This is a genomic window from Catellatospora tritici (assembly GCF_019083965.1).
GTDB lineage: Bacteria > Actinomycetota > Actinomycetes > Mycobacteriales > Micromonosporaceae > Catellatospora > Catellatospora tritici.
In genome coordinates, this window is the sequence record NZ_JAHRCY010000023.1 from 1 (window position 1) to 57445 (window position 57445).

At 71.2% G+C, this 57445-nt stretch carries 50 protein-coding genes (1 of these 50 cut by a window edge); 22 read left to right on the forward strand and 28 right to left on the reverse strand.

What is annotated here, in order from left to right:
• Positions 1–233: 233 nt before the first annotated feature.
• From KUA19_RS34390 to KUA19_RS34400, 3 genes are read left to right on the forward strand one after another with little or no spacing between them, the layout of a single operon-like run.
• The gene (locus tag KUA19_RS34390; RefSeq protein WP_217402964.1) at positions 234–1133 is read left to right on the forward strand and encodes a carbohydrate ABC transporter permease; all 900 of its coding nucleotides are present in this window, start codon (positions 234–236) and stop codon (positions 1131–1133) included.
• Entirely contained in the window at positions 1130–2032 is a 903-nt protein-coding gene (locus tag KUA19_RS34395) for a carbohydrate ABC transporter permease (RefSeq protein WP_217402966.1), read from the forward strand. Before KUA19_RS34390 ends, KUA19_RS34395 begins: the two co-directional genes overlap by 4 nt.
• The gene (locus tag KUA19_RS34400) at positions 2029–3417 is read left to right on the forward strand and encodes a GH1 family beta-glucosidase (RefSeq protein WP_308167814.1); all 1389 of its coding nucleotides are present in this window, start codon (positions 2029–2031) and stop codon (positions 3415–3417) included. The genes KUA19_RS34395 and KUA19_RS34400 overlap by 4 nt, the downstream gene beginning before the upstream one ends.
• Positions 3418–3510: 93 nt before the next feature.
• Here KUA19_RS34400 and KUA19_RS34405 read toward each other — a convergent pair whose 3' ends face one another.
• Together KUA19_RS34405 and KUA19_RS34410 are read right to left on the reverse strand one after the other, a co-directional pair.
• Positions 3511–3987: a hypothetical protein gene (locus KUA19_RS34405; RefSeq protein WP_217402967.1), complete on the reverse strand. Its 477-nt coding sequence runs from the start codon at positions 3985–3987 to the stop codon at positions 3511–3513.
• A gap of 226 nt (positions 3988–4213) precedes the next feature.
• Complete coding sequence (locus KUA19_RS34410; RefSeq protein WP_217402968.1) at positions 4214–4609, reverse strand: YchJ family protein; 396 nt, start codon at positions 4607–4609, stop codon at positions 4214–4216.
• A 79-nt stretch (positions 4610–4688) separates the two neighbouring features.
• On the opposite strand from KUA19_RS34410, the gene KUA19_RS34415 reads away from it, so the two are divergent.
• Both KUA19_RS34415 and KUA19_RS34420 read left to right on the forward strand, forming a co-directional pair.
• Positions 4689–5621, forward strand: a complete 933-nt coding sequence (locus KUA19_RS34415) for an aminoglycoside phosphotransferase family protein (protein WP_217402969.1) — start codon at positions 4689–4691, stop codon at positions 5619–5621.
• Between the two features lie 9 nt (positions 5622–5630).
• Positions 5631–6101: a hypothetical protein gene (locus tag KUA19_RS34420; RefSeq protein ID WP_217402970.1), complete on the forward strand. Its 471-nt coding sequence runs from the start codon at positions 5631–5633 to the stop codon at positions 6099–6101.
• An 82-nt stretch (positions 6102–6183) separates the two neighbouring features.
• Here KUA19_RS34420 and KUA19_RS34425 read toward each other — a convergent pair whose 3' ends face one another.
• Positions 6184–6669, reverse strand: coding sequence for an FBP domain-containing protein (locus KUA19_RS34425; RefSeq protein WP_217402971.1), 486 nt, complete (start codon positions 6667–6669; stop codon positions 6184–6186).
• Positions 6670–6736: 67 nt separating this feature from the next.
• Here KUA19_RS34425 and KUA19_RS34430 point away from each other — a divergent pair, with 67 nt between their 5' ends.
• Positions 6737–7075 (forward strand): nuclear transport factor 2 family protein, encoded by a 339-nt coding sequence (locus KUA19_RS34430; protein WP_217402972.1) that lies wholly within the window; start codon positions 6737–6739, stop codon positions 7073–7075.
• A 108-nt stretch (positions 7076–7183) separates the two neighbouring features.
• Here the strand turns inward: KUA19_RS34430 and KUA19_RS34435 are convergent, their stop codons facing one another.
• Genes KUA19_RS34435 through KUA19_RS34450 form a run of 4 tightly spaced genes read right to left on the reverse strand, consistent with a single transcriptional unit; the run spans position 7184 to position 11907 of the window.
• The gene (locus KUA19_RS34435) at positions 7184–8488 is read right to left on the reverse strand and encodes a toxic anion resistance protein (RefSeq protein WP_217402974.1); all 1305 of its coding nucleotides are present in this window, start codon (positions 8486–8488) and stop codon (positions 7184–7186) included.
• 13 nt (positions 8489–8501) lie between these two features.
• Positions 8502–9644: a hypothetical protein gene (locus KUA19_RS34440; RefSeq protein WP_217402976.1), complete on the reverse strand. Its 1143-nt coding sequence runs from the start codon at positions 9642–9644 to the stop codon at positions 8502–8504.
• An 18-nt stretch (positions 9645–9662) separates the two neighbouring features.
• Positions 9663–10256: a hypothetical protein gene (locus tag KUA19_RS34445; RefSeq protein ID WP_217402978.1), complete on the reverse strand. Its 594-nt coding sequence runs from the start codon at positions 10254–10256 to the stop codon at positions 9663–9665.
• 13 nt (positions 10257–10269) lie between these two features.
• Positions 10270–11907 carry a vWA domain-containing protein gene (locus KUA19_RS34450; protein ID WP_308167815.1) on the reverse strand — a complete coding sequence of 546 codons (1638 nt, stop codon included), beginning with the start codon at positions 11905–11907 and terminating at the stop codon, positions 10270–10272.
• Between the two features lie 437 nt (positions 11908–12344).
• Between KUA19_RS34450 and pstC the strand changes: the two genes are divergently transcribed.
• From pstC to KUA19_RS34500, 10 genes are all read left to right on the forward strand, one after another.
• The gene (gene pstC / locus KUA19_RS34455) at positions 12345–13361 is read left to right on the forward strand and encodes a phosphate ABC transporter permease subunit PstC (RefSeq protein ID WP_308167816.1); all 1017 of its coding nucleotides are present in this window, start codon (positions 12345–12347) and stop codon (positions 13359–13361) included.
• Position 13362: 1 nt separating this feature from the next.
• Entirely contained in the window at positions 13363–14421 is a 1059-nt protein-coding gene (pstA, locus tag KUA19_RS34460) for a phosphate ABC transporter permease PstA (RefSeq protein WP_217402980.1), read from the forward strand.
• Positions 14421–16013, forward strand: coding sequence for a phosphate ABC transporter substrate-binding protein PstS (gene pstS / locus KUA19_RS34465; RefSeq protein ID WP_217402983.1), 1593 nt, complete (start codon positions 14421–14423; stop codon positions 16011–16013). The genes pstA and pstS overlap by 1 nt, the downstream gene beginning before the upstream one ends.
• Complete coding sequence (locus KUA19_RS34470; protein WP_217402985.1) at positions 16010–18358, forward strand: hypothetical protein; 2349 nt, start codon at positions 16010–16012, stop codon at positions 18356–18358. Before pstS ends, KUA19_RS34470 begins: the two co-directional genes overlap by 4 nt.
• A 144-nt stretch (positions 18359–18502) precedes the next feature.
• Positions 18503–19459: a hypothetical protein gene (locus KUA19_RS34475; RefSeq protein WP_308167817.1), complete on the forward strand. Its 957-nt coding sequence runs from the start codon at positions 18503–18505 to the stop codon at positions 19457–19459.
• Positions 19460–19488: 29 nt separating this feature from the next.
• A complete protein-coding gene (locus KUA19_RS34480; protein ID WP_308167818.1) occupies positions 19489–21066 on the forward strand; it encodes an Ig-like domain repeat protein in 1578 nt (525 codons plus the stop codon).
• Between the two features lie 57 nt (positions 21067–21123).
• A complete protein-coding gene (locus tag KUA19_RS34485) occupies positions 21124–22170 on the forward strand; it encodes a WxL protein peptidoglycan domain-containing protein (RefSeq protein WP_217402994.1) in 1047 nt (348 codons plus the stop codon).
• Entirely contained in the window at positions 22151–22870 is a 720-nt protein-coding gene (locus KUA19_RS34490) for a hypothetical protein (RefSeq protein WP_217402995.1), read from the forward strand. The genes KUA19_RS34485 and KUA19_RS34490 overlap by 20 nt, the downstream gene beginning before the upstream one ends.
• Positions 22867–23724: a sortase domain-containing protein gene (locus tag KUA19_RS34495; protein WP_217402997.1), complete on the forward strand. Its 858-nt coding sequence runs from the start codon at positions 22867–22869 to the stop codon at positions 23722–23724. Before KUA19_RS34490 ends, KUA19_RS34495 begins: the two co-directional genes overlap by 4 nt.
• Before the next feature lie 28 nt (positions 23725–23752).
• Positions 23753–24574 (forward strand): phosphate ABC transporter ATP-binding protein, encoded by an 822-nt coding sequence (locus KUA19_RS34500; RefSeq protein WP_254550563.1) that lies wholly within the window; start codon positions 23753–23755, stop codon positions 24572–24574.
• A 133-nt stretch (positions 24575–24707) separates the two neighbouring features.
• Here the strand turns inward: KUA19_RS34500 and KUA19_RS34505 are convergent, their stop codons facing one another.
• From KUA19_RS34505 to KUA19_RS34550, 10 genes are all read right to left on the reverse strand, one after another.
• Positions 24708–26000 carry an ATP-grasp domain-containing protein gene (locus tag KUA19_RS34505; protein ID WP_217402998.1) on the reverse strand — a complete coding sequence of 431 codons (1293 nt, stop codon included), beginning with the start codon at positions 25998–26000 and terminating at the stop codon, positions 24708–24710.
• Positions 26001–26080: 80 nt separating this feature from the next.
• Positions 26081–26653 (reverse strand): HD domain-containing protein, encoded by a 573-nt coding sequence (locus tag KUA19_RS34510; protein WP_308167820.1) that lies wholly within the window; start codon positions 26651–26653, stop codon positions 26081–26083.
• A gap of 54 nt (positions 26654–26707) precedes the next feature.
• The gene (locus KUA19_RS34515; protein WP_217403000.1) at positions 26708–27613 is read right to left on the reverse strand and encodes a DMT family transporter; all 906 of its coding nucleotides are present in this window, start codon (positions 27611–27613) and stop codon (positions 26708–26710) included.
• A 49-nt stretch (positions 27614–27662) separates the two neighbouring features.
• Positions 27663–28997, reverse strand: coding sequence for a glycosyltransferase 87 family protein (locus KUA19_RS34520; RefSeq protein WP_217403003.1), 1335 nt, complete (start codon positions 28995–28997; stop codon positions 27663–27665).
• Entirely contained in the window at positions 28991–30607 is a 1617-nt protein-coding gene (gene mptB, locus KUA19_RS34525) for a polyprenol phosphomannose-dependent alpha 1,6 mannosyltransferase MptB (RefSeq protein WP_217403004.1), read from the reverse strand. Before mptB ends, KUA19_RS34520 begins: the two co-directional genes overlap by 7 nt.
• Before the next feature lie 148 nt (positions 30608–30755).
• The gene (locus KUA19_RS34530; RefSeq protein WP_217403005.1) at positions 30756–31394 is read right to left on the reverse strand and encodes a hypothetical protein; all 639 of its coding nucleotides are present in this window, start codon (positions 31392–31394) and stop codon (positions 30756–30758) included.
• Positions 31395–31571: 177 nt separating this feature from the next.
• The gene (locus KUA19_RS34535) at positions 31572–31874 is read right to left on the reverse strand and encodes a hypothetical protein (protein ID WP_217403006.1); all 303 of its coding nucleotides are present in this window, start codon (positions 31872–31874) and stop codon (positions 31572–31574) included.
• 131 nt (positions 31875–32005) lie between these two features.
• On the reverse strand, positions 32006–33235 hold the full coding sequence (locus KUA19_RS34540; RefSeq protein ID WP_443623189.1) for a glycosyltransferase: 1230 nt from the start codon (positions 33233–33235) through the stop codon (positions 32006–32008).
• Positions 33232–34434 (reverse strand): glycosyltransferase family 4 protein, encoded by a 1203-nt coding sequence (locus KUA19_RS34545; RefSeq protein WP_217403007.1) that lies wholly within the window; start codon positions 34432–34434, stop codon positions 33232–33234. Before KUA19_RS34545 ends, KUA19_RS34540 begins: the two co-directional genes overlap by 4 nt.
• Before the next feature lie 137 nt (positions 34435–34571).
• Positions 34572–35450 carry a sigma-70 family RNA polymerase sigma factor gene (locus tag KUA19_RS34550; protein WP_217403008.1) on the reverse strand — a complete coding sequence of 293 codons (879 nt, stop codon included), beginning with the start codon at positions 35448–35450 and terminating at the stop codon, positions 34572–34574.
• 93 nt (positions 35451–35543) lie between these two features.
• Between KUA19_RS34550 and KUA19_RS34555 the strand changes: the two genes are divergently transcribed.
• Complete coding sequence (locus tag KUA19_RS34555) at positions 35544–35999, forward strand: carboxymuconolactone decarboxylase family protein (protein WP_254550565.1); 456 nt, start codon at positions 35544–35546, stop codon at positions 35997–35999.
• A 143-nt stretch (positions 36000–36142) separates the two neighbouring features.
• On the opposite strand, the gene KUA19_RS34560 is transcribed toward KUA19_RS34555, so the two are convergent.
• From KUA19_RS34560 to KUA19_RS34570, 3 genes are all read right to left on the reverse strand, one after another.
• Positions 36143–36475: a winged helix-turn-helix domain-containing protein gene (locus KUA19_RS34560; RefSeq protein ID WP_217403009.1), complete on the reverse strand. Its 333-nt coding sequence runs from the start codon at positions 36473–36475 to the stop codon at positions 36143–36145.
• Positions 36472–37236, reverse strand: coding sequence for a hypothetical protein (locus tag KUA19_RS34565; protein ID WP_217403011.1), 765 nt, complete (start codon positions 37234–37236; stop codon positions 36472–36474). The genes KUA19_RS34560 and KUA19_RS34565 overlap by 4 nt, the downstream gene beginning before the upstream one ends.
• Positions 37237–37354: 118 nt before the next feature.
• Positions 37355–39382 carry a phosphocholine-specific phospholipase C gene (locus KUA19_RS34570; protein ID WP_217403017.1) on the reverse strand — a complete coding sequence of 676 codons (2028 nt, stop codon included), beginning with the start codon at positions 39380–39382 and terminating at the stop codon, positions 37355–37357.
• 278 nt (positions 39383–39660) lie between these two features.
• Here KUA19_RS34570 and KUA19_RS34575 point away from each other — a divergent pair, with 278 nt between their 5' ends.
• On the forward strand, positions 39661–40656 hold the full coding sequence (locus KUA19_RS34575; protein ID WP_217403018.1) for an aldo/keto reductase: 996 nt from the start codon (positions 39661–39663) through the stop codon (positions 40654–40656).
• Positions 40657–40733: 77 nt separating this feature from the next.
• Here KUA19_RS34575 and KUA19_RS34580 read toward each other — a convergent pair whose 3' ends face one another.
• The 3 genes from KUA19_RS34580 to KUA19_RS34590 all read right to left on the reverse strand — a co-directional run bounded on the left by KUA19_RS34580 (position 40734) and on the right by KUA19_RS34590 (position 42848).
• Positions 40734–41678, reverse strand: coding sequence for a tetratricopeptide repeat protein (locus tag KUA19_RS34580; protein ID WP_217403020.1), 945 nt, complete (start codon positions 41676–41678; stop codon positions 40734–40736).
• A 76-nt stretch (positions 41679–41754) separates the two neighbouring features.
• Positions 41755–42270, reverse strand: coding sequence for a DUF5946 family protein (locus KUA19_RS34585; protein ID WP_217403021.1), 516 nt, complete (start codon positions 42268–42270; stop codon positions 41755–41757).
• Positions 42271–42335: 65 nt separating this feature from the next.
• Positions 42336–42848, reverse strand: a complete 513-nt coding sequence (locus tag KUA19_RS34590) for a hypothetical protein (RefSeq protein WP_217403022.1) — start codon at positions 42846–42848, stop codon at positions 42336–42338.
• A 467-nt stretch (positions 42849–43315) separates the two neighbouring features.
• Between KUA19_RS34590 and KUA19_RS34595 the strand changes: the two genes are divergently transcribed.
• From KUA19_RS34595 to KUA19_RS34605, 3 genes are all read left to right on the forward strand, one after another.
• Entirely contained in the window at positions 43316–46618 is a 3303-nt protein-coding gene (locus KUA19_RS34595; protein WP_217403023.1) for a S8 family serine peptidase, read from the forward strand.
• Between the two features lie 189 nt (positions 46619–46807).
• A complete protein-coding gene (locus KUA19_RS34600) occupies positions 46808–48340 on the forward strand; it encodes a M4 family metallopeptidase (protein ID WP_217403024.1) in 1533 nt (510 codons plus the stop codon).
• A 114-nt stretch (positions 48341–48454) separates the two neighbouring features.
• A complete protein-coding gene (locus KUA19_RS34605; protein WP_217403025.1) occupies positions 48455–49156 on the forward strand; it encodes a hypothetical protein in 702 nt (233 codons plus the stop codon).
• Between the two features lie 67 nt (positions 49157–49223).
• Here the strand turns inward: KUA19_RS34605 and KUA19_RS34610 are convergent, their stop codons facing one another.
• Entirely contained in the window at positions 49224–51833 is a 2610-nt protein-coding gene (locus KUA19_RS34610; RefSeq protein ID WP_217403027.1) for a CHAP domain-containing protein, read from the reverse strand.
• Between the two features lie 140 nt (positions 51834–51973).
• On the opposite strand from KUA19_RS34610, the gene KUA19_RS44215 reads away from it, so the two are divergent.
• Positions 51974–53716: a DUF2264 domain-containing protein gene (locus KUA19_RS44215; RefSeq protein WP_217403029.1), complete on the forward strand. Its 1743-nt coding sequence runs from the start codon at positions 51974–51976 to the stop codon at positions 53714–53716.
• Between the two features lie 88 nt (positions 53717–53804).
• On the opposite strand, the gene KUA19_RS34620 is transcribed toward KUA19_RS44215, so the two are convergent.
• The 4 genes from KUA19_RS34620 to KUA19_RS45105 all read right to left on the reverse strand — a co-directional run.
• Positions 53805–54737: an NADP-dependent oxidoreductase gene (locus KUA19_RS34620; RefSeq protein WP_254550578.1), complete on the reverse strand. Its 933-nt coding sequence runs from the start codon at positions 54735–54737 to the stop codon at positions 53805–53807.
• Between the two features lie 511 nt (positions 54738–55248).
• Positions 55249–56163, reverse strand: a complete 915-nt coding sequence (locus KUA19_RS34625; protein ID WP_217403031.1) for an MBL fold metallo-hydrolase — start codon at positions 56161–56163, stop codon at positions 55249–55251.
• A 52-nt stretch (positions 56164–56215) separates the two neighbouring features.
• Positions 56216–56629: a hypothetical protein gene (locus tag KUA19_RS34630; protein WP_217403032.1), complete on the reverse strand. Its 414-nt coding sequence runs from the start codon at positions 56627–56629 to the stop codon at positions 56216–56218.
• A 76-nt stretch (positions 56630–56705) separates the two neighbouring features.
• Positions 56706–57445 carry the 3' portion of a peptidase associated/transthyretin-like domain-containing protein gene (locus KUA19_RS45105; RefSeq protein WP_372451953.1) on the reverse strand. Its footprint extends 61 nt past the window's final position, so 740 of the gene's 801 nt are visible here — the last part of the coding sequence; its start codon lies off the right edge, out of view; it ends in the stop codon at positions 56706–56708.

Sequence of the window (57445 nt, forward strand, 5' to 3'; positions counted from 1 at the left end):
CTTCTCGCAGTCGGTGAACACGATGGTGCCGCAGTACATGGGTCCGAAGTCCGGTGACATCAACACCGCGATCCAGAACGGTCTGACCCGTGTCGAGCAGGGCAAGCAGAAGCCGGACGAGGCCTGGACCCAGTCCCTCAAGGACGTCAAGGCGCTGCTGTGAGACCGGGGCCGGGTCCGGTCGCGTCGCTCGGCCGGACCCGGCCTCACTTCCCTGAGAGAGGACCGGGCCGATGAAGAACCTGTTCTACCGCCTCGACACCAAGGGTTCGCCGTACCTGTACGTCGCCCCGTTCTTCCTGCTGTTCGCCGCGTTCGGGGTGTTCCCGCTCATCTACACGGCGTGGGTGTCGCTGCACGAGTGGAGCCTGCTGTCGGAGACCCACACGTTCGTGGGGATCCAGAACTACAAGGACCTGTTCGCCGACGAGTACTTCTGGAACGCGCTGCGCAACACCGCCCAGATCTGGGTGATGTCCACCGTTCCCCAGCTGCTCATGGCGCTCGTCCTGGCGCACGTGCTCAACCAGCGCCTGCGCGCCCCCACGTTCTGGCGGATGACCGCCCTGCTGCCGAACATCACCTCGGTGGCGGCCGTCGCGATCATCTTCGGCCAGATCTTCGGCAAGGACTACGGCCTGGTCAACTGGCTGCTGGACGTGTTCGGGCTCGGTCGCATCGACTGGCAGGCCGGAACCGCCAGCTCCCAGATCGCCGTCTCCGTGATGATCATCTGGCGCTGGACCGGCTACAACGCGCTGATCTACCTCGCCGCGATGCAGGCCGTCTCCAAGGACCTCTACGACGCCGCCTCACTCGACGGCGCCTCCAGCTTCCAACAGCTGACGCGGATCACCGTTCCGGCCATCCGGCCGACCATCATCTTCACCGTCATCATCTCGACGATCGGCGGCATGCAGGTCCTCGCGGAACCGCTGCTGTTCGGCGGGGCGAGCGTCACCGGCGGTTCCGACCGGCAGTTCCAGACCCTGTCGCTGTACCTCTACGAGGTCGGGTTCTCGCGGTTCGACTTCGGCTACGCCTCGACCGCGGCCTGGGTCATGTTCTTCATCATCGTGATCGTCGCCGCGATCAACTACTTCCTGACCAGCCGAGTGCGGAGCTCGCGATGACATCCACCACCCTGACCCGCCCCGGCTCGGCTGAGCAGGCCGAACCGCAGGTCCGCACGCGTCGGCGCCGAATCTTCACGGCCGACCGGCGCCCGGGGAAGCTGACCTATCTCGCGCTCGCCGGGCTGGCCCTGTTCTCGGCGTTCCCGCTCTACTGGTCGCTGGTCGTCGCCTCGCACGACAACGGCATCCTCGGCCAGGTGCCGCCGCCGCTCGGCATCGGCGGCAACCTGATGGCCAACCTCGAACGGGCCTTCGGCACCGTCCCGTTCTTCAAGGCCCTGGCCAACTCGGCGATCATCTCCGGTTCCATCACCTTCAGTGTGGTGCTGTTCTCGACGCTGGCCGGGTTCGCCTTCGCGAAGCTGCGGTTCAAGGGACGCAACGCCCTGCTCGTGATGATCATCGCGACGATGATGATCCCGAACCAGCTCGGCATCATCCCGCTCTACATGCTCATGGCCAAGATCGAGTGGACCGGCACCATGTACGCCGTCGTCGCCCCCGGCCTGGTCAGCGCGTTCGGCGTGTTCTTCATGACCCAGTTCCTCCGCGAAGCCGTCCCCGACGAACTGCTGGAAGCGGCCCGGGTCGACGGCTGCAGCACGATCCGGATCTTCTGGCACGTCATCCTGCCCGCCAGCAAGCCCGCCGCCGCGGTGCTCGGGATGCTGACGTTCATGACGGCCTGGAACGACTTCTTCTGGCCGCTGGTCGTGCTCACCCCCGAGGACCCGACCGTGCAGACCGCGCTGTCGACCCTGGCTTCCGGCTACATCCAGGACTACTCGCTGTCGCTGACCGGAACGGCGATCGCGACCGTGCCGCTGCTGGTCGTCTTCGGCCTGCTCGGCAAGTACATCATCGGAGGCATCATGCAGGGAGCGGTGAAGTCGTGACCACCGTGGCTCCAGACCAGGTCGGCACCGCGCTGCGGTTCCCGCAGGGCTTCCGGTGGGGTGCGGCCACGGCCTCGTACCAGATCGAGGGGGCGACGCAGGAGGACGGGCGCACGCCGTCCATCTGGGACACGTTCGCGCGTACCCCCGGGAAGGTGTTCGAGGGGCACACGGGTGACGTGGCCTGCGATCACTACCACCGCTACCGCGACGACGTGGCGATGATGGCGGAGCTGGGCATCGGCACGTACCGGTTCTCGATCGCCTGGCCCCGGATCAAGCCGGACGGCTCCGGCCCGGTCAACGGGCGCGGCCTGGACTTCTACGACCGCCTCGTCGACGAGCTGCTGGCCAAGGGCATCGCCCCGATGGCCACGCTCTACCACTGGGACCTGCCGCAGGTCCTGGAGGACCGGGGCGGCTGGACCAACCGGGACACCGCCTACTACCTGGCCGACCTTGCCGCCGCGACGGTCGCCCGGCTCGGCGACCGGGTCGCGACCTGGACCACGCTGAACGAGCCGTGGTGCTCGGCGTTCCTCGGCTACGCCGCCGGGGTGCACGCCCCGGGGCGGGAGGACCCGACAGCCGCGTTCGAGGCGGTGCACCACCTGCTGCTCGGGCACGGGTTGTCGGTGCAGGCGCTGCGGGCCGGGGGAGCGCGTGAGGTGTCGCTGACGTTGAACCTCGCCCGCGTACGCCCCGACGACCCGGCCGACCCGCACGACCTCGCGGCGGTGCACCTCATCGAAGGCCTGCACAACCGGCTGTGGCTCGACCCGGTGCTGCGCGGGGCGTACCCGGCCGACATGCTCGCCCTGTTCCGTCGCTTCGGCGCCGACCATGCCATCCGCCCTGGCGACGACGCGATCATCGCCGCCCCGATCGACTTCCTCGGGGTGAACTACTACCAGCCCGCGCGGGTGCGCGCCGCGCTCGGCGTCGACGGTGGCCCGGCCAACCCCGGCACCGAGGGGGCCGAGTACGTCGCCCAGGACCTGCCCGTCACCGCGATGGACTGGCCGGTCGACCCGTCGTCCTTCTACGAGCTGCTCATCCGGCTGTCGACCGACTACCCCGGCACCCCGATGATGATCACCGAGAACGGGGCGGCCTACGACGACGTCCTGGTCGAGGACCGGGTCGCCGACACCGACCGGGTCGGGTTCCTGGCCGGGCACCTGCGCGCGGTGCACCAGGCCATGGCCGAGGGCGCCGACGTGCGCGGATATCTGGCCTGGTCGCTGCTGGACAACTACGAGTGGGGCTACGGGTACGGCAAGCGCTTCGGCATCGTGCACGTGGACTACGACACCCAGCGCCGCACGCTGAAGGACAGCGCCCGCTGGTACGCCGCCGTCATCGGCCGCAACGGCCTGGACTGACGGGGTATGTGACTCACGTGGGGGAGGGGAGCGGCCCTCCCCCACGTGCCCATCACAGCATCGACGACCTTGATCGCGCATCGACCGGAAGTGCTAGGGCAACCGCCGCCAGAGCTTGGCCACGGCCGAGATCACGAGCACCGCCGCGGCGGTCAAGGCCAGGTTGCCGAGCCCGTGGAGGGGTCTGGCCGGGCGGTCGAAACCGAGGAACACCGGCCACGAGACCAGTAGGGCACCGGCGGCGATCCCCGCGACCCACAGCACCCGGCTCCGCCGGGTCGAGGTCGGCTCCAGCATCGGCAGCGGTTCTCGCACGCCGTTGCTGTACAGCACCAGCGCACCCAGCAGGACGACCCCTTCCGGAATCAAGGACCGAGCCGGGGGGTTGTGCACGGATCCGCCCGCGTACAGCAAGGCGAGTATGCATCCGAAGAAGGTCGCCATGGTCACGGCGGCGAGAGCGTGCAGCGCGCGTCGAGGCAGCCACGGGCGTCGCGGCCGTTCAGGCTCGTCCGGTTCAGGCTCGTCCGGCTCCGGCTCGATCGGCGCCGCCCCGTCCCCCAGCATCATGGCCGCAGGGTAACGACATTCGGCAATCCTCCAGACCCGGCCCGGAGTACAAGCTGCGGGATCGGGACGTGTATGCGGCCCTGTACGAGCTGGCCGGCGTCACTGTGCCCGCGGGTGAGCGCACGAAGCCGCCGTGTTGTGGCGCGGACGGCACGCCGCCCATGGACGACCTCGCGGTGGACGAGCTCGTGGACCGGGCGCTGCGGGTCCGGCGGACCAGGGGCCGTCAGACCGGGCCGACGTAGAGCCAGTGGCCGTGCTCGCGGACGAAGGTGCTGTGCTCGCGCAGGACGCCGGGGCGGTCGCCGTCGAGGTAGTGGGCGGCGAAGCGGACCCGGCCCTCGGTCTCGAACATGCTGCCGCCGGTGGTTTCGAGCACTTCGAGGCGGGTGTATCGCGGGCTGTCGGACAGGTCCAGGGTGCGCGGGCGGGTGCGGGGGTGCCAGGTGCGCAGCAGGTACGCGGCGTCGCCCACCGCGAAAGCGGTGTAGCGCGAGCGCATCAGTAGTTCGGCGGTGGGGGCAGGATCGGTGGATTGGTGCCAGCGGCCACAGCACTCCGGGTACGGCGGGCCGTATCCGCACGGACAGGGCTTGGCGGACTGTGGGCGGTTGCTGGCCATGGAGCCATCGTGCCGTACCGGCCCGCACCTGCGGCAATCGGCTGGCGTACGGCGGTCGCACCGTGCGAGCCTGACCCTCGTGATCGACCTTCCGGAACGGGTGCAGCGCACCGCGCGCAGCAAGGGCGCCGAGGGCCGTCGCTGGCTGGACCGGCTACCCGACGACGTGCTGCACCTGTGCGGCACGTGGTCCTTGACGCTGGGCGGGGCGCTGGACGGCGGCTCGCTCGCCTACGTGGCCCGGGTGCGCACCGGTGATGGCGGCGACGCGGTGCTGAAGGTCTCCCCACCCGGACCCGACGTGGACGCGCAGGTCAAGACGCTGCTCGCGGCCGACGGCCACGGCTATGCCCGCCTGTACGCGCACGACCTGGCTCGTGGCGCGCTGCTGCTGGAGCCGCTGGGCGCGCCCCTGTCCGCGGCGGGGCTGCCGGTGGCGCAGGTGCTCGACCTGTCCGCGACGGTCCTGTCGCAGGCGTGGCGCACGCCCCTTCCGGAAAGTGCGGTGGTGGCGCCCGGGGAGGACAAGGCGAGCGGGCTGATCGAGCTGATCACCGTGCTGTGGTCGGAACTCGGGCGGCCATGCTCGCAAGAGCTGGTCGAGCGGGCGCTGAGGTATGCCCGACGCCGGGCGGAGGCGTTCGACCCGGACCGGTCGGTGGTCTGTCACGGTGATCCGCATCCGGGCAACGTGCTGGCGGTGCCGTCGCCACGGGCGGGGGCGGAGTGCGGTTACGTCCTGGTGGATCCGGACGGGTTCGTCGACGACCCGGCGTACGACCTGGGGGTGGTCATCCGCGAGTGGACCGCAGAGGTGCTGACCGCCGCCGACCCGGTCGGGCTGCTGCGCGGCTACTGCGCGCGGCTCGCGGCGGCGACCGGTGTCGACGCGCAGCGGATCTGGGAGTGGGGCTTCGTCGAGCGGGTGTCATCCGGGCTGTACCTGATGCGCCACGGGCACGAGGAGTACGGCCGGGAGTTCCTCGCCTCCGGCGAACGCCTGCTGCTCTAGGCTGCCGGGATGGCGTCCGAGGAGGTGTACGTGCCGCCCGAGGAGGTGCTGGCCGCGACGTGTGCGGTCTGCCCGGCGCAGTCGCTGCGCTATGGCGCCTTCGATGTGGCGCCGCGTCCCGGTCCGGAGAGCAGCTATCAGCCTCGGCTGGGCTGGCGCGCCGACGTGTCGACCGGGGTGCCGACCTGTGTGCACCCGTACCGGGTCGGGCTGCCGCCCGGCCGCTACGCCTCGGCCGGGGATCCGCTGCCCGCGCAGCCTAGCGTTCAGCTGCCGGACCCGGCCGCGCTAGTGCTGCCCGACGATCCGACCCTGCTGGAGGCATGGCTGATCGCGGTGCTGCGCAGCGCCCCGCCGGAGCGTATGGCCTACGCGCTGTTCCAGGCGGAGGCCACGGCCGCCGCGAGGTTCGAGCCGCAGGTCGTGGTCGCGGCCATGCGCCGAGTCATGTCACACGAGCTGGCGGGCGGCGGACGCTAGAGGCAGTTTCGGGGAAAGTGCAGGAATGGCGGCCAAGATTCGTGCAGTTTCCCCGAAACTGCACGGCGATCTGGCGGGAAGATCAGGCCGCGACCCGCTGTAGGAAGGCGGCGAGGTTGCTCGTGGTGCGGTCGACCTTCTCGGGGAGGGTGAGGGTCTCCTCGATGCGCCGTCCGGCGTCCTTCTTGCCGCGAATATAGAGCGAGCAGGCCAGGTCGGCGCACAGGTAGAGCCCCACCGAGTTGCCCTGCCGCCCGCTGGGTCCGGCCAGGCGTGCGGTCATCAGTGAGACGCCGTCCGCGTCGTGCGCGGTCAGGCACACCGAGCACACGCTGCGCCGCCCGAGCCCGGCCTGCTGGGAGACGCGCAGTGCCACCCCGACCAGGCCCGTGCCGGACGGGAAGACCAGGTACGCGCGATCCTCCGCGGCCGGGTCGCGCCAGCCCAGGTAGTCGAGGTCGTCCCAGGGCCGGGTGGCCAGATCCTTCGGCACGGCCATGCGCTGGGCTTCGCCTTTGGTGCAGTTGACGAAGGACGCGCGGATGGCGGGAACGGTGATCGGCTCCATGAGGCCTACCCTAGATTCGCGGGCAAACGATTATCTGCGCACGTCAACCACGTGAAGAGGTCGGAGCATGGACGCGCTCGGCTTGATGGACGCCTTCAACGCGGCGTGGAACGGTCACGACATCGAGGCGGCACTGGACCTGTGTACGCACGACGTCGTGTTCGAGAGCACGGACCCGGCGCCGGACGGTCGTAGGTTCGAGGGCCGCGACGAGGTGCGCGAGGCTTGGCTGCCGGTGTTCCTGCAGCTGGAGGGCCGCTTCGACATCGAGGAGTCCACCGTCTCGGGCGACCTGGTGGTGCAGCGCTGGCGTTACGACTGGGGCACCGGCCACGTGCGCGGCGTGGACGTCATCCGCGTACGCGACGGCCGCGTCGCCGAGAAACGGTCGTACGTGAAGGGGTGAACCCCGGTTCGAGTTGCCGGGCAATCGGGGGAAAGCGAACCCAAGATACGCCCGATTGCCCGGCAACTCGCGCAGAAACCCGCCCACCCAGCCGGGTGGGCGGGTGGGTCAGGCCGCCTGGCGGGGCGCCAGGGCCGGGGCCTGCTCCAGGACCGAGGCGGGCAGCGCCGGGCCGGCGGGCAGCTCCAGCGGCTTGCCGGCCCGGGTCACCAGGTCGACGACGTTGCGGCTGAGCTGCTGCGAGCTGGCCGACATCGACTCCTGCGCGGTGACGATCGCCGACACGACCTCGGCGCGGGCCTGCTGGCCGAAGCGCACCGCCTCCTCGATGCCCTTGGCCTGGGCGTCGATCGAGGCGGCCACCTCCAGGATGGTGTCGGGGCGGATCGTCGGGGTCTGGATGAGCTTGGCGATCTGCGGCACGGCGGTGCCGGAGGCGTGGGCGTACGCGGACAGCACCTCGTTGGCGCCGTCGGCCACCGCCTGCTGCATCGCGGCGGCCTGGTTGGCCTGCAGCAGCAGCCCCCACTGCGCGATCGTCAACTTCATCGTCGGGATGGTCAGGTTCACCAGCAGGGCGAGGCGCTGACCGAGCCCGTAGTGCAGCGAGCGGATGTTGCGCACCTGCGGCGAGGTCGACCAGGCGACGAACAGCCGCTGCTGGTACTCGTTGATGCGCACCTCGATGGCCTGGATGAACTCGGTCACCCGAGCCAGGCGCTCCTCCTTGTCGCGCTTGTCGAGGTCGTTCGGGTCGATGTGGATCGACTTCGCCTCGGCCAGGGCCAGGTCGCGGACCTGCTCCATCACCGCGATGACGCCGACGAGCTGCCCGATCGCGGCCTCGTTGGCCTTGTACAGCTCGTCGCAGAGCACCACGTTGCGCTTGAGCTGCTGCTGCTTCTCGACCAGCGTGCCGGCGATTCGGTCGAGCTGCTGCTCGACCGAGCGGGCCTCCTCGAACAGCATCTCGACCAGGTCACGTCCCTTGCGGAAGATGCCCTTGATCGAGTCCATGAACTTGTCGAACGTCTCGCGGACCTTGGGGTCGGCCGGGTCGTACTTGCGGCGGAAGTCGCGCATCCGGTCGTTGATGTCGTGCATGATCTGGGTCAGCTCCGGGATCTTGACCGGGCCGACCTCGCGGAAGATGCGCTGCACCTGGGTGTTGACCTGGTCGATCGCGCCGTTGCCGAAGTTGGCGAGCTTGTCGGTGTCGGCCAGCATCTGCGGGTAGGTCTGCTTGGCCAGCGACAGCGCCTGCTCGCGCTGGGCCGGGGTGAGCAGGTCCGCGCAGACGAGCTGCCGGGGGTCGCCCGCGTGGGCGACGGCGGCCAGGGCCTTGTCGGCGCTGCCTGTCGGCTCCGGCGAGGTGCCGGTGATGTTGCCGAAGTCGATCTGCAACTCGGTCATCGTCATCCTTCTTTCAGCACTTGCTCGCGTCGCGTACGCAGGCGAGCAGTGCCAGCGTGACCTCGGCGTTGGGCGGGGTGGTGGTGCGGATCTGCTCGGCCAGCGGCAGCGTCGGGAAGTCCGAGGCCTTGCTCAGGCCGACCTGGACGCCTGAGCGCAGGCCGTACTTGCGCCAGGCGATGCCCTGGATCTGCGGGTCCTTCATGGCGTCCAGGAAGCGGATCGCGTTGTCGTTCAGCGCCAGGATCGGGTGGTCGCTGTAGATGGTCGGGTCGGGGTAGAGCACGCGTACGTCCTTGAGCAGGCCGGCACTGTCGGGGCCCAGTTGGACCACGAGCTGGATCAGCTGGTTCTCGTAGCCGGCGTACAGCGGGGCGTGGAACTCCGCGCCCTGCGTCAGCCACTGCCGGAACCCGGCGTCGGAGCCCGCCGCCTGTAGGCCCTGCGCGTCGTAGACGGCTCGTACCGTGGTCAGTGCCTTCTTGGCCTGGGCCAGGCTCGGGGCGGAGAACACGTCGTCGGTGGCGATGATGTTGAGCTGAAGCTGGGCCAGGGTGAAGCCGCTGTTGGACTTGGCCGCGTCGGTGCTGTTCACCGCGATCGGGCCGCGCAGGTCGGCCGCGCCCAGCGACTCCCAGGTCCTGTGCTTGAGCACGTGCTCCAGCAGCAGCTTCTTCATGTCGACGATGAAGTAGCGGTCGCCGCGCTTGCTGACGATGCCCGCCTTGACCAGCGCGTCGGTGCCCTGCGGCCCGGCGTAGATCACCTCGGGGGACTGCAGCACAGTCTCGGCCCGGTACTGCGGATATGCCCCGGCGTGCAGGCTCTCGAAGACGCTCTGCGCGCTGGCGCTGGAGGGCCACAGGCAGTCGGCCTTGCGCTTGGCCAGCTCGTCGGCGGACAGCTGGACCTGGTCGTAGGACCCGAGCGGGTTGTAGACGACGGTCAGGCCGTATCTGTCCTTGAGCAGCTGGCGGATCTCGGGGTCGGCCATCAGCTCGGTCTTCTCCGAGCCGCCCAGACAGGTGACGGTGACGGGTTGGGCGGTGGTGGATCCGCCCGGCTCGTCCTCGCCGCGCTGGGTCAGCACGTACGCGGTGGCCACGCAGACCACCAGGACCAGAACGAGCCCGATGAGGAATCGGGGGCTCGGCATTCTCACTTCGGTGCTCTCCTATCCCAGCTGGGGAAGCTTCGGCGGGGCCACGGTCTCCAGGTTCGCCTGGTACTGCGCGAGGTCGCCCTGGTTGACCAGCCGCAGGCTGTCGATGGTGAAGTCGGTGAACCGCTGCACCGCGGCCTCGCCGCCGGACAGCAGCGCCGCCGGGTCGTGGTAGAAGGTCGGGTTGCGCTGGATGTCCAGGTACTGGGAGACCACGCCGAGCAGGCTCTGCAGGTGCGCGCCGAGCGCGCTGGCGCTGGAGTAGAGCGTGTTCGGCGCGGCCGCCTTCACCCGGGTCAACAGTTCGGGCACGTAGTCGGCGGACTGCTGGAGCAGATGGCGCACCGTGGGCGAGTGCACGTCCTTGCTCAGCTTGCGGATCTTGCGGGCGGTCTCCACGGCCGCTTCGACCTTGGCGTCGGCGTCGTCGGCGTACTCGTCGTCGCGGATCTGCGCCGCCGTGCGGCCGTCGAGCATCAGGTAGAGCCCGACCGCGGCCGCCGCCGCGAGCAGCGGCGACCACAGCAGGCTGCCCGTGGCGGCGAACAGGCCGCCGAACACCGCGATCGCGGCGACCAGGGCGACAGGGGTGGCGAGTTTGCGCATCAGTGCCGTCCCGTCACTTGTATCCGGCCGCGGTGCGCAGCGCGGTGACGAGGTCGTTCTGCTGCACGAACGCGCCGCCGGTGGCCGTGGCGACCTCCTTGAGCTGGCCGGGGTCGGCGTCGTCGCCGAACGCGATCGCGATGACGGGCACCTTCGCGGCGGTCAGCGCGGCGACGGCGGTGTCGTGGTTGTCGGTGTTGGACTTGCCGTCCGACATCACCACCACCAGCCGCTTGCGGTCGGTCGCGGTGCCGGTCAGCGCCTGGGCGGCGCGGATGAGGCAGCCGTACATGTCGGTGCCGCCGCCCGCCTCGTGCCGCACGATCGACTCGGTGAGGCCGTGCAGCTTGGCCGGGTCGTCGCCGGCGACGGTCCACGGGCCGGCGGCGATGCCGCTGTTGAAGATGGTGACCGTGGTGGCGTCGTCGGGGTGGGTCTGCAGCAGGTTGAGGGCGGCCTGGTCGGCGTCGAAGATCTGGTGCGCGGCGTCGCGTACGCCTGCCCAGCCCGCGTTGTCGTTCATCGAGCCGCTGCCGTCGAGGCAGTAGTAGATGTCGGCGGGCTTGCGGTAGTGGGTCTGGTAGCGGTTCAGCGCCGACTGGATCACCGCGACCGACGGGTACGCGATGCCCTGCTCCTTGAGGTTGGCCTGGATGCCCCAGTCGGGGTTGAACACCGACAGGTCGGGGTTCGCCAGGGTCAGGCCGATGCTGGTGGCCGGGCGGCGGCCCAGGGCCAGCAGTTTCGCCTTGGCGTCGGCGTCGGTGAGCAGGTAGTTCTGCAGCTCGCCGAAGGCGGTCCGCTTGGCGGCGTCGGCGTCGTTGTGGTGCGGCAGGAAGCCCAGCGGGGCGTCGCTGATGGCCAGGGCGCCGCGCGGGTAGACCGCGTACAGCGGCTCGCGGCCGGCCTTGACCAGCTCCTGGTTCTTCTCGATGACCAGGTCCTCGTAGGTGAAGACGGTGCGGCAGTCGTCGGGCCGGGATACGCAGTCGTTCATCAGGGTGCCCGAGGAGGGCGGCGTGGCGTCCATGGCCCGGATGAACCGGGTGATGCCCGCGTCGACCTTGTCGGAGTCGAGCTGCTGCTGGGTGAGCGGCTGACCAGGGCCGTTGCCCGCGAAGTGGTTCAGGAAGCCGAACAGCACCGTCGCGCCGGAGTTGGACTGGGTGGGATTGGTCACCCACACCTTGGTGCGGCCCGATTCGACGGCCGACAGGATGTCGCCGACGGCCACGTCGGACCTGTCGACGAAGCCGAGCTGCCGCATCTGGCTCTGCCAGCCCGCGTAGACGATCGGGGTGAGGAACATCGGCTTGACGTCCTGCAGCACCGCCGCCTGGTCGCCGATCTGGGAGAAGACGGAGCTGGCGAACCAGTACGCGTCGTAGGCGGTGTCTCCGCCGGCCAGCAGCCGGGCCTGGTCCACCGAGCCCTTGAGCGTGAACCGGCAGTCGTAGCCCTTGCTCTTGCACCAGGGCGCGACGACCGTGTCGAGGACCTTCTGCTGCTCGGAACCGGCCACGATGGACAGCGACTTCGGGTCGCCGTTGTAGGTCGCCGATCCCTTCGGTGGATCGGTCGAGTCGTCGCATCCCGCCGACACCAGCAGGGCAACGGCCATCACCACCGCCGAGAGCACCCTGACACGCACGCCGTCTCCTTCAGTTGATCGTCAGTTTTGCCGAACGATCCCTTGGTAGCAGGCCCCTACCAGGGCAAACAGGGAAAGGAGAGGTAAACGGAGCATGAACTGTGCCGGGAGAATCCGATGTAGGGTGAGACGGACGGCGACGCGGGCCACCCGATCGGCTATCGTCGGCTGGCGGACATACGATCCCGCGACCGATCCGTGACACGGCTCGTCCCGTGCTGTATGGGCTGGCGGCAATAGCCGCTATTGCCGATCAGGCGCGGTTGTGGACGTTGATGGCCGTCGTCACCGGGATTCGGTGCCACTGTGTGACATGCCCGTTACCGAGACATGTTACGTGCGCGCTTCGCCTCCAGTTCACACAACCCGGGCCACGCGGCAAGGTGAGGTGGATTCCCTCTATCCGGACTTGATTTCTCTGGTTCGGAGGTGGCGGGGTGACCGCGAGCGTGCAGGTGCAGCCGACTGCGCCCGACGTCGCCGAGCAGCGGCGCGAACTCGCGCCGCCCGGTGGCGCCGACCGCGTGTTCCGGCTGGTCCTGCGCTCGATGGGCTCCGTCGTGCTGGGCATCATGGCCGTGGTGGGTCTGTTCCTGGCCATCCGTGCCGGACTGGCGCTGCGCCGGGCCGGTGGTGATTTCCTCACCACCGAGGCGTGGGAACCCGACGACGCGAACTTCGGTGTCGCGGCGGTCCTGGTCGGCACGATCCTGATCGCGCTGGTGGCGATCAGTCTGGCCGTGCCGCTGGCCACCGGCATGGCGCTGTACATCTCGGAGTACGCCACCGGCTGGCGCAAGCGCCTGCTCGTGACGCTGGTGGATCTGATGGCAGCGGTGCCGAGTGTCGTGTATGGACTGTGGGGCGTGAACTTCCTCCAGCCTCGGGTCGTCGGTCTGTCCCGGTGGCTGGCCACCTACGGCTCCTGGATCCCGCTGCTGGAGGTGGACGGGTACAACCCGGGGGATCCGCTGTCGCCGCAGACGGTGTTCACCTCGTCCACGTTCATCGCGGGCATCGTGGTGGCCCTGATGGTGACCCCGATCATCTCCTCCATCATGCGCGAGGTGTTCTCGCAGGCGCCGGTGGGTGAGCGCGAGGGGGCCTACGCGCTCGGCGGCACCCGCTGGGGCATGATCCGCACGGTGGTGCTGCCGTTCGGCCGGGGCGGCATGATCGGCGGCACCATGCTCGGCCTGGGCCGGGCCATGGGCGAGACCATCGCGATCTACATGATCATTTCGCCGGTCTTCGTGATCCAGCCGCACATCCTGGAGAACGGCGCGAGTTCGATCTCCTCGCTGATCGCGCTGAAGTACGGCGCCGCCGGCGACGTGGGCATCTCCGCGCTGATGGCCGCCGGCCTGACCCTGTTCGTGGTGACCCTCGCGGTCAACTTCGGCGCGTCGATGATCATCGCCCGCAGCCGCTCCGGCGCCCAGAGCGAGGTGTGAGATGAGCCTTCCGGCGACCGCCGAAGTCCGCCGCGACACGCAGGCGGGTCGGGTGCGCGACCGCATCGCCGAGCTCGGCAGCCTGGCGGCCGCGGGCGGCCTCACCTGGATCGTGTACGACTGGATCGCCCCGTTCGACGGCCTGATCGGCTTCGTCGTGCTGTGCTACGTGCTGTTCCTGATCCTGTACGCGACCCTGGTCTCCCTCGACGAGCGCGGTCCGACCGTACGCGACCGGGTCGCCGCCGTCGCCATCAGAGGCCTGGCCTACCTGGTGGTGGGCACGCTCATCGGCATCGTCGGCTACACCATCGGCTCCGGGCTCAAGGCCCTGCTGCACCCGAACTTCTTCACCCAGGACCTGGCCCTGACGCAGCAGCTCGACCCGCTGAGCGTCGGCGGCATCGTGCACGCCGTCGTCGGTACGCTCGAACAGATCGCCATCGCCCTGGCGGTGGTGCTTCCCCTCGGCCTGACCTGTGCGGTGTTCCTGACCGAGACGCGCGGGGCGTTCACCCGCTTCGTGCGTACGGTGGTTGAGGCGATGACCGCGCTGCCGTCGATCGTCGCGGGCCTGTTCGTGTACGCCTCGCTGATCCTCACCCTCGGCGTGCCCAGCTCCGGGTTCGCGGCCTCGATGGCGATCAGCGTGATGATGCTGCCGATCATCATCCGGGCCGCCGACGTGGTGCTGCGGGTCGTGCCCGGCTCGCTGCGCGAGGCGTCGCTGGCGCTGGGCGCGTCGTCGTGGCGCACCACATGGCACGTCGTGCTGCCCACCGCCCGGTCGGGCCTGGCCACCGCGGTGATCCTCGGCACCGCGCGCGGTCTGGGCGAGACCTCGCCCGTGCTCATCACCGCGGGGTTCACCACCAACCTGGCCCTCAACCCCTTCGACGGGCCGCAGGTGTCGTTGCCGCTGGTGACGTTCAACCTGATCCGCTCCCCGTACGAGGGCATGGTCACCCGGGGGTACGGGGCGGCGGCGGTGCTGATGGTGGTCGTCGTGGTGCTGTTCGTCATCGGACGGCTCGTGGGCCGTACGCGGAAGGGGAAGTGATGGCACGCATCCGACACGGGCTCGCGGCGGGGCTGGTGCTGCTGCTCGGCGTGCTGCTGCCCGCGGCACCCGCGCACGCGGTGGTGTACGTCCCGATCAGCGGGGCGGGCTCGTCGTGGAGTGGTCCGGCCGTCTACCAGTGGGCCAGCAACGTCAAGCAGTACGGCATGACGGTCAGCTACGCCGACACCGGCTCCTCCGACGGCCGCAACCGGTTCAAGAGCGGCGTGGTCGACTTCGCGGTCTCCGAGATCCCGTACGGACTGACCGACGGCGGCGTCGTCGACTACCCGCCGACCACGAAGTTCTCGTACATGCCGATCGTCGCGGGCGGCACCTCGCTGATGTACAACCTGAAGATCGGCAACAGCCGGGTGACGAACCTGCGCCTGTCCGGCGAGGTCGTCGCCAAGATCTTCACTGGGGTCATCACCAACTGGTCCGACCCGGCCATCAAGGCGGACAACCCGCGGCTCAACCTGCCCGCCCGCAAGATCGTGCCGGTGGTGCGCTCGGACGGCTCCGGCACCTCGGCCCAGTTCACGATGTGGCTGTCGACCAAGTACCCGAACCTGTGGAACGACTACTGCCGCAAGGCCGGGCGGTCCACCCCGTGCGGATTCACCTCCAACTACCCGGTGGTGCCGGGGCTGGGGTTCACGGCGCAGTCCGGCTCCAACGGCGTCTCGGGCTACGTCAAGCAGGACGGCAACATCGGCACCATCACCTACGTCGAGTACTCGTACGCGGTGAACCTGAACTTCCCGGTCGCCAAGGTGCTCAACAAGGCGGGCTACTTCATCGAGCCGACCGCCAGCAGCGTGGCGGTGGCCCTGGTGCAGGCGCAGATCAAGAGCGACCTCACCCAGAAGCTCGAAGGGGTGTACGACGCCACCGACAAGCGGGCCTACCCGCTGTCCAGCTACAGCTACATGATCATTCCGGTGGACCAGGTGTCCGGCTCATTCAGCCTGGACAAGGGCCGGACGCTGGCCGCGTTCGCCTACTACTTCCTGTGCGAGGGCCAGCAGCAGGCCGAGTCGCTCGGCTACTCGCCGCTGCCGGTCAACCTGGTCGCCGCGGGCAAGGCCCAGGTGGACCGCATCCCCGGCGCGGTGCCCAAGCCGATCGACGGCCGCAGCTGCAACAACCCCACCCTGCGGCCCGACGGCAAGAACGCGTTGGCGGAAAAGGCACCACAGCCCAAGGAGTGCGACCGCGGCGGCACCGACATGTGCGCCTCCGGCACCGGCGGGGCGCGGTACAACACTCCGCTGCTCGCCGCGCCGACCGGCGGCGCCAGCCCCGGCGCCTCGGCGAGCCCCGGCGCGGGCACCGGCACCGGCGGCACGGGCACCGGCGGCACCGGCACCGGCAGCGGCACCGTGATCGACCCCGACACCGGGCAGCCGATCGGAACCGGTGGCGGCACCGGCACCGGCGGGGACGTCACCGCCACCACCGTCGACCTGGCCGCCCAGGACCGTTCCACCCGCCGCGGCATGCTGCTGCTGGCCGCCGCGACCCTGGTCGCCGTGGTGCTGCTGCCGCCGCTGCTGGCCCGGACCCTGCGCAACCGGAGGCGGCCGTGAAGCTCCGACTGACCCTGGCCGTGCTGGCCATGCTCGCGGGCATGGTGCTGGCCGTCGCCCCGTCGCCGGGCAACGCACCGGCGGCCGCCGACGAGGCGGGCTCGGCGGTGACCGTCACCGGCACCGGCCCGTGGGCGAACCTGTCGGTCACCGTCGACACCACCGAGGCGCTGGTCAACCAGACCGTGCACCTGACCTGGACCGGCGGCGCCCCGACCACACCCGACTACGGCCGCTTCGACACCAGCTTCCTGCAGATCATGCAGTGCTGGGGCGACGAGGCCACCCCGCAGCGGGAGAAGTGCCAGTTCGGCGGCTTGTACACCGACACCCGCGGTGGCAGCTTCGCCAACTCGCGGCAGGTCGACTACGGCAGCACCCTGGTCGACCCCAACGAGGTGTACGCGATCCCGAGCAAGCGCTTCGTGCCGTTCCGGGCGGCCACCGGCGCCCCCGAGGTGATCGGGTCGCGCAACGAGTTCTTCGACGCCAACACCACCAACGAGATCCCGTACGCCCGGATCCGGCCCGACGGCACCGGCGAGGCGTTCTTCGAGGTGCAGACGGTCACCGAGGCGCCCGGCCTGGGCTGCGGCGAGGTTCTCGACGGCGGCGGTGCGCCGCGCGCCTGCCGGCTGGTGATCGTGCCGCGCGCCGACACCGAGGTCGACGGCACCCCCGCCGCGACCCAGCCGGACCACCGGCTCGTCTCCTCCCCGCTCAGCGCGTCCAACTTCGCCCACGCCCTGTCGGTGCGGCTGACATTCCAGCCGGTCGGCACCGCCTGCACCATCGGCGTCAACGAGCGGCGCATGGTCGGCCACGAGCCGCTGCGCGAGGCGGTCAACCGCTGGCAGCGCTCGCTGTGCACACCCACCACCGTGTTCGGCTACTCGCAGGTCTCCGACGACACGGCCCGCCGCCAGGTGGTCTCGGCCGACCCGGGCATGGTCTTCGCGGGCCGCGCCGCCGACCCCGACACCGTCGACCCGACCCGGCCGCTGGTGTACGCGCCGGTCGCGGTCTCCGGCGTCGTCATCGCGTTCAACGTGGAGCGGTCGGCCAATCCGGTCGGCGACCCGCAGCAGCGGCTGCGCGACGGCGAGCGCATCACCGACGTCAAACTCACCCCGCGGCTGGTGGCGAAGCTGCTCACGCAGTCGTACCGGTTCGGGGCGTTCTTCGCCGAGCAGGAGCTGGCGGGCAACCCGTCGGACATGACCGAAGACGAGGAGTTCCTGCTGCTCAACCCGGAGTTCCGGCAGGACTCGTTCCTGACCGCGCTGCCCGACGCGCTGATGCCGCTCATCCCCACCGACGCGGCCGGGGTGCTGTGGGCGTGGATCAACGGCGACGCGCAGGCGCGCGCGTTCCTCGACGGCACCCCCGACGAGCAGGGGATGGTCGTCAACCCGCACTACCAGGAACTGGTGCTGCCGCGCTACGACTTCCCGAAGCAGGACCCGTTCTGCGACGCCGGGCAGCCGGGCACCCCGTGCACCCAGGACGCCCACCCGTACTCGACCGACTTCCACGACGGGGCGCGGGCCGCCAGTCGCGGCGACACGCTGGCCCGCTACTACGACACCACCAGCGACCCGGTGGCGTGGAAGAAGATCCCGCCGCAGCTCGGCGGCCTGCGCGCGGTGCTGACGGTGACCGACAGCGCCAGCGCCGCCCGGTACGGGCTGCCGGTGGCCAAGCTGCGCAACGCGGCCGGGCAGTTCGTCGCGCCGACCACGCAGTCGCTGCTGGCCGGGGTCGCCTCGATGATCCCGACCGCGGTGCCGAACGTCGTGTCGCCCAACCCGAACAGCACCGACGCCGCGGCGTACCCGCTGACGACCGTGTCCTTCGCCGCGACCGCGCCCAAGGCGCTGACCAAGGCGGCGGGCCGCGACTACGCGACATTCCTGCGCTACGCCGTCGACGCCGGGCAGCTCCCGGGCGTCGGCGCCGGTCAGCTGCCCGAGGGCTACGCGCCGCTGCCCGACGCGATGCGCGCGGCGACCCGCGCGGTGGCGACCAAGGTCGAGAAGGACGCGGGCACCGGCGTGGTCGCCTCGCCGTCGCCCACCCGGCGCAGCCCGGCACCGGCGCACACCTCGTCGGGCGCCGGCAGCGGCTCCGGCACCGGGTCCGGCCAGCCGGTCGTCCCGCTGCCGTCACCGAGCCGCACCGATGTGGGCCTGGCGCCGGTGAGCGCCACGCCCGCGCAGCCCACCGGGCCCGCCGGCCGCTACGCGCTGGCGGCCCTCCTGATCCTCGGCGGACTGGCCGGGGCCGTCGGCCCTGTCCTGTCCCGTCGGCCGAAGACCCGGCCCATCGAAGGAGGTGGCAGCTGAGGTCTTAGGCGCTGCGACCAGGAGCGGCAACTCCCGGTCGCAGCTGGGGAAAGAACGAACCGGACAAAAGTCCGGTGCGATCCGTCGTCGCAAAGGATACCCGCAGTGCAGAAGAAGGCGCTTCTCGCGCTCACTGGAGCGGGGGTGGCCGTCGTACTCATGCTGGCGTCCGCACCGGCTCAGGCGGACCCGACGGGTACGCCCACCTACCGAGCCCTGGTCGGTGTCGGCTCCGACACCACCCAGGGCGTCATGAACGGCCTCTCCGAGGTCGTCGTCGACGGCTCCGGAACCAAGCTGATCGGCTCGTACGACGCTGTTCCGCAGGGTTCCAGCATCACCACCAAGGACCCGTCCACCAACCCCGCCTGCACCCTCACCCGCCCCAGCGGGTCGGGGGCCGGGGTCACCGCGCTCGTGAACTCGCTCGCGGCCGGTAACGGGTGCATCCAGTTCGCGCGCTCGTCGAGCAACAACTCGGCCAGTTACGCGGGCAAGAACCTGACCTACGTCCCGTTCGCCACGGACGTGGTCGCCTACGCGGTGCGCTCGGACAGCACCATCTCCAAGAAGCTGACCAAGGCTCAGCTCACCGCGATCTACAACTGTGCGGGTGGCGTCAACTACAAGCCGCTGTTGCCGAAGTTCGGCTCGGGCACCCGCTCGTACTTCCTCGGCCAGCTCGGGTTCACCGACGCTGCCAACTTCACGTCGACCCCGAACCACACGTGCATCGTGGAGACGGACGCCACCTCCACGCCGATCGAGGAGAACGTCGGCACCCTGCTGACGGACCCCAAGCACATCATCCCCTACTCGGTCGGTCCGTACCTGTCGCAGATCAACGCGGTGGTGCCGGACGTGCACGGCAAGGCGATCCTCGGCCAGATCGACGGCATCGCCCCGCTGGTGAGCAACGTGGGTTCGACGCTGGTCCGCACTGTCTACAACGTGGTGCCGACCGGTCAGCTCAGCGACCCGACCTACGCGAGCGTCTTCGTGGGGCCGACGTCGCAGATCTGCGCCAACACCGCGGTCATCGTCAAGTACGGCTTCGGCCTGAACGCGAACTGCGGCAACACCTCCCTGACCACTCCGTGACCCGCACGACTACCGAAGGAGACAAGCAAGTGATCACCAGCAAGCTCCTGCGGCCGGTGGGCGTCGGCGTGGTCGCCGTCACCGCCTTCGCGGGCATCCTGATCGGAACGCCGGCGTTCGCGGCCGTACCGGTCGGCACGCTCGGCACCCTCGCCGTCATTCCGGCGAGCGGCTCCGACGTGATCGCCCCGAAGGTGCACACCTCGGCCGGTTGCCCCGCCTCGGCGGACGGCTACTACGCCACGGTCTACGGTCCCGGCGCGTTCGCGGCCGGTGCCATCGTGACCAGCACCACCGACGTCGGCTTCTCGACCTCGAGCGGCTTCGACGTGCAGATCGGCAACAGCGCGAAGGACGTCGCCACCGACCTCGGCACCACCGTGGTCGCGGGCGAGTACGCCTACGAGGTGTCCTGCATCGACCAGTTCAGCGGGGACATCAAGGGCACCTTCGCGGGCTCGTTCTGGTTCACCAGCGCCACGGCGTACCAGAGCACGGACCCCAACGCCCCGGTGTCGACGACCACGTCGCTCGGCATCGCCCCGGCCGCGCCGGTCGTCCAGGGCACCACGGTGACCCTGACCGCGACCGTCACCCCGGCCGCGGCGACGGGCACGGTCCAGTTCTTCGACGGTGCCACCCCGGTGGGCGGCGCCGTCACCGTGAGCGGCGGCGTCGCGTCGCTGTCCACGGCCGCGCTGACGACGGGTACGCACTCGCTGAAGGCGGCGTTCACGCCGTCGGGGGCGCCGTACACCGCGTCGGCGTCCGGTGTGTCGTCGTACCAGGTCACCGCTCCGGTGGCGACCGTGACGACGACCGCGCTGGCGGTGACCCCGAGCGGGACCGTCACGCAGTACAGCCCCGTGTCGCTGAGCGCGACCGTCACCCCCGCCGGTGCGGTGGGTGCGGTCCAGTTCCTCGACGGCGGGGTCGCCCTCGGTGCCCCGGTGGCGGTCAGCGGCGCAACCGCGTCGCTGAGCACCAGCACCCTGGCGGTGGGCGCCCACTCGCTGAGCGCCCGCTTCGTGCCCACCAACCCGGTGAACTACGCCGGGTCGGAGTCGGACGCGATCGCCCTCGCGGTGACCGCGTTCGCCGGTGTCTCCACCAGCCAGAACATCTCGACCACGGTGGAAGCCGGTGCGCTGGTCATCAGCGTCGCGAACAGCAACGTCACGCTGCCCACTCCGCAACTGACGCCGGACGCGACCAAGCTGACCACCGCGGGCAGCCTCAACCCCATCACCGTCACGGACACCCGGGCCGGCAACGTGGGTTGGAACGTCGCGGGCCAGGTCTCGGACTTCAGTGACGGGACCACGCACTCGATCAACGGGGCCAACCTCGGTTGGGACCCGAAGGTCATCGACAAGTTCGCCGTCCAGACGATCACGGCTGGTCCGTCGATCGCCCCGGCGAACGCCATCGCTCCGGGAGCCTCGGCTCCGGCGGGCGTCGGCCTGGCGACGAGCCGGACGCTGGCGACCGCGGCGGCGCTGGGCGGCGTCGGCACCGCGCACCTGGGTGCTGATGTGTCGCTGTACGTACCCACCTCGACCGTGGCGGGTACCTACTCCGCCACGCTCACCCTCACCGCCATCTGATGGCAGGGCGGGCGGGGCCAGCGGCCCCGCCCGCTCCATCGCAGAACGGACCCCGCGATGAGACCCCTCGCCCGCTTGCTCGCCGTGGCGCTGCTGGCCGTGGCGCCCAGCCTGGGCACGCCCGCCGCGGCGGCACCGCGTACCGCGGCCGCGGCCCCCGCCGCCGGCCCGGCCACGTTCGGCATCCAGCCCGGCAGCCCCACCGGCCCCGACACCCGGGCCCAGTTCCAGTTCGGCGCCACCAAGGGCGCCGTGGTCAAGGACCAGATCGTGGTCAGCAACTACGGCACCACGCCGCTGACCCTCAACGTGTACGCCAGCGACGCGTTCAACACCGCCGAGGGCGGGTTCGACCTGCTCGCCGCGGCCAGGCAGCCCGTCGACGTGGGTGCCTGGGTGAAGCTGAGTGCCAACGCGGTGACCATCCCCGCGCGTGGGCGCACCGTCCTGCCGTTCACGCTGACCCTGCCATCCAATGTGACCCCCGGCGACCATGTCGGCGGCATCGTCGCCTCGCTGACCACCACACAGACCGACGCGAGCGGCAACAAGGTCGCCGTCGAACAGCGCGTGGGCGTACGCATCTATCTGCGGGTGGCGGGTCTGCTGCGGGCCACCCTGTCGGTGGACTACCTGCACGGGGAGTTCCAGCCCGCCGGTGCCACCCGGGGCGGCGTCGCCGTCCTCACGTACACGGTGCGCAACACTGGCAACGTGCGCCTGACCGGGCACCAGCAGCTGAGCGTCGGCTCGCCGCTGTGGACCGACATCACCGTACCCAGCCTGCCCGACCTGCCCGAGCTGCTGCCCGGCGCGACGTTGCAGCGCACCGTCGCCGTCGCCGACGCGCCGCCGGTCGGCTGGCTGGACGCGACGCTGCGGGTCGACCCGCAGGCCGTCGGCACCGACCTGAACCCGCCGACCGTCTCGGTGGTGCGACACACCACGTTCTGGGCGTTCACCTGGCTGACCTGGGTGGCGCTGGGCGTCGTGCTGCTGCTGCTCGGGTGCGGCGGGCTGGCGATCTTCTTCGCGGTGCGGCGCCGCCGCCGCGAATCCGAGCAGAAGACGGGAGGCAAGGCCCGTGCGACCGTCGCCGCGTAACCTGCTCGCACCGCTGGTGCTGGCGCTGGCCCTGCTGTGGCCGGGCACCCCTGCGTACGCCGAGAAGCTGGGCGGGCTGGTCGTCTACCCCGGCACCAGCCTCGACACGGCCTCGATCAAGGTGGTCACCGCACAGGGCTGCCCGAGCACCGCCGACGGGTACTACGTGAAGGTGCGCGGACATGGCTTCCCGGCGTCCGGCCTGGTGGCGGTGTCCACCACCGAGGCGGGCCTGTCACACACCGAGGGCTTCACCGCGTACTTCGCGCTGACCATGATGGACTTCGCGGCCGACCATCACACCACGCTGTCGGGCACCTACGACATCACGCTGTCCTGCGTCGACCAGTTCACGCAGGAGAGCAAGGGCGAGTTCACCGGTTCGATCCGCTTCAGCAGCCCCACCAGCTACCAGGCCCTCGGCGCGGCCATGCCGCCGCCGAGCCCGTCGGCGGCCCCGGCCGCGTCGGCGTCGCCCAGCGCGGGCCTGTTCGCGCCCGGCTCCGGCGCCTCCGGCGACCCGGCTGTGGCGCAGGGCCCGCTGTCCCCGGTCGCGGCCGAGGCCGCGCGGGGCAAGCCGAAGACGTCCGGCAGCACCTGGGTGATCTGGCTGGTGTGCACCGTCGGCGCGGTCGGCCTGGTCTGGGCCTGGCAGCGCCGCCGCGCCTGGCTCGACGCCGGACCGAGGCGGACCGGATGACCACGGGACGGGCACCGCTGCGGGTGCTGTTCGGACAGATCCTGACCCTGGTCGCGGCGGTGCTGCTCGGCACCGCCGTGGCCCTGGTGCTGATCGGGGCGGTGCGCCACGAGCGCACGCAGACCGTCGCCGAGGGACAGCTGCGCCTGTCGCTGGCCGAGGGCACGGCGCCGGTGAGCCAGCTCGACCCCGACGGTGCGGTGCTGGAGCCGGGCACCCCGGTCGCGCTGCTGGCCATCCCCAGCATCGACCTGCGCGAGGTCGTCTTCGAAGGGACCGCGGGCCAGGTGCTGGCCGAAGGCCCCGGGCACCGGCGCGACACCGTGCTGCCCGGCCAGGCCGGGGTCAGCGTCGTGATGGGACGGCGCGCCGGGTACGGCGGCCCGTTCGGGCGGGTGCCGGACCTGCGCGTCGCCGACGAGATCACCGTGACGACCGGGCAGGGCGTGCACCGGTACGCCGTCACCGGCGTACGCCATGCCGGGGATCCGCAGCCCGAGGCGCCCGAACCCGGCACCGGCACGCTCATCCTGACCACCGCCGATGGCCTGCCGTTCTTCCCCGACGACGTGGTGCGGGTCGACGCGAAACTGACCACGCCGGTCATGCCGACCCCGGCCCGCGCGTTCGGCGTGTCCCAGCTGCCCGCGAGCGAACTGGCGATGGGCGTCGGCGAGAACGTGGTGCCGCTCATCTTCTGGATGCAGCTGCTCATCGCCCTGGGCTGCGGCGTGGTGTACGTGCGCCTGCGCCTGGGGGCCTGGCACGCCTGGATCGTCGGCGTGCCGACGCTGGCGATGGCCGGACTGGGCGCGGCGGACGCCGCCCTGGGCCTGCTGCCCAACCTGCTCTGACGACGACCACCCCAAGGAAGGCCCCGCGATGACCCTCACCGAGACCGCTGTGGACACCTACGCCCCGACCGGGGACGCCGCGCCGATGGACGCCCGGTCGATCTCGGCCTGGTTCGGCGAGCGCAAGGTGCTCGACCGGGTGTCGCTGCGGATGCCCGCCGGTACGGTGACCGCGCTGATCGGCCCGTCGGGCTGCGGCAAGTCCACGTTCCTGCGCATCCTCAACCGCATGCACGAGCTGGTGCCCGGTGCTGCCCTGGCCGGGGAGGTGCTGCTGGCCGGTGCCGACATCTACGACTCCGAGCGGCGACTGACCGAGGTGCGCCGGCAGATCGGCATGGTGTTCCAGAAGCCCAACCCGTTCCCGGCGATGTCCATCTACGAGAACGTCACCGCCGGGCTGAAGCTCACCGCCACCAGGATCGGCCGCTCGGACCGCGACGACCTGGTCGAGCAGTGCCTGCGCCGGGCCGGGCTCTGGAACGAGGTGGCCGACCGGCTGCGCCAGCCGGGCGCGGCGCTGTCCGGCGGCCAGCAGCAGCGCCTGTGCATCGCCCGTGCGCTGGCGGTGCGGCCCCGGGTGCTGCTGATGGACGAGCCGTGCTCTGCGCTCGACCCGACCTCCACCCGCCGGGTCGAGGAGACCATCGCCGAGCTCGCCGCCGAGATCACGATCGTGATCGTCACACACAACATGCAGCAGGCGCAGCGGGTGTCGCAGCAGTGCGCGTTCTTCCTGGCCGAGCAGAACACCCCCGGCCGCATCGTCGAGCACGGCTCGACCGAGCAGATGTTCAACCGCCCGGTCGATCCGCGCACCGAGGACTACGTCAACGGCCGCTTCGGCTGAGTCGTGCCAGGACGCCGCAGGGGTCCGCTGGCGGGACGGACCACCTGCGTGCGGGGTCACACCTCATGCGGTGTAGCTACATCGCATGAGGTGTGACCCGGCTACCGCAGCTGTTCGCGGCCCGGCGGTCCGTTCAGCCCAGTGGCGAGATCTCGACGCCGTTGATCAGGGTGTCGACCAGCGACGCGGCGCCGCTGGTCAGGGTGCGGCCGTCGGGGACGGCCAGGCTGCCGGTGGATTCGATCCGGCCGAGGATCGCGCCCGGCAGCAGCGACACACCGGTGCCGGGCAGCCCGGAGACCTCGATCAGCGGGTCGAAGCCGGTGACTGTGGGCAGCGCGCGGACCACACCGGCCGGGCCCTGCCAGCGGATCAGCAGGTGGCTGCCGGAGCCGACGGGGTCGGGGTGGCGCTCGGGACCGTCCAGCGGGTCGCCGAGCAGGGCCAGCAGGTGCTGCTCCAGGCAGGGGGTGCCGCCCTGGCGCTGCTGCAGGCGGCCGAGCAGCCAGGACGAGCCCTGAATGCGTGGGTTGACCTCCAGGAACGCCAGCTCGTCACCCGATACCGCGATGTCCACGCCGAACAGGCCGCGGTGACCCTGCTCGCGCAGCCAGTGCCCGATGGCGGCGGTGTGGTCGTACGCGCGGGCGAGCACGTCGGGGTTCAGGGACGGGGTGGTGAAGTCGCTGCCGCAGTAGCCGCCGAACGCCAGGCCCAGCTGGTCGATGCCGCTGATCTGGGTGGAGGCGGGCAGCAGCCGTACGCCGTCGTGGTGCACGATGCCCGCGCAGTTGATCGTGGTGTGCCCGGCGAAGCGGGAGACGAGCCAGCGCTCGGTGTGCGGGTGCGCGACCAGCGCGGCGGCGAACTCTGCGGCCTCGTGCACCAGGTAGGTGCCCTGACCGCCCGCGCCGTTGGGTGTCTGCGCCACGAACGGGGTGCCCAGCCGCCGCGCCAGCGGTGCGAACGACAGCTCGGTCGCGTCGCCGACGACCGCCTCGGGCACCGGCACGCCCAGCGCGGCCAGCACCGTACGGATGTAGACCTTGTCCCCGGCCAGCCGCTCCACCACCGACTGCGGGCTCGCGCCGAGCCGCACCCGGCCCGGCCACGCCGCCGCGGCGGCCTCCCAGGCGGTGCTCGCGCGCGGCGGCACCAGCAGGATCGGCCGGTCGTCGGCGGGCGCCTCGGCCAGCACCTTCGGCACGAAGTCGGCCAGCCGCGCCACGTCGCCGAAGCGCCACCGGCGACGCACCCCGTCCAGGCCTTCCAGGGACAGCACCGGGGTGGCGGAGCCCGGGTCGCCGGGCAGCGCGGCGGCGTCACCGGACAGGACGCACACGCACGACGGATGCTCGGTCAGCGGGGCCATCATGCCGGGGTACGCGCTGGCGGTCACCAGGCGAAAGTCGTGCAGGTCGGTCATGGCCGCAACTGTGACCGACAGGGGTCGGCGCAGCAGGGCGGCGTAGTGGTACGGACGGCGAACGGTGCGCGAACTCTTGCCTATGCCGCGGCGAGCCGCCGCTCCACCCGTGCCGCCACCGCCAGCAGGTACGGCTCGCGCTGGTGGTGGATGCGCGCCTGCACCGAGTCGGCCCCGTGGCGCGACAGCACCTCGGCGATGCGCTCGGCGACCGCCATGCTCCGCCCGTACGGCCCGACGGTCTGGTCGGCGTAGGTGAGCGCGTCGGTCAGCGGCGACGCCTCGAACGGATAGCGGGCCAGCTCCCGGGTCAGGCCGCGCGCGGCGGCGGCGAACCGGGCCCCGGAGTGGTGGGCCACCAGCGCGCACAGCCGCTCGGGCCAGCCCTGCCGGTGCAGCCACAGCGCGCCGTCGAGCGGGTGGAAACCGGTCTTGGTCAGGTCCGCGTGGTAGCCGATGTCGTGCAGCCAGGCCGCGGCGACCAGCAGTTCGCGTTCGGCGGGGGCCACGGTGGCCGCCACCTCGCGGGCACGCCGCGCCACCCCGGCCGAATGCGCCCAGCGCTCCGGCAGATCCCGCAGGAGCCGCTCGGCGGTGTGCGCGGCGTGTGACAGATCGGGGCGGGACGGTGCGGACAGGGGCACATCGGCCACGCTAGATCCGTTTCCGGACCGCGCCAACCACGGGACCGGCGCCGAGCACTTTGTTCATCTGCTGTTCGCGTTCTGTTCCATCGGTGTTGGCAGGTCGGCGGCGGGTGCCAAGGTCGGGGAGAACGCCAGCGTGGCCACCCCGACCGCGATCGCCACCCCCGAGGCGGTCAGCGCGGACAGCGCGGTGAGGCTGGTCGGCGGGGCGGCGTCGAACAGGACGGCTCCCCGCACCCAGCTGCACACCGGATCGGCGACGGTCATCGCGGTGAGCGCGGTCGGCAGCGAGCCACTGCGGAACGCCTCCTGCACCAGCAGGGCGGCGACCAGGCCGGACAGGGCCAGGGCGTACAGCGGCCAGTGGCGGGGCACCGCCGTCGGACCACTCCGGGCCAGTTCGTCGGTGACCACCACGGTCAGCACCGCGGTGGTGCTGAAGCCGATCCCGGCGGCCACGCCGATCGCGGCGGTACGCGCGATGCGCCCGAGCCGCCCGCGCACCGCGACCACCAGCGCCGCGACCAGTAGCAAGGCGGTGAGCAGCACCAGCGGCACCCGGCCGTGGCGCACCGTCTGCGGCACCGACCCGCGCGCCAGCACCAGCGTCACCAGCCCGGCGACCACGGCCAGCGTGCCCCACCAGTCCCGTGGCGCGGGCAGCCGCCCGGTGCGGGCGGTGGCCAGCGGCAGCGCCAGCAGCAACTGCACCGACAGCAGCGCCTGCACGATGCTGATCGACCCGGTGTGCAGCGCGGCCGCGTGCACCACGAACCCGAGCACGTTGCAGCAGAACCCGGCCAGCCAGACCCGGTGGCGCAGCAGCCCCGGCACCACCGCGAGCACCGGCAGCCAGCCGTCGGCGGGCTGGTGGCGCTGGGTGCTGGTGACCCGGTGCTGCAGCGCCGCGGCCGCCGCGAACAGCGCCGCGGCGAGCACGCCGAGCGCGATACTGGCGAGGTTCATCGATTGTTTCCCACCCCTGTGCGCCACCCTGGGCCGGGCGGCGTGCGCATCATGGCCGGGCCGCGAGTACGGAGATCGACTCCCGATTCGCCGTCGAGTGAACGGCGGGGGACAGGACCCGCTCGTCGGCCTCGGCCGCACTGGTGACCAGCACCGAGACGGCCGCTGTCGGTACCACGGGCAGCCCGGCGCCGACGGCGACCGGCACCGGCACGGTTACCGCGGTCTTGGCGGGGCGCAACGGCATGCCTACCAGCAGGGCGAGGGTGACCCAGACGTACGCGCTGCCGCCGAGCAGGCCGCCCAGCCCCGAGTGGTGGTACCACCACAGCCACACCACGCTGCTGCACAGGATCACGTACGCCGTGCCGGTGCCCCAGAGCAGGCGGCGGCGACGGGCTGCGGCCTCCGCCAGCGCCACCCGGACCGTGATCGCCAGCGCCGGGATCGCCCACACCAGGTGGTGCACCCAGGTGATCGGGCTGACCAGGCAGGCGACGAGTCCGGTCAGCGCGAACCCGCCCGCCAGGTCGCCTGCGCGCACCGCCCGGCGCACCCGCCAGGCCCACAACGCCAGCACCGCCACCACGGCGATCAGCCATAGGGCCCGGTTCGGCGTGGCGCTCCAGCGGGCCAGCGCGCCCAGCAGCGACTGGTTCGAGATGTACGCCGTGTCCCCGACCCGACTGGTGTGCCACAGCGCGCCGGTCCAGAACGTCAGCGACGGCGCGGGCGCCACCAGCGCCGACACGGCGGTCGCGGTGGCAGCGGTGGCGGCGGCGGTGGCCGCGGCGCGGCGCCGCCCTGCCAGCAGCAGGAACACGATGAAGACGGCCGGAGTGATCTTGATGGCGGCGGCGAGTCCGATGCCGATCCCCGCCCAGCGGCCGAGGCGGCGGCCGCCCCCGCGCGCCAGCAGCTGCGCGTCGGCCCAGACCAGCGCCACCAACAGCAGGTTCACCTGGCCGAAGCTGACCGTGTCCCGCGCCGGTTGCAGCATCGCCAGCGCGCACGCGCCCAGCCCGGATACGAACAGCCGGTGCCAGCCATGGTCGCGGGCGATCGGGTCGACCAGCCAGTACAGCAGCGCGGCGCAGGCCACGGCGGTCAGCGCGGTGTGCGCCACGACGACGGTGTGCCAGCCGAGCAGGCTCATCGGCAGCATCGCCACCGCCGCGAACGGCGGATACGTGAACCCGTAGTGCGTGCCCGGCTTCAGGTAGTCGTAGATGCCGCCGCCGGCGTGCACCCAGTCGTTGACGGTGCCGTAGTACACGCCCACGTCGAACCAGCCCCGGTGCCCCGGCACCAGCGCGATGAACAGGGACACGGCGGTGGCCAGCCCGGCCACCCACAGCAGCCGGGCACGACCGGTCGTCAGCACGAGACGGGTTCCCTTCGTCGGGCGGCGGCCAGGCCGGCGCTGAGGCCGACCAGGACCGGGACGGCCAGCAGGGCCCCGGCCAGCGCGGCCGCCAGGTCGGTCAGGCGCGGGGTGAACCCGCTGGGGAAGACGAGCACCGCGAACAGCAGGCACGCCACGGCGGCCCAGCGGCGTACGCGCCCGTCCGGCGCGGCGGCGGCGATGGGGATCAGGCCCCACAGCAGGTACCACGGACGCAGGGCGGGGCCGAGCAGCGCCAGCGCGGTCAGACTCAATCCGAGCGCGTAAACCGGCCCGAACCGCCGCCGCAAGGTCACCCGAGTTGCCGGGCAACCGGGCGTATCTTGGGCGGCCGAGTGCCCGATTGCCGAGCGACTTGCGCGATCTTTGGCGCGCCAGGCGTACCCGGTGACGGCCACGGCGGCGGCCAGGCCGAGCCACCGCCACGCGGGAATGGCCAGCGGGGCCAGGTCGCTGCCGAACAGGTGCAGCACGTTGCGTGTGATCCGGCCGAAGGTGCTGCTCAGCGACCAGTTCTGGGACGAGACCGGGGTGTTGAGGGAACGCAGCCAGCCGTACCCGGTGCCGGTCACCGCCGTCACCGCGACCGTGGTCGCCGCGGCGAACAGCAGGATCAGCCCGAGCGCCGCGAGGGTGTCCGCGACACCGCGCCGACCCGCGGGCGGACCCCCGACGGGCAGCGCCCGCTGCTCGCCCGACCAGCCGCCGCGAATCCGGTGCGGTGTCGGCAGGCGGTCGAGGCGGGGCAGCCGGTCGCGCCACAGCCACCCGACCACGACCAGTCCCAGCGCGGCGGGCGCCTTCACCAGCGAGGCCAGGGTGATCAGCACCGTGGCCGTACCGAAGCGGGCCGCCGCGGCGGCGGTCAGCCCGGCGACGAGCAGGCCCAGCATCACGGCGTCGTTGTGCGCGCCGCCGACCAGGTGCAGCAGCACCAGCGGGTTGAGGCCGCCCAGCCAGAGCGCCGCGGCCGGGTCGACGTGGCAGGCGCGGGCCAGCCGGGGCAGGCACACCAGCAGCAGCACCACCCCGGCCAGGGCCACGGCGCGCATGCCGAACACACCCAGCGGCACGTCGGTGTCGACGGCTCGCGCCACCGCCGAGGCCAAGGCCAGGAACGCGGGGCCGTACGGGGTGGGCGTGTGCTGCCACACCGGCGGCACCTCGGCCGACAAGGGGCCACCGAGGCGCGACGGGCCGAACTCGTACACGTCGATGCCCGCGCCGACCATCGCGCCCTGCGCCAGGTAGCTGTACACGTCGCGGCTGAACAGCGGCGGCACCACCAGCAGCGGCGCCGCCCAGACGGCGAGCGTCACCAGCAGCGACCGCGGGTCGGGCGGTCGTGGCCCGCGCACCGCCCGGCCCAGCCGCCACCAGGCCGCCGACAGCAGCGCCAATCCGAAGTACGCGCAGACCAGCCCGGCCTGCTCGTGCTGGCGTAGCCCCGACAGGCCCAGCACCGGCGCGAGCGTGTCGCGCACGGGTAACGCACCTGCCGCCAGGCCGCCGAGCGCCAACGCGGCCGACCCGGCGAAGCCGAGCAGGCGGCAGCCGCGCGCGTCGGCGGTGGCTGGGGCATCGGGCACCCAGGCAGGCTGCCAGCGCATGGTGTACGAAACGCGACGGCCCGTTGAAGCAGCCGTGTCTGCCGTATGGCCGCCGTCAGGAGACCGAGATCGACGCCCGCCTGAAGGCCAGGCGTCGACCGGGGTTATGGGCAGGTGGCCAGGTCGGTCACCGGGGATCTGGGCGGTCCAGATTCCAGTGGCGGTTGGCGGTCAGCGCCCAATCGTGCTCGGCGGCATCCTGCACGGGGCTTCGCGAGACGACGAAACGGGTGATCACGCGCTGAGTGCGCTCGGCGTCGCCGTAGAGAATGTCCAGCCACAGTTCGCCGCCCGCGGCGACGACAGCACAGATGGCTCCGAACTCCGGGCTTGTCGGATCGCGCACCGTTACCTGACTGAAACCCAGGTCGCCCGCGGACACGTAGACGTCGCGGTTCAGGCGGCGGAAGTCAGCCGGGTCGCGGTGCGGGCTGTGCTCCTCGGCGGGCATGTCCCAGCCGTGCAGAACAGCGAGTCCCCGTCCGGCGTTGCGCACAGACATGACCAGATATACGACGGTGTCGGTGATTTCCAGGGCGGCGCGCCCGCCGTGCACCGGGAACCAGCGCCCGTCCAGGAAGCGGATCTCCTGCGTGGGGTCCTCCCACCGGGAAGGCAGGAGGATCGGGCGCAGGCTTTCCAACAGCGCCCGCTCGGCATTCGCCGTGGCCCGGCTCGCCGAACGCGTCGAAGCGAAGCTCGCGACCGCCAGCAGCGCGGTGCCGGCGGCCGTGCCGAGATCGGCGACCGTCACCCAGTCGACCATCAACCCTCCCGGCTCATCACACCAGGTGGCGCCCGGTTTATCTCGTCAACGCGCCTGACACCGTGCCGTCGACCACTTCGGCCGTCTGACACCGTGCCGTCGACCACTTCGGCGTGCTCGTCCGCCCGCATCCGCACAGCTCAACGATGGAACACACCCGCCGCGGTAGCGCCCAGGTCACTTCGACCAGGTGTACGAGTAAAGGGCGCACAGCGCATCCAGCGCTGGCGCATCCATGCCCGGGAACCGCGCCTGGACGTGCACACGCACCTTGGCTGCCGCGCTGAAAGCGTCGTTGACCTGCCAGTCGGGCACCACCTCGTCGGCCACCGCAAGCACGGCCGCGATGCGATCGAGCAGATCATCGGCGGCAGAACCGAACTCGGCCCGCACAGCCGAACTGTCCGGCGAAGGCCACGAACGTCTCGGCGAACCCCACATGAAGACCTCTACGGCGCGGTTCAACGGTTCATCGGACATCACGGCATCATGGCATTTCTCCTGGCGCCGTGAGGGCTACGGTCCGGGCCACCTGGTCAACCGGCCCTACCATCACACGTTCCGGCAGCTCACCGTGGAAGTGCACCTGCCCTGGGCCGAGGAACGCCGGATCAAACGAGCGTCCGGTGTACGGCGAGGAACCCGCGCACCGCGACGTCCCAGCCGAACCGCTCCGCCCGTTCCCGGGCCGCGCCCCGCCGCTGCGCCTGGGGCCGGGCCAGCAGCTCCAGCACCCCAGCGCTCAGGTCCTCGCCCGCCACCGCGACCCCGGCGGCGCCGACCACAGCGGGCAGCGCGCTGGACGCGCTGACCACTGCGGGCGACCCGCACGCCAGCGCCTCCAGCGCCGCCAGCCCGAACGTCTCCATCGGACCGGGCGCCACCCCCACATCGGCGGCGGCGAGCAGTTCGGCCAGCCGCTGCCGGTCGCCGACCCAGCCGGTGAAAGCGACCGGCAGCCCGGCCGCCTCGGCCTCGAGCCGGGCGCGCAACGGCCCGTCGCCGATCATCAGCAGCCGCGCGGGCACGCCCCGTTCGCGCAGCGTACGCAGGGTGAGCAGGGCGCGCTGGGGGCGCTTCTCCGGCGACAGCCGGGTGCAGCAGACCAGCAGCACCTCGTCCGGTCGGGCGAACTCGGCCCGTGCCCCGGCGTCGCGGCGCGACGGGTGGAACAGGTCCAGGTCGACCCCGAGCGGCACCTGCGTGACGTTGGCGGCGCCGAGGCTGGTGAACTCGCCGGTGGCCCAGTCGGTCGTGCACACGATCCGGTCGTAGTGGGCGGCGCTGGCGCGGTTGAGTCTGGTGGCGGCCAGCTCGCGTACCCGCGTGGGCAGCTTCACCACGCCGAGCAGGCCGTCGACGCTCTCGTGCGACACCATCACGCTGGGCACGCCGTGGCGCCGCGCCCAGGCACCGGTCCAGCGCAGCGTGGTGCGGTCGGACACCTCCAGCCGGTCCGGCCGCAGCCGCGCCAGCACGTTCAGCAGCGGGCGGCGGCGCAGCAGCAGCCGGTAGCCGCCCAGCGCGGGCACCTTCGGACCGGGCAGCATGATGACCCGGCCCTGCTCGGTCAGCTCGTCGCGGTGCTCCGGACCGGGGATGACCAACACCGGCTCGTGCCCGGCGCGCAGGTACCCCTTGCCCAGCTCCCGCAGCGCGGTGCGCAGCCCGCCGGAGCTAGGCGTGACGAAGTTGGCCAGCCGCACAATCCGCAGCGGCGGCCCCTCGGCAGCATCGACCGGCCCGGTCTCGGACGGGCCGCTGGTGACGGGCGCGGTCTCGGGCGGGCCGCTGGTGACGGGCGGGCCGCTGGTGACGGGCGCGGTCACGGGCGCGGTCACGGGACCGGCACCGGTACGGCGAGGCTGGTCGCGGGTAGCGACGGCGCGGGCGCCGTGACCGTGGGAGGTTCTGGTACCGCATCGGGGACGGTGCCGGTCGCGGCGTGGTAGTGGTCGATGAGCTGGTCACCGAGGGCGGCCCAGCCGCGGCCCGCGACGGCGGCGCGGGCGGCCAGGCCGTACGCGCGGCGCAGGGCCGGATCGGCGTGCAGCAGCCCCACGGCCTCGGCGATCGCGGCGGCGTCCACCGGCGGCACCAGCAGCCCGTCCACGCCGTGGCTGACCAGGTCGAGCGGGCCGCCGGTCGCGGGTGCCACCACCGGCACGCCGCTGGCCTGCGCCTCCTGCACCGTCTGGCAGAACGTCTCGAACGGTCCGGTGTGGACGAAGACGTCCAGGCTGGCGTACAGCCGGGCCAGCTCGACCCCGCGCCGTCCACCCAGCAGCACCGCACCGGGCACCGCCTGCCGGACCGCGTCACGGGTCGGGCCGTCGCCGACCACCACCACCCGTACGCCCGGAATGCGGGCCGCCCGCGCCAGCAGCTCGACCTTCTTCTCCTTGGCCAGCCGCCCCACATAGCCGACCAGCAGCTCCCCGTTGGGGGCCAGTTCGGCGCGCAGGCTCTCGTCGCGACGCTCGGGGTGGAACAGCTCGGTGTCCACACCCCGGCCCCAGCGTCCGACCCGGGGCACCCCATTGGCGACCAGCTGCGCCGCGGTCATCGAGGACGGGGCGAGGGTGGCCGCGGCGGCCGAGTGGATGCGGCGGATCCAGCGCCAGGCGACCGCCTCGCCGAGGCCGACGCCGTACGCGCGGGCGTAGCCGGGCACGTCGGTCTGGTAGATCGCGACCACGGGCAGACCCAGGTCGGCGGCGACGCGGGCACCCCAGGCACCGAGGATGAACGGGCTGGCCAGGTGCACCACATCGGGGCGGTGCGCGCGTAGGGCGGCGCGCAGGCGCCGAGTCGGCCAGGCCAGCCGGACGTTGCCGTACCCGGGCATCGGCAGCGACCCCAGCCGCACCACCGGGTACGGCTTGGGTGTGATCAACTGCCGGGTCCGGCGTCCCGGCCGGGGCGCGATGACCAGTGGTTCGTGGCCTCTGGTCAGCAGGTGGTCGGCGACGCGCGAGACGGAGTTCGCCACGCCGTTGACGTCCGGGGAGAACGACTCGGTGATGATCGCCACGCGCATGGCCGCCAGGCTAGGAACGCCAGCCAGCCCCCCGACGTCCCCCAAACGAAGAACACGCAAACGATGCGAGAAAGGAAGGGCCCCTTCTTATCGCTTTCCGTGGAAGAAGGGGCCCTTCCAAACCGCGTCGAGGGTGATCACTTGTCCAGGTACGTCACGTCCAGGTCGCGCAGCCGCTCCGGGTCGGCGACGATGTCCAGCTCGACGATGCGCCCGCCGCGGACCAGGAAGCCCAGCACCGACAGCAGCTTGCCGTCGACGACGGTGACCACGCCCGCCGCCCCGTTGACCAGTGCAGGACGCGCCAGTGGCGCGAGCTTGGAGTAGGTGACGGCGCCGGAGGCCACCGCGTGCGCGCCGCGTACCAACCGGGTCCCGCCGGAGGGGCCGTAGTCGGCGCGCAGCACCACATCCGGGTCGAGCACGGCCAGCAGCCCGTCGAAGTCGCCGCCGCGCGCGGCGGCCAGGAACGCGTCGACGGCCTCGCGCTGGCGCCCGAGATCGGGGTCGGGGGTGGCGGCGGCGCCCTGGACCCGGCGCCGGGCCCGGCTGGCCAGCTGCCGCGCGGCGGCGGGGTTGCGGCCCACGATCGGGGCGATGTCGTCGAACGGCACCGCGAACATGTCGTGCAGCACGAACGCCAGCCGCTCGGCCGGGTCGAGCGTGTCGAGCACCACCAACAGCGCCAGCCCGACCGCGTCGGCCAGCAGCGCCTCCTGCTCCGGGTCGGTGCCGGTGGGCGGGCTGAGGACCGGGTCGGGCACGTGCGCCTCCAGCGGCTCCTCCGCGTGGGTACGCCGCGAGCGCAGCATGTTCAGCGACACCCGGCCCACGACCGTGGTCAGCCACGCGGCCAGGTTGTCGATCTCCGCCGCGTCGGAGCGGCTCAGCCGCAGCCACGCCTCCTGCACCGCGTCCTCGGCCTCGCTGAGCGAGCCGAGCATGCGGTACGCCACCGCCCGCAACTGCGGCCGGTGCTGCTCGAACCGCCGCGCCAGAAATTCTTCGTCGTCCACGGTCACATTCCTCCGTCGTGCTGTGTCGAAGAACTGACCCGACCGGAGCGGCCGATGTGACCGGCCGCTCCAAGATCCTAAAGGAGATCCGACATGCAGGCACGAATGGCCCACCCCGCGATGACCGTCGAGGGCGCGTTCAAGGCGCTGGTGGGGCTGTCCGACGCGGCCGCGTCGACCGGTCTGAGCAAGACGCTGATGGAGCTGGTGAACCTACGCGCCAGCCAGCTCAACGGCTGCAGCGTGTGCGTGCAGATGCACGCCGCGGCCCTGCGCAAGGAGGGCGAGAGTGACGAGCGGGTGGACACGGTGGCGGCCTGGCGCGACGCGCCGTACTTCACCGAGGCCGAGCGGGTGGCGCTGGAGCTGGCCGAGGCGGTCACACTTCTCGCGGGCCCCGGCGAGCCGGTCGGCGACGAGCTGTGGGCCGAGGTCAACCGCCACTACACCGAGCAGCAGGTGTCCGGGCTGCTGCTGTCCATCTCGGCGATCAACGTGTGGAACCGCCTCAACGCCGCCACCCGCCAGGTAGCCGGCGCCTACGCCTGACGCCCCTCTCAGTTGATCATGAACTTATGGCACGGTTCAGCGGTGTGTCATGGCCACAACCTCCTGATCGACAACTGTCGCAGCGCAGTCGATCAGGAGGTTGTGCCGTCGACACGCCGTCGAGCCGTGCCATAGGTTCATGATCAACCCGAAAGGGGGTCGGTGGCGCGTAGGCGGGTGACGAGGTGTTCCAGGGCGGTGAGTTCGCGGCGTAGGGCGGTGCGGCCGTCGCGGGTGAGGGTCAGCCAGGTGCAGGGCTTGCGGCCCTCGTACGCCTTGCGGATGCCGACCAGCCCGGCCTCCTCCAGCACCCGCAGGTGGCGGCTGAGGTTGCCGTCGCTGAGCTGCAACTGATCGCGTACGGCGGTGAAGGTGCACTCCGGCGTCTCGGCCAGTACGGTCAGGATGCCCAGCCGGATGCGCTGGTGCACCGTCTCGTCCAGCTCCAGCACCGGGTTCGCCTCGTCCGGCGTCACCGGCTGCCGCCTCGGGTCCGCACGGCCCGCACCACCGCGAACACCACCAACGGCAGCGCCATCAGGATCAGTGTCGGGCCGGGCCGGTTGAGCCCGAACAGGGTGAACTCTCCGCCCAGCGCCGGGCCCTCGAACCCGCCGAGCACCCAGGTCATGGGCCCGGTGAGGTGCCCCATGCCCATCGCGCACTGCCACCAGGCGACCAGGCCGACCCAGGCGCCGGACAGCGCGACCGCTCGGCTGCGCTCGGTCCAGCCGAGCACCACCAACGCGAGCGAGACCGGCAGCAACGGGGTGGAGAACCCGGCCGGAAGCAGGTCGGCGGTGGTCGGCGGGGTGTCGGACAGGATCTGCGGGTCGACCGGCAGCGGGGCGGGCACGGCGGCGAGCACGGCCAGCGCGGCCAGCGCGCCCAGCGCGGTGATCACGAACCAGCGCAGCCGCAGCCGTACGCCGACCCGCCGGGCCCGGTAGTGGTACCACCCGGCGATCAGCGCGATGACCAGCGGTGTGCCGAGGAACCAGAACGCGTAGGACGCCGTGGCGCTGCGCTGCACGTCGGGCAACCCGGCCCAGAAGGTCGACGTGCCGACGGCGTTGATCTGGACGAACGGGAACCGGTAGAGCGCGATGCTGGCCAGCAGCAGCGCCGCGAGCAGGGCGACGGGCAGCCAGGCCCCGCCGTGGGCGCGGCGGCGCGCCTGTTCGCGCAGCTGTTTCAGATCGTCGAGCAGTTTCGTTGATGGGTCCATTGTGGTCATGGCCTGCTCCTTGTCATCGTGGCAAGTACTTTGTATCGCAAAGTCCTCGCTCCTGACAAGCGAAATGGGGCGCGTCCGTCCGGACCGGACGGACGTGCCCCTGACGCGGTGCGCGGGATCAGCCGCTGACGCTGGACGCGCCGGTCTCCAGGTGGCCGGTGAAGCGCTGCGACCAGGAGGTGTCGCCGCTGACGGTGATGGTGAAGTCGTACCAGCCGTGCTGGTACGCCACCGCGTTGAAGTAGTCGTCGACGCTGCCCCCGGCGGCCACGGGGTACGTCCACGGGCCGTCGGTGCGGTACTGGTTCGACCGGATGGTGAAGGTCATCGCGGCGGTGGCGGTGTTCTTCAGCCGGAACCAGATCGCCTGCTGCCCGGTGTTGGGGGCGGTCGCGAACCAGCTGCTCACGAAGGCGTTCTTCCCGGCCGTGGTGGCGTTGCCGGTGAACCGGCGCAGGAACCGGTTCGGGCCGTACACGCTGATGTCGTACTTGCCGTCGCCGTAGCCGGTGCCGATGTTGAAGTAGTCGGTGGCGGTGCCGCCCGGGTCGACCGTGTACTGCCACGGGTCGCGGGTGCGGTAGGCGTTGGGGTGGATCGAGAAGTGTGCCGCCCGGGTGGCGGGGGAGCCCTGGTTGACCATTTGGAACCAGGCCAGGATCTTGCCGCCGGTGCCGAACTCCAACCGGTCCAGATACCCGTTCACCTGGTACGGCAGTGCGCGGGCGGGCCGGGTGCCGGGCTCCTGGGCGGGCAGCGCGTTGGTGGTCGGGGTCGGGTTGGGCAGCGTCTTGCAGTAGTTGTGCGTGATGACGCTGGTGGCGGGCAGGGTCGGCAGGCCGTACACGGGATGGGCGAAGTCGAACACGCCGGTGAGGTCGCCGGTCACCTTGCGCCGCCACGCGCTGATGTTCGGGCAGGTGGCCGGGGTGCCGCGCGCCGCCGTCCACGTCTCCAGGAACCGGATCACCGAGGTGTGGTCGAACACCTCCGAGCTGACCCAACCGCCCCGGGTCCACGGTGAGATCACGATCATCGGAACCCGGAAGCCCAGGCCGATCGGGGTGCCGCTGAGGAACTCGCCGGTGGTGTCCGCCGGGGGCGAGGGCGGCGGCACATGGTCGAAGCAGCCGTCGTTCTCGTCGTAGTTGAGGAACAGCACGGTCGAGTCGAAGACGTTCGCGTCGGCGGCCAGCGCCTGCAGCACGAGGTTGATGAAATGGGCGCCGTCGCCAGGCGGGGCCGACGGGTGCTCGGAGAACGCCTCGTTGGCCACGATCCAGCTGACCTGCGGCAGCGTGCCCGCCACCACGTCGGCGCGGATCGCCGCGGCGATCGCCTCATGCGTGGGCAGGCTGCCCGGCACCGAGGCCATACCCCGGTCGTAGAGCGGGTTGCCGGGCGAGGCGCTGGTGAACCTCGAGAAGTAGGCCAGACCGTTGTCGCCGTAGTTGTCGCTGGCCCGCTGGTAGACCTTCCAGCTCACCCCGGCGTTCTGCAGCGCCTCGGCGTACGTCTGCCAGGTCAGGCCGGACTCGTCCCCGCCGTCCTTGCTGCTCGCGTCGATGCGGCCGCTCCACAGGAAGGTGCGGTTGGGGCCGGTGGCGCTCAGTGCCGAGCAGAAGTAGGCGTCGCAGACGGTCCAGTTGTCGGCCAGCGCGAAGTGGAACGGGATGTCGGCCCGATCCAGGTAGCCCATGGTGCGCACGTTGCCGACGCCGGAGACCCAGTTGTCGAGCTTGCCCTTGGCCCAGGCCGAGTGCTGCGAACTCCAGCTGTGGGCCAGGGCGCCGTTGCACTGCGCCATGTCGTCGGGGTCGGCGCCGCCGGAGGAGGTGGTGCTGCTCATCCTCCACGGGTACTGCCGTCCGGCCCCGTTGGGCTGCTGGAACACCGAATACCCGCCGTTGAGTAGGACTCCGGCCTTGTCGCCGAACCCGCGTACGCCCTTGAGCGTGCCGAAGTAGTGGTCGAAGCTGCGGTTCTCCTGCATCAGCACGACCACGTGCTTGACGTCGGTGATGGTGCCGGTGGCGGCGGCGCTCGCCTCGGCCGCGCTGCCCAGTTCGAGGCCGGTCGCGACGACGGCGCCCGCCGCCGCTCCGGCAGACATCGTCACGAACTTCCGGCGACTCAGCTCTTCCATCGGGGGTTCCTTTCGCCTGCTCTCTGCCATGGACGGTGGCGAGAGCGTGCAGGCTGCGGGTTACGCCGGGTTTGCTCGGTGGCGAAGGGTTGCCCAGCACCCTGGCAACAGCGTGCGAACAGGGTGTTTGACCGATGATCCGATGTGTACGCGGTACGTTCGGCCGAACGCCGACGGGTCAGCGCGCGACGCCCGCCTCGGCCGGATTTCGCACTCGCCCCATTTCATATATCATATAGGATACTGCTCGCCATCCTTTGGCCGACGGAGGTATCACCATGTCCCACCAGCTCGGACGCTCCCGCGTCACCGTCTCGCCGCTCGGCCTCGGCGCCGCCTCCATCGGCAACCTCTACCGCGCCGTCCCCGACGACCGCGCCGCGGCCACCGTCGAGGCGGCCTGGCAGGCGGGCATCCGCTACTTCGACACCGCGCCCCACTACGGCCTCGGCCTGTCCGAACGCCGCCTGGGCCAAGCCCTTTCCACCCACCCGCGCGCCGAGTACGTCCTGTCCACCAAGGTCGGCCGCATCCTCGTCGACAACCCCCTCGGCGCGGGCGCCAACGACCTCGCCAACGGCTTCGACGTGCCCGCCGACCTGCGCCGCGAGTGGGACTTCAGCGCCGCCGGGATCCACCGCAGCATCGAGGACAGCCTGCGCCGCCTCGGCACCGACCGCATCGACCTGGTGCTCATCCACGACCCGGAAGAGAGCCCCGACGCCGACCGCGCGGTGAAAGAGGCCTACCCGGCCCTGCACGAACTGCGCGCCCAGGGCGTCATCGGCGCGGTCGGCGTCGGCTCCAAGGACACCGCGGTGCTCACCCGGTTCGCCACCGAGACCGAAGTGGACGCCCTGATGGTGGCGGGCCGGTACACGCTGCTCGAACAGCCCGCCCTCGACGACCTGCTGCCCGTGTGCGCCGCCCGGGGCATCTCGATGATCAACGTGGGGGTGTTCAACAGCGGTCTGCTCGCCGTCGACTGGCCCGACGAGACCCGCCCGTACGAGTACGGCACCGTCCCCGCCGACATCCTGGCCCGCGCCCAGGCCATCGCCCTGACCTGCCGCCGCCACGGCGTGTCGCTGCCGCAGGCCGCGCTCGCCTTCGCCGCCGCCCACCCGTGCGTCGCCTCGGTCGTCGTCGGCGCGGGCCGCCCCGAGAACATCGCGCGCAGCGCCGACCTGTTCGACCAGCCGGTCCCCGGCGAACTGTGGGCCGACCTGATCGCCGCCGACCTCCTCCGCCCCGACGCCCCCACCCCGCGGTAAGGAAGGGCCCCTTCTTATCGCAATACGTCGAGGAAGGGCCCCTTGTTAACCCACGCGCCCTGGCGCCCCGGCGATGGTCACGCCATGGCCGCCAGGAGTGCGTCCACCTCCGCCCGCCGCCGCGCCAGGCGCACCGGCGCCTGCACGGCCAGGCTCTCGAAGCGGGCCGACGCCCTGCGAGCGGACTCCTCGGCGGCAGCCGGGTCGAACGGCCGCAGCGCGTACGCCAGCGCGAAGTCGGCGTACCCCGCGCCCTCGGACTCGTGCTCGGCGAAGACTCCGTTCGCGAGCAGGCCCCGCCAGATCTCGACCGCCTCGCGGGCAGCCGCGCGCCCGTCCTGACCGGCGTCCGTCCCAGCGATCGCCAGGGCCGAGTGCAGCCAGCCCGCGCTGGCTCGGGTGAACGGGGGAAGGACGCCAGGGGCGATGCCCTGGTCGATCCCGATGCCCCAGCGCGCCACGGCGACCGCCTCCTCGGCGGCGCCGACCCGGCGCAGGACCATGCTGTAGTTCGCGGCGACCAGCACCCGCTGGGCGTCCGATTCGGGGTTACCGGCGGTGTCGGCGCGCACGTCGTCGTACGCCTCGCGCAGCCACCGCAGCGCGCTGTCGTCGTCGCGTTGGTCGGCCAGCACCTGTGCCAGGGTCACCAGTGGTCCGGCCACGTGGCCCGGGTGGCTGACGGCGACCACCCGGGCCACGGCGACAGCCTCCTCGGCCAGCGGCCGCGCCTCGTCGAGGCGACCGTCGTGGTGATACTCGTTGGCGCACCTTCGCAGCATGGACGCCAGACGCACCCGGTCCTCGTCGGTGGCCGCGACCCGGCGCAGCCGGTTGATCTCGTGCAGCATCACCGTGACCGCCTCGGCGACCTGTGCCCGGTCGAGCAGCCGCGTCAGGCGCAGATCGACGCGCCGGGCACGGCGAGCGGCGAACCGCCGCCCGATCCGGTACCGGTTGAGGACAAGGCCGACGCCGAGCAGGGCGAGGCCGAACAGGAGCGTGACGCCGTCGGAGGACACGAAGCGGAATCCTATGGGGACGGCGGTGCTCGCGGGGGCCGCGTCGACCGAGCCGGGAGCGGAACAGGCAGCCGGGTCAGTGCGCCCGGCCGACCGGGCGCCAGTCGCGCAGGTGGTGGTCGGTATGGGCGGCGACCTCGGCGTGGGCGTGGCGCCAGGCCTGCCAGACCGAGGTGCCCCAGCGGTGGATCGCGGCGGCGGTCTGGTCGGGGTCCTCGGCCATGGCCACGTCGAACACGGTCAGCGGGCCGGTGTCGGGCGGTGGGTGCGGTGTCGGCCAGCCGTCGGCGGTGTTGGCCAGGTACCCGTGCGCGTCGCGTACCTGGAAGCCGGTGAATCCGCGTTCCAGGACGAGGTAGAGGCCGTTGAGGGCGAACGCGAGGCCGATCGCCGGGGTGGTCGGGGCGACATGCTGTGCGGCGTACGCGTCGATGGTGGTCTGCTGCCAGGGCCCCAACAGCGCGGCGTGGGCCAGGACGTAGCCGCTGACCTCGGCGTACAGCTCGCGGCAGGCGCCGGAGGCGCGTAGCCGGGGGTCGTTGTCCCAAGCCCGTTCGGGCAGGTCGAGGCGGCAGCCGGGGCACTCGGACATCCGCCCAGTGAAGCAGAGGCGCCGGGGCGGCACCCGTGGGAGGTGGCGCCGCCCCGGCTCGACGATCAGTGGAAGATCGTCAGCTGTACCCGCGACACGATGCTGGGCAGCTTGGCCGTGCCGTTGAGGCAGGCGACCAGGTTGGCGGCGGGTGCGGTGAACACCTGCTTGGCCTGGCTGCCCGCGAACAGGCCCGCGGTGACCGTGCCGTTGAAGGTCACGATCAGCTGCCCACCCGAGATGGTGGCGCTGCGCACCGCGCTGATGGTCGACGTCTGCCCGGTGTTCCAGGTGATGGTGAAGTTGACGTTGAGCGTCAGCAGCACCATCGTGCAGTCGTCGTTCATCGTGATCGTTTTGGTCTCGTAGCCGGAGTTGAGCTGCGGCACCCGCTCCGCGCGGCACGGTTCGTACTTCGTCGTCCGCTGGACGACGGTCGGCTGGTTCACCAGCGTCAGCGGGGGGTTGAACGTGGTGACGTTGGTGCTGTTCGGCGAGAAGCAGGCCAGGTCGATCACTGCCGCGTCGGCGGGCGCCGCCGCGAACAGGCTGCCGCCGAGGGCGAGAGTGGCGATCATGGCGGCTCGTACGAGTCGGACCACGAGGGGCCTCCGATCTGAGGGGGACGGAAGTGACCATCGATGGAAGCGTTCGATGGTCACCGATATATTAAGGATCGTTGTCGGTCTATCGATTGTCGGATATCGATACGTAGCGACCGTTGAAACAATCTATTACCGTCTATAAACTCCTGTGGTTGCGCCGCCGTAGGTTGATTTTGCTTGCGTTAGGCGATGTTGTCCGAGCACCCAATGTGGACAGTGGGCCACAAATCTGAAGTTTTGCTGTGAAGCACCCGTCCGATAGGTGGATTCCACAAGCGACTCCTTACTTCAAGGATGGTCGAGTGACGTCGATCGGGGACGCGGTGCGCGCGCACCCCGCTCCGTCGCGATCGGATCGCGTCCGCGATGCCGGTGAGCACAGCCAACACCCTCGGAAAGGGGCTCAGATGAGACCTCACAAGTGGCTACGAGCTGCGTTTGTGGGGGTCCTCGTCGTTCCGTTAGCCGGTGCGACGTGGACCACGCCCAGTGCCGCCGCGCCGTCGCCATCGCGGTTCACCGCGACGAAGATCGAGGCGTCGTCATACGTCAAGGGCGAGAAGACCCCGAGCAGCCGCCTGGCGCAGACCGACCCGTCGCTGCTGGGCCGCAAGGACAGCGCGCTGGTGCCGGTGCTGGTGAAGCTCGACGTCGACGCGCTGGCGACTTACACCGGTGGCGTGCAGGGCTACGCCGCCACCAGCCCGACCGTGACCGGCCGCCAGCTGTCCGGCAGCGCCGCGGAGAAGCGGTACGAGGGCTACCTGGTCCAGCGTGAGGACGCCTTCGTCAAGGCGCTGGCCAAGGTGCCCGGCGCCAAGGCGGGCACCCGCCTGCGCACCGTGTACGGCGGCGTCGCGGCGGTCGTCCCGGCCAACCGCATCGCCGACCTGCTCAAGATCCCGGGCGTGGCCGCGGTGCAGAAGGACGAGCTGCGCAAGCCGCTCACCGACGCCAGCTCCGCGTTCATCGGCGCCACCTCGCTCTACCCGGGCCTGGGCGGCACCCGCAACGCGGGCAAGGGCGTCATCATCGGTGTCATCGACACCGGCGCCTGGCCCGAGCACCCGTCCTTCGCCGACCAGGGCAACCTGGGCACCCCGCCCGCCAAGGCCGACGGCACCGCGCGTGAGTGCGACTTCGGTGACAACCCGTTGACCCCGGCGTCCGACGTGTTCGCCTGCAACCACAAGCTCATCGGCGGCGGCCGGTTCCTGGACACCTACGACGTGCTGACCCACGACGACATGTACCCGGGGGCCCGGGACAGCGGCGGCCACGGCACCCACACCGCCTCCACCGCGGCGGGCGACAAGCTGGCCTCCGCGACGGTGTTCGGGGTGGAGCGCGGCCCGCTGAACGGTGTCGCCCCGGGTGCGTGGCTGTCGGTCTACAAGGCGCTGGGCCCGCAGGGCGGTTACAGCTCCGACCTGGCCGCCGCCGCGCAGCAGGCGATCCTGGACGGCGTCTCGGTCATCAACTACTCGATCTCCGGTGGCAGCAACCCGTACACCGATCCGGTCGAGCTGACCTTCCTCGACGCGTACGCCGCGGGCGTGTTCGTCGCGGCCTCGGCGGGCAACTCCGGTCCGGGCGAGGCCACGACCGACCACGTGGCGCCGTGGGTCACCACGGTGGCCGCGTCGACCCAGACCCGTGAGTTCGTGTCGACGCTGACCCTCAAGGGCGGCGCGGACACCCTGACGCTGACCGGCGCCTCGATCACCAGCGGTGTCGGCGAGTCCCCGGTGGTGCTGGCCTCTGAGGCGCCGTACAGCGACGCGCTGTGCACCACGACGCCGCCGGCGGGCCTGTTCACCGGCAAGATCCTGGCCTGCCAGCGCGGCGTCAACGCGCGCGTGGAGAAGGGCCTGCACGCCTCCGAGGGCGGCGCCGCGGGCATGATCCTGTTCAACGCGTCGCTGGCCGACGTGGAGACCGACAACCACTTCCTGCCCGCGGTGCACCTGGCCGACGGCGCCGACTTCCTGGCGTTCCTGGGCGGCCACACCGGCGTCACCGCCAGCTTCACCGGCGGGGCCAAGCACAACGGCCAGGGCGACGTGATGGCCGCGTTCTCCTCGCGCGGTCCGGGTGGTCTGGGCATCAAGCCCGACATCACCGCGCCGGGCGTGCAGATCCTGGCGGGCAACACGCCCACCCCGGACTCGCCCGAGGGCGGCCCGGCGGGTCAGTACTTCCAGGCGATCGCGGGCACCTCGATGTCGTCGCCGCACATCGCGGGCGCGGCCGTGCTGCTCAAGGCGGCGCACCCGACCTGGACCCCGGGTCAGATCAAGTCGGCCATGATGACCACGGCGAAGACGTCGGTCGTCAAGGAGGACACGGTCACCCCGGCCGACCCGTTCGACTACGGCTCGGGCCGCCTGGACCTGACCAAGGCGTCCAACCCGGGTCTGACCTTCGACGAGACCCCGGAGCGGATGAACACGCTGGGCCGGGACGAGCTGACGGCGGTGGACCTCAACCTGCCGTCGATCAACGTGCCGACCCTGCCGGGCCGGATCGTCACCCAGCGTGTGGCCAAGAACGTCTCGGGCAAGTCGCTGACCTACAAGGTGAGCACGACGTCGCCGACCAAGAGCAAGATCACGGTGTCGCCGAGCACGTTCACCCTCGCCCCCGGCAAGTCGGTGAAGCTGACCGTCACCATCAGCTCGTGGGCCGAGACCGGGCAGTACTTCGGCCAGATCAAGCTGACCCCGACCAAGGCGGGCCAGCCCGTCCTGCACCTGCCGGTGGCTTTCGTGCCGCAGCAGGGCAGCGTCAGCCTGAACAGCACCTGCGCCGACACGTCCATCGTGAAGTACGGCACCACCAGCTGCACCGTGACCGCGGTGAACAACTCGTTCGGCGACGCCACGGTCGACTTCAAGACCACCGTCGACTCCGACCTGAAGGTCACCGGAGCCACCGGCGCCACGGTCAAGAACGGCAGCACGGTGGAGCTGAACGACGTCACCCTCCCGGGTGCCGCCTCGGGTGTGCCCTCGATCGACCCGGGTGTGACTCCGGCGGGTTACCTGCCGCTGTCGCTGTTCGGCATCGCGCCGACCCCGGTCGGTGACGAGGACATGGTCAACTTCAACGTGCCGGAGTTCCTGTTCAACGGCGTGTCCTACAACCGCGTCGGCGTCGACTCCAACGGCTACCTGGTCGTGGGCGGCGGCACCAGCGAGGACAACAACTGCTGCAACCTGATGGAGATCCCGAACGCGGCCCGGCCGAACAACGTCCTCGCCCCGTTCTGGACCGACCTCGACGGCGGCATGGACGAGGGCATCCGGGTCGCCAGCCTGACCGACGGCGTCAGCAGCTGGCTCGTCTTCGAGTGGCAGGTCGACGTCTTCGGCACCAACTCCAACCGCCACTTCCAGGTCTGGATCGGCATCAACGGAACGCAGGACATCTCGTTCACGTACGACCCGGACGCGCTGCCCGCCAACCCGGGCCAGCCGTTCCTGGTCGGCGCGGAGAACGACAGCGGCCTGGGCGGCGAGGGCCTGCCGTTGGGCACCCTGCCGACCGAGGACCTGGTCGTCACCAGCACCGACCCGACCCCGGGCGGCACGGCGACGTACACGGTGAACCTGCGTGGGATCAGCACCGGCGTGGGCCTGGTGACCACCGAGATGGTCGCCTCGACCGTGCCGGGCACCACGGTGGTCAACTCGGCCATCCTGGTGACCCACTCGGGTTCGCACACCGGACACCAGCCCTGACCGGCTGACATCCGGCACTGAGTAACCTCGCGGCCCCGGCACCGACAAGGTGTCGGGGCCGCGCCATGTCCGGTGACAGATTCGCCACCCGCATCGCTGTATGGACAGCAATAAGATTCTTACCGACCGGTGAGGATCGGATGCGGGCCCGCACCCCGCGGTCCGCCGAATTCGCGGAGGCACCTCTCCATGCGTCGTACCCCCGTCATTCTGAGCGGCCTCGCGGTGGCCGCCCTCGTCGCCGCCGCGGGCGCCACCGCGTCGGCGGCACCGCCCGCCGACCCGTTCGCCCGCGCGGTGGGCCACCTCAAGACCCACTCCGGCACCCAGTACGCCGACGGCCAGACCTTCACCCTGCGCGGTGTCGTCACCGACGCCGACGGCGCCCAGCACGTCCGGATGCACCGCTACTACCAGGGCCTGCCAGTGCTCGGCGGCGACCTGGTGGTGCACCTGGACCGCGGCGGTGCATACCGGGGCGCGAGCCAGACCCTGGCCGCGGCGCCGCGGCTGGACCGGGCGCCCCGCCTGAGCGCGCAGACGGCCGGGAACGCGGCGCTGGCCGCCTCGACCGCCGACTCCCGCGCGGTGGCCGGGACGCAGCTCGTCGTCGACGCCGACGGTGCGGTGGCCGCACTGGCCTACGAGGTCGTCGTCGCGGGCGTGTACGCCGACAGCACCCCCAGCGAGCTGCACGTGCTCGTCGACGCGACCAGCGGGCGGGTGCGCGACTCGTGGGAGGCGGTGCAGGGCGACGGCGTGGGGCACACGTTCCACTCCGGTGACGTCGCGGTCGGCACCACGCTGTCGGGTGGGACGTACCAGCTCAACGACGCGGCCCGGGGCGGGCACAAGACGTACGACCTCAACGGCGGCACCAACGGCACCGGCACCCTGTTCACCTCGGCCACCAACGCCTTCGGTGACGGCACCCTGGCCAACCGCGCCACGACCGGCGCCGACGCGCACTACGGCGCGGCGATGACCTGGGACTTCTACCTGAACACGTTCGGTCGCAACGGCATCCGCAACGACGGGGTCGCCGCCTTCAGCCGGGTGCACTACAGCGCCAACTACGTCAACGCGTTCTGGGACGACTCGTGCTTCTGCATGACCTACGGCGACGGCAACGCCGCCCAGGGCTGGACCCCGCTGACCTCGTTGGACGTGGCCGGGCACGAGATGAGCCACGGCGTCACCAGCAACACCGCCGGGCTGCGCTACAGCGGTGAGTCCGGTGGCCTCAACGAGGCGACCAGCGACATCTTCGGCACCATGGTCGAGTTCTACGCGGCCAACGCCAACGACCCGGGCGACTACCTGATCGGTGAGGAGCTGCGCACCAACGGGACGCCGCTGCGGTACATGGACAAGCCGTCCAAGGACGGCGCCTCGGCCGACTGCTGGTCCAGCAGCGTCAAGCGCCTGGACGTACACTACTCGTCCGGTGTGGCCAACCACTTCTTCTACCTGCTGTCGGTCGGCAGCGGCGCGTCGTCGTGGGGCAACAGCCCGACCTGCAACGGCTCGACCGTCACCGGCATCGGCCGGGACAAGGCCGCGGCGATCTGGTACCGGGCGCTGACCGTCTACATGACCTCGCGTACGGCCTACTCCGGTGCCCGCACCGCGACCCTGTCCGCCGCCGCGGACCTGTACGGGGCGGGCAGCCCCGAGTACAGCACCGTGGCCGCGGCCTGGTCGGCCGTCAGCGTGAGCTGACCCTGTTCGCGGCAGGACCCGGTCGACCTCCCCGCTGGGTCCTGCCGCCTGATGGCGCCCATCCGCCAGCCCCGACCCTGGTGCGCACCCGGTCCGGTCGGCGAGGATCGGGTCATGGCGGCCGAGGTCGAAGAGCAGGGCACCACGTATCACGCCGTGCCCGCGTGGCGGCGCGTCACCGAGGGGGAGCAGCGCTGGCGGGTCGGACTGGCGGTGCTGGTGCTGATCGGACTGCAGCTGTACGTGCCCCGCGAGTACGCGTTCCGGCCGGTCTGGGTCGTACCGGCGCTGGAGCTGGCGCTGCTCATCGTGCTCAGCATCGCCAACCCGCGCCGGATCAACCGCGAATCCCGTGTCCTGCGCCTGCTCGGTCTGCTGCTGGTGTTCCTGGCCGGGTGCGCCACCGCCTGGTCGGCGCTGGTGCTCGGCTACGCGCTGATCCACGGAACGGGCCTGCACAGCCCGCTGGAGCTGCTGCGCGAGGGCGGTGCCATCTGGGTCACCAACGTGATCGTCTTCGCGCTGTGGTACTGGGAGTTCGACCGGGGCGGTCCGGCCGCCCGCGCCAACAACAGCTGCCCGCCGCCGGACTTCCTGTTCCCGCAGATGACCAGCCCCGAGCTGGCGGCGCCGGACTGGGAGCCGGAGTTCACCGACTACCTGTACCTGTCGTTCACCAACGCCACCGCGTTCAGCCCGACCGATGTGCTGCCGATGTCGCGCTGGGCCAAGCTGACCATGATGACCCAGTCGGCCACTACCCTGCTGGTCATGGCCCTGGTCATCGCCCGAGCCGTGAACGTGCTCGGCGCCTGAGTCGCCGCGCCTGTCAAGAAGGGCCCCTTCTGCTACGTAAAGCGATAAGAAGGGGCCCTTCCTTACCTCACTCGGCGACGACGATCATGTGGCCTTGGCCGGGGATGCCGTCCATGTTGGTCATGCTGTACATCTCGCTCGACGTGGCCAGGAAGTGGTCGTCGCTGGACGGATCCCAGACGACGAACTTGTCGACGGTGTAGACGCCGCTGTCGTTCACGGTCGCGCCGTAGCCCTGCACCACCAGGTAGTGCATGGTGAACGTGTCGTCGTTGTCCCACCAGGGGATGTCCTTGGCCTGGACGACGATCGCGGCGGGCTGGCCCAGGTCGACCGAGCGGGCCAGCTTGTTCTTGACGAACTCCCACTTGTCGCTGGACGCGCCCTCGGCGGCGTAGTCGTGGTACACGTAGTCCACGAGGCCGGACTTGCCCGCCAGCTCGGCGTTGAGCACGTCACGCACGTCCCACGGGTTGGTGCCCAGCGAATCGGTGCCCAGCTTGTCGGCGTAGTAGTCCTGCGAGCCCAGCGGGGACTTGCCCAGCGACTTCAGGATGGCCTGGGTCGCGGTCGGGCCGCAGTAGGTGCCGTTCTTCTGCTCGTCGCCGTCGACGTTCATCGAGGCCACGCGTAGCTTGTGCTTCCAGCCGCCGTCGACCTCGATGTCGGTCTGCAGGACGGTGACGTTTCCGCTGGTGGGGTGGTTGCTCGGTCCGTCGCACGATCTGTCGTTGCTGAACCAGGAGGCCTGGCAGGTGCGCAGTTCCAGATCACCGGCCGAGTCGAGCAGGGTGAGCTTGCCGCGGACCGCCTTGAAGGTGCTGAGCGGTTGGGCGTACAGGTGCGAGCGGACCTGGCTGCCGGTGTACTCCAGGCAGGCGATGTAGTAGATGCCCGAGTAGGCGTTGTCGGTACACAGCTCCTCGTCGCCGTCGATGCCGTCGCGCTCGTCGTCCTGGTCGGAGACGGTCCCGGTGCTCCAGGTGACGTCGGTCGACGGGTCGGCGACCGGGGCCACCACGGCGTAGATGTTGCTGTACGTGTGGATCGGCGCCGGGTGGTACGGGTCGAACGGGCCGACCTGCGTCACCTTGTTGCCGTAGTTGCCCTCGATGGTGGTGATCCGCCCGTCGGGCAGCACGTCGACCACGACACCGATGTGGTGGCTGTCGTAGTAGCTGGTGCCGTACATCACCACGTCACCGGGGTGGATGTCGTTCTTCGCGCGCAGCAGCCCGTGGTTGCGGCCCCAGGTCTCGAACGTGCCCGAGTACGGGAAGTACACGTCGATCCCGGCCTGCTGCCACGTCCACGAGGCGAACATGGCGCACCACGGGTCGCCGCACTTGGTGGCGCCGTGGTAGCCGTACGGGTTGCAGTTGTCGCCCCACTCGTGCGTGCCGAGCTGGCTGCGGGCGGCGTTGACGATCGCGGAGCGGATGTTGCCCGACGCGACGCTGCCCGGCGACGGGGTCGACGGGACGGTCGGGTTGCCGGGGCCGCCGGACGGCTTCGGGTCGCTGTCGCAGCGCGACATGATGATGTCGTCGTTGCCGGTGGAGATGTAGTAGTCGGCGACCCACAGGCCGTCGGAGGTCTTGTCCCAGACCGCCGAGCCGCCGTAGTTGAACTCGCCGTAGGCCTGGCAGGTGATGGTGACGTAGCTGCCGCCCGGGTACTTGTCGACGACGCTGTTGGCGGTCAGGCTCTTGCCGTAGTACCCGTTGAGGGTGGTCTTGGCCAGGTATCGGTTGCCGCCACCGGACGGGCCGTCGCTGTCGCACTGACGCATGACCAGGCCGCTGGAGCCGGTGATGACGTAGAAGTCGGGCAGCCACAGGCCGTCGCTGGTCATGTCCCAGATCGTCGAGCCGCCGTAGTTGACCTCGCCGTACGCCTGGCACATGACCGTGACGTACTCGCCCTCGCTGTACTTGTCCCAGACGCTTCCGCCGCTCAGCGTCTTCTCGTAGTAGCCGTTGAGGGTGGTGCGGATCTTGAATTGGGTGCCGCCGTTGGGGTTGGTGGCCCCGCCGCCGCTGATGCCGATGGACGAGCAGAGCGGCACCCCCGAGATGCGCCCGCTCGTGCCGGTGGTGACGTACGCGTCGGGCACCCAGTACCCGTCGGTGGTGTAGATCCACAGGGTGGAGCCGTCGACGCTGACGCCGTAGTCCTGGCAGCGGACGTAGAGCGAGCTGCCCGCCGGGTAGGCGTCGACCCGGATGCGGTCGGCGGGATTGGCGCTGCCCCGGCCGTCGACGGCGAACTTCACCGGGTACGGCCCCGAGTTCGAGCCACCGCCCGCCGGCGTGCCGTTGATGCCGATCGCCAGGCAGCGCGGGATCTTCGCCACGAAACCGCTGGTGCCGGTGCGGATGTAGGCGTCCGGGATCCAGTAGCCCTCACGGGTGTAGTCCCAGATGGTGCTGCCGCCGGCGGACAGGCCGGAGTCCTGGCAGCGTACGTAGACATCCTCACCGGTGGTGTAGAGGTCGGTGGCGGTGCGGTCGTTCGGGTCCATGCTGCCGCGGCCGTCGATGGCCGTGGTCGCCGGGTACGGCCCGTACATCGGGAAGGTGGGATCGGCCTGAGCGGCGGTGCCGGTGACAGCCACCGCACCCGCGGCCAGCAGCGCGGCCAGCGTGCCACCGACGATGCGTTGCAAGGTACGCAACGGTTGAGCTCCTTACGAGGGGTTCTTTGCCGATCGCGGTGCGATGCACCATATGATCAACATGACCGGGGCAGGCTACCCTGCGCTGTGTCGGCAATGGAACCCTCTTGTGATGATTTATCGTGCCGATAGGTGAGTAGATGCCCACCCCCGACGAACTGCACGGATCCGTCACCCCGGACCGCGACGGCTGGGTGGCCGCGTTGCGGCAGCTCACCGGCCCTGCCACCACGCTGGCCGCACGCGGCCCGCACCGCCAACCCGCGGGCAGTTCCACCGCCGACGCCGGGGCCACCTGGTTCGAACTCGTCACCCGGCCGCTGTGGGGCCTGGCCGCGCTGGCCGCCGGAGGTGGATGTGCCGACGCCGAATGGGATTCGCTGCGCGACGCGCTGACCGCCGCCGTCGACCCCGACCACGACTGGTACATCGGGCCGCCGTTCGACCGCAACCAGCGCCTGGTCGAGTCCGCCGCCGTCGGCTATGCCCTGGCCGTCGCGCCGCACGAGAGCTGGGACCCGCTCACCGGCGCCCAGCGCGACCACCTCGCCGCCTGGCTGACCCGTGCCGCCGAGTGCACGCCGGTCGACAACAACTGGCACTTCTTCCCCGTACTCGCCGCCACCGGGCTGCGCGCCGTCGGCATCGACACCGACCCCGCCACCACCCGATCCCATCTGGACCGACTGGAGGAGTTCGCGCTGGCCGACGGCTGGTACGCCGACGGCTCCGGCAACCAGCGCGACTACTACATCCCCTTCGGCTTCCACTACTACGGCCTGCAACTGGCCGCGCTCGGCGTGCTGGAACCCGACCGGGCCGAACGGTTCCGCGACCGCGCGCACCGGTTCGCCCAGCAGTTCGCGGGCTGGTTCGCCGCCGACGGCGCGGCACTGCCGTTCGGCCGCAGCCTCGGCTACCGGTTCGCCCAGGGGGCGTTCTGGTCCACCCTGCCCGTCGCCGACCTGCCCGCACTGCCCTGGGCGCGGGTGCGCGGGCTGTGCCAGGCCCACCTGGACTGGTGGTGGCAGCGGCCGATCCTGGGCGAAGACGGGCTGCTCACGACCGGCTACGCCTACCCCAACTCGGGCGTGGTCGAGCAGTATCTCACCGTCGGGTCGGCGTACTGGTCGACGAAGTTCTTCGCGGCGCTCGCCGCACCCGCCGACCATCCGTTCTGGACGGATGAGCCCGAGTCACCGCGAGTGCGGCCGGGGATCGAGGTGCAGGCCGCCCCGGCGCTGGTGCTGGCGCAGGACCGCACCGGCGACGTGACGGCGCTGGCCGGTCAGCAGGGCTACGCCTGGGCGCGCGGCGGCACCGCCAAGGCCGCCAAGTTCGCCTACTCCACCCTGGCCGGGTTCAGCGTCGCGGCCGGGGACACCAGCCTGGAGCTGGGCGCCTACGACAGCACCCTGGCCCTGTCCGACGACGGCCGCCACTGGCGCGCCCGCGAGGACGGTACCTGCACCGTAGACGGCGACGAACTCGTGCTCGACTGGCGACCCTGGCCCGACGTCACCATCCGGACCCGGCTCGGCTTCACCAGGTACGGCACGCACCGCCGTACCCACGAGATCACGACCGCCCGCGCCCTGCACACCGCCGAGGGCGGCTTCTGCGTCCCGTGGACCGATCCCGGCCACCACCCGCGCGGATCCTTCGCCGGCACCGGCCACGCGGAGGTCACCTCCGACGGCGTCACCAGCGCCATCACCGATCGCTCCGACAGCGACGAACGCACCGGCACCGTGCTCGTTCCGATCGCGGGCACCAACGTCACCCACCCCCGCACCGCCCTGCCGATGCTGCGCGCCGACCTCCCACCCGGCACCCACACCCTCATCTGCCTGGTCACCCTCACCCGCCCCACCCCCGAGTAAGGAAGGGCCCCTTCTTATCGCTTTCCGAGGTAAAAGGGCCCCTTCCTAACCCAGGGGCCGGGGCACGGGCGAGCTCGGGCGGACGGGATCAGGGGCGGACGGTGATGACCGTCTTGCCGGGGGCGTGCTCGGTCGCGCCGCTCTCGTACGCCGCCCGGCCCTCGGCCAGCGGATACGTCCGTGCCACCACCGGACGCAGACTGCCCTCGTCGACCAGCTCGGCCAGTCGGGTCAGCTCCTCGCGGTCGGGGCTGACCACGAAGAACACGTCCTGCACGCCGTGCTCGGCGGCCGCCTGCGGCGGCGGGGGAGCGGTCAGCGAGACCAGGCGGCCGCCGGGGCGCAGCAGGCCGTAGGACGCCAGTAGCGTCGTGCCGCCGACGGTGTCGACCACCGCGTCGAACCCGGCCTCGGCGACGGCGTCGTCCTCGTCGTACGCGATCACCCGCGCGGCACCCAGTCCGGTCACGAACTCCCGGTCGGCACTTCGCACCGCGGCCGTCACCTCGGCACCCAACGCCGCCCCGAGCTGCACCACGTAGTTGCCGACCCCGCCCGCGCCACCCTGCACCAGCACCCGCTCGCCGGGCAGCACCTTCGCGTGGTCGACCAGCGCCTGCCAGGCCGTCAGCGCCGCCAGCGGCAGCGCCGCCGCCTCGGTGTGGCTCACGCCGCGCGGCCGCATCGCCAGCGCGGCGGCGGGTACGACGGTGAACTCCGCGGCAGCCCCGTCCCGATCGAAGTCGATCAGCCCGTACACCTCGTCCCCGACCGCGAGGTCGTCGTCGAGCCCCGGTCCGAGCCCCGCCACGACGCCGGACACCTCGTGCGCCGGTATCACCGGTGTCCGGTCCCGCCCGTCCGCCGTCTGCCAGGACAGATCCCACCCCAGCTCGGCGAACGTGATCCCGGCGGCGTGTACCTCCACCAGCACCTCACCGCGGTGCGGCACCGGCGTGGCCACCTCCTCGTACACCAGCCGCTCCGCCCCACCCCGCACGTGCCCCCGCACCGCCCGCATCCCGCTCACCCCTCCACCACCGACCGCCCCGCCGCCCACCGCCCGGCCCCCACCACCACGTTGATCATGAACTTATGGGCGTGTTCGACGGTGTGTCTCCACCCCAGCACCGTGATCACCTTCGAGCGTGCGCCGGCCCGGCGGCGCGTGGGGCGGGAACCGTCACGTAGGGCCGCCTCGACGGTGCAGTTTCGGGGAAAGTGCGGTAATCCGATGCGTCTTAGGGGCAGTTTCCCCGAAACTGCGGGCTCGATCCGGTGCGGGTCGCGCGCGGGTTGCGCGCGAGGTGCACCCCAGGCGCGCGAAATGCACCCCCCGGATGCGCGAGATGCACTCCCAAGCGCGCCGGGTGCGCCCGAGGCGCGTGAGACGCACCCCCAGGCGCGCGTGAGATGCACTCCCAGGCGTGCGAGATGCACTCCCAGGCGTGCGAGATGCACTCCCAGGCGTGCGGGTGTATCCGAGGTGAGGGGTGTGTCGGAGGTGCGCGGGTGCGTGCCGGGGCGGTGGGTCAGGCGAGGCAGGTGGGGACGCGGCCGCCGTTGAAGGCGACCATGTCGCCCAGCACGGGCAGCACGGCCAGTTCCGCGGCCTCGGGCTGACCGTCCAGCTCCGCGTACGCCCGGTGCAGGTTCGCCACCAGGCGTTCGGAGTCGAGCAGGCTCTTGAACTGCCCCAGGTCCGTCGCATGCGCCACCTCCAGCGGCGGACGTCCGGCGGCGTGCCCCTCGGCGGCCAGCTCCTGCACCCACCGCAGGTACGCCTCGTTTGCGTCGAACACCTCCGGCCCGGTCACCGGCCCGTGCCCGCTCACCACGATCTCCGGCTCCAGCGCCCGCAGCTGGTCCAGCGCCCGCAGCGAGCCGCTCAGCGAACCCATCAGGTACAGCGGGGTCACCCCGGCGAATGTGATGTCACCGGTGAACATGATCCGGTGCTCGGGCAGCCACACCACCGCGTCCCCGGCGGTGTGCGCCGGACCGGGGTGGATCAGTTCGACCCGCAGGTCGTCGACCCACAGCGTGAGCCGGTCGGCGAAGGTGACCGACGGCGGCCGCAGCGCCACGTCGCCCCAGGTCACATCGGGCCAGATCCCGGGCAGGTTGAGCCCGTCGGCCAGCAGCAGTTCACGGGTGCGCTCGTGGGCGACGACGGTGGCGTCCGGGGCGACCGCGCAGGCGCCGTAGTGGTGGTCGCCGTGCCGGTGGGTGACGATCAGGGTCCGGACCGGCGCTGGGGTGACCGACTCGATGTGCTCGCGCAGGTGCAGTGCGCGCGGCACGGTCGCGGTGGCGTCCACCAGGGCCACGTTGTCGCGGCCGACGAGCACGCCCGCGTTGCTGACACACCAGCCGCCGTCGGGCTGGACGTACGCGAAGACGCCGGGCGCGAGCGGGGTCAGCGTGGGCGGCGGGGTGATCGGCATCGGCTCTCCTGGCTGGTCGTACGACGTGACCGCCAGTCTTTCACGCTCGCCGTCACCGACCGTGGAGGACGTAGCCGAAGGGCAGCAGTAGCAGTCCGAACACGATCGCCGCCGCCGTGAAGCCGCGACGTTGGCGCGCCAGGTGCAACTGGACCAGCGTCACGGTGCTGAGCAGCAGGGCGGTCAGGAACGCCAGAAAGGCGAGGATGGCGCTGAAAGAGGCGGTCATGCCCTCCGGGCTGTCGTCCCGGGCGGCCGCCACCGCGACGATGAGCAGGGCGTAGGTCGCCAGCCAGACGACACCCGCCGCCCAGAACCGCTCCCGGCCGACCGGTTCCCGTGCGGGCCGGACCGGCGCGGGCCGCTCCGGCGCGGCGGGTGGCGGCGCGGGCGGCGTTGGCGGCGCGGAGCCCCCGGCCGCGGTGTATCCGGCTGGGCGTACGCGCGGGTCGGCTGGCTCGAACATGCGCGGCATCGTAGCCGCAGCCTGCGCGTCTGCCACCAGCCGCGGTGCCCCGACGGGGACACCGCGGCCCGGTCCGTCAGGCCCGTACGGTGATGGTGAGGTTCGCGGTGTACCCGCTGGTGACACTGCCGGTGACGGTGGCCATCTCGCGAGCGGCGAGGTCGTCGCGGAAGACGTTGTCGGTGGCCAGGCTGATCCGGCTGAGGTTGGTGACGCTCTGGCTGTAGCCGGTGGTGGCGTAGACCGCCTGCGAGACCTCCTTGGGCAGGGCGATCTGCGACGTCTTCACGATCGGGCCGTTGCTGGTGGTGGCGTTGGCCAGCGAGGAGAAGACCTCGAAGTGGATGTGCGGCCACCGACCCGCGTAGCAGCCGGGTAGACGCTGGTGAACGTGACGGTGCCGGACGCGTTGGTGACCTGGATGCCGCGCAGGTAGTTCTGGTTGGTGACGCCGCTGGAGTAGAGCGAGTAGCGGCCCTCGCGATCGCAGTGCCAGGCATACACGGCCGCGCCGACCAGCGGGACGCAAGCTGAGGTTGAGCACGGTCAGCGAGAACGTGAGCGGGATGCCCGCGGCGGTGCCGGAGGCGGTGCCGAACGACGACCGGATGTCGCCGCGGACCACACCGGAGGTGGTGCGCACGTTCGGGCCGTTGCTGCCGTCGGCCGGGTACGGTCCGGCGGTCTCCGACTCGACCTCGGCGGCACAGGCCGCCGTGGCGGCGGACTCGCCGAGGGTGAGCGCACCGCCGACGGCCGCGGCCAGTCCGGCCCCGCCGATGGCGGCGAGCATCCGGCGCCGCGACATGGTCTGCG

Bases quoted from the DNA above. Each gene is read 5' to 3' on its own strand.
- KUA19_RS34445 (WP_217402978.1), bottom strand. From the start codon at position 10,256: ATGCGCAAACTCGCCACCCCTGTCGCCCTGGTCGCCGCGATCGCGGTG.
- KUA19_RS34515 (WP_217403000.1), bottom strand. From the start codon at position 27,613: ATGAACCTCGCCAGTATCGCGCTCGGCGTGCTCGCCGCGGCGCTGTTC.
- KUA19_RS34430 (WP_217402972.1), top strand. From the start codon at position 6,737: ATGGACGCGCTCGGCTTGATGGACGCCTTCAACGCGGCGTGGAACGGT.
- KUA19_RS34395 (WP_217402966.1), top strand. From the start codon at position 1,130: ATGACATCCACCACCCTGACCCGCCCCGGCTCGGCTGAGCAGGCCGAA.
- KUA19_RS34600 (WP_217403024.1), top strand. From the start codon at position 46,808: ATGCGTCGTACCCCCGTCATTCTGAGCGGCCTCGCGGTGGCCGCCCTC.
- KUA19_RS34405 (WP_217402967.1), bottom strand. From the start codon at position 3,987: ATGATGCTGGGGGACGGGGCGGCGCCGATCGAGCCGGAGCCGGACGAG.
- KUA19_RS44215 (WP_217403029.1), top strand. From the start codon at position 51,974: ATGCCCACCCCCGACGAACTGCACGGATCCGTCACCCCGGACCGCGAC.
- KUA19_RS34485 (WP_217402994.1), top strand. From the start codon at position 21,124: ATGAGACCCCTCGCCCGCTTGCTCGCCGTGGCGCTGCTGGCCGTGGCG.
- pstA (WP_217402980.1), top strand. From the start codon at position 13,363: ATGAGCCTTCCGGCGACCGCCGAAGTCCGCCGCGACACGCAGGCGGGT.
- KUA19_RS34425 (WP_217402971.1), bottom strand. From the start codon at position 6,669: ATGGAGCCGATCACCGTTCCCGCCATCCGCGCGTCCTTCGTCAACTGC.
- KUA19_RS34585 (WP_217403021.1), bottom strand. From the start codon at position 42,270: ATGTCCGAGTGCCCCGGCTGCCGCCTCGACCTGCCCGAACGGGCTTGG.
- KUA19_RS34570 (WP_217403017.1), bottom strand. From the start codon at position 39,382: ATGGAAGAGCTGAGTCGCCGGAAGTTCGTGACGATGTCTGCCGGAGCG.
- KUA19_RS34505 (WP_217402998.1), bottom strand. From the start codon at position 26,000: ATGACCGACCTGCACGACTTTCGCCTGGTGACCGCCAGCGCGTACCCC.
- KUA19_RS34495 (WP_217402997.1), top strand. From the start codon at position 22,867: ATGACCACGGGACGGGCACCGCTGCGGGTGCTGTTCGGACAGATCCTG.
- KUA19_RS34390 (WP_217402964.1), top strand. From the start codon at position 234: ATGAAGAACCTGTTCTACCGCCTCGACACCAAGGGTTCGCCGTACCTG.
- KUA19_RS34420 (WP_217402970.1), top strand. From the start codon at position 5,631: ATGGCGTCCGAGGAGGTGTACGTGCCGCCCGAGGAGGTGCTGGCCGCG.
- KUA19_RS34575 (WP_217403018.1), top strand. From the start codon at position 39,661: ATGTCCCACCAGCTCGGACGCTCCCGCGTCACCGTCTCGCCGCTCGGC.
- KUA19_RS34630 (WP_217403032.1), bottom strand. From the start codon at position 56,629: ATGTTCGAGCCAGCCGACCCGCGCGTACGCCCAGCCGGATACACCGCG.
- KUA19_RS34605 (WP_217403025.1), top strand. From the start codon at position 48,455: ATGGCGGCCGAGGTCGAAGAGCAGGGCACCACGTATCACGCCGTGCCC.
- KUA19_RS34440 (WP_217402976.1), bottom strand. From the start codon at position 9,644: ATGCCGAGCCCCCGATTCCTCATCGGGCTCGTTCTGGTCCTGGTGGTC.
- KUA19_RS34500 (WP_254550563.1), top strand. From the start codon at position 23,753: ATGACCCTCACCGAGACCGCTGTGGACACCTACGCCCCGACCGGGGAC.
- KUA19_RS34565 (WP_217403011.1), bottom strand. From the start codon at position 37,236: ATGACCACAATGGACCCATCAACGAAACTGCTCGACGATCTGAAACAG.
- KUA19_RS34555 (WP_254550565.1), top strand. From the start codon at position 35,544: ATGCAGGCACGAATGGCCCACCCCGCGATGACCGTCGAGGGCGCGTTC.
- KUA19_RS34590 (WP_217403022.1), bottom strand. From the start codon at position 42,848: ATGATCGCCACTCTCGCCCTCGGCGGCAGCCTGTTCGCGGCGGCGCCC.
- KUA19_RS34625 (WP_217403031.1), bottom strand. From the start codon at position 56,163: ATGCCGATCACCCCGCCGCCCACGCTGACCCCGCTCGCGCCCGGCGTC.
- KUA19_RS34620 (WP_254550578.1), bottom strand. From the start codon at position 54,737: ATGCGGGCGGTGCGGGGGCACGTGCGGGGTGGGGCGGAGCGGCTGGTG.
- KUA19_RS34410 (WP_217402968.1), bottom strand. From the start codon at position 4,609: ATGGCCAGCAACCGCCCACAGTCCGCCAAGCCCTGTCCGTGCGGATAC.
- KUA19_RS34535 (WP_217403006.1), bottom strand. From the start codon at position 31,874: ATGTCCGATGAACCGTTGAACCGCGCCGTAGAGGTCTTCATGTGGGGT.
- pstS (WP_217402983.1), top strand. From the start codon at position 14,421: ATGGCACGCATCCGACACGGGCTCGCGGCGGGGCTGGTGCTGCTGCTC.
- KUA19_RS34530 (WP_217403005.1), bottom strand. From the start codon at position 31,394: ATGGTCGACTGGGTGACGGTCGCCGATCTCGGCACGGCCGCCGGCACC.
- KUA19_RS34545 (WP_217403007.1), bottom strand. From the start codon at position 34,434: ATGCGCGTGGCGATCATCACCGAGTCGTTCTCCCCGGACGTCAACGGC.
- KUA19_RS34435 (WP_217402974.1), bottom strand. From the start codon at position 8,488: ATGACCGAGTTGCAGATCGACTTCGGCAACATCACCGGCACCTCGCCG.